The organism is Yimella sp. NH-Cas1 (assembly GCF_022359705.1).
Taxonomy (GTDB): domain Bacteria; phylum Actinomycetota; class Actinomycetes; order Actinomycetales; family Dermatophilaceae; genus Yimella; species Yimella lutea.
Genome location: NZ_JAKSGG010000003.1, coordinates 399,046 through 456,716, shown reverse-complemented (window position 1 = coordinate 456,716; position 57,671 = coordinate 399,046). Strand labels below are relative to the sequence as shown.

The following is a 57,671-nucleotide window of genomic DNA, read 5'->3' as shown; positions in this document are numbered from 1 at the left end:
CGCTCAGCAGCCATGTGTAGATCCTGCCGCATGCCGTCCCGAACGTGTGCACCGGCCACTTGCATATATCGAACATGTGTTCGATGCTTGATGGATGACCACGACCCTTCCGGATCGACTGGAGACGATCGCTGCCCTACGCAGCGAACTGCACCGCGCACAGCCGGCCGGACAGTCGCTGCCCACCCATTCCGCCCTGACCGAACTGGTCGGGCCGGGACTACGAGTGGGCACCGTTCACTGCATCACCAACTCGACAAGCCTGGGCATCGCTTTGATGGCCGGCGCATCCGCCGCCGGATCATGGTGCGCCACAGTCGGTTTCCCGGATCTGGGCCTGGAGTGTGCGGACGAGTGGGGCGTCGACCTGGAACGTCTTGCCCTCATCCCACAAGTACGACCCGAGCAATGGCTCGACACCGTCTGCGCGCTGATCGAGGCGATCGACGTTGTCCTCGCCCGCCCTGCTCCACCCCTCGCACCCGGGTTGCGCAATCGACTGCTCGCCCGCCTGCGCCACCGGGGCGCGACCCTGCTTGTTGCCGGCGCTTGGCCGCAGGCGACCAGCACCTTCGAGGTGACCGCCGATCGTTGGCACGGGCTCGAACACGGCCATGGCCACCTGGTGAGTCGCGAGTTGACGATCTCGTGCACCCGCGGCCACCGCACCACGAGCGCCACCGTCCAGTGGCCACCACCGCACCGTCGGTGAGATCTTCCGCGACATGAGAAGTGGCCCCGGGAGAACCCCGGGGCCACTTCATGCGATCACGACAGCTCAGTGGTTGTCGCGGCCGTCCTTCAGGTCGCGAGCCTTGTCCTTCGCCTTGTCGGCAAGGCCGCGGTTGTCGTCGCGGTCACCGTCGACACCACGACGGCCGTCCTCGTCGACGACGACTTCCTCACGGCCGACCTCGGCGTCGACGCGGCGCTCGTCCTGGACCTTGTTGGTCTGCAGTCCGACGCGCTCCTTGTCGACGACCTCCTTGTCGACCACCGGACGCTCCTCGGAGAGGGTCACCGACACCTCGTCGTCGCCGAGCTTGCCGCCACGGCTGCCGTCGCCATCGGTGATCGGCTCACGGACGACCTCGAACTCCTCGCGCTCGACCGGCACGGTGACGGTCTTCTGCTCGGTGACGACGTGCTTGCGCAAGCGGACGCGGCCGGTCTCGACACGCTCCTTGCCGACCTTGAGCTCCTCCTCGCGGCGGACGACCGAGTTGTCGTCGCCGTCGAAGCCACGTCGGTCGCGGTCGCCGGTGTCGGGACGGTCGAGGTCACGGTCGACATCTCCGCCACGGCCGGCAACTTCACCAGCAGCACCGGCAACACCCAGGCCGTCACGGTCGCGGTCGCCGTCATTGCCGATGCGGCCGTCATCCACACCGCCGGCGCGGCCACCGTCGAGCTGGTAGTAGCGGTAGATCTCGTCCTGCTCCTGCTCGGACAGGTGACCGTCGGCGTCGACGTTCGGCGCGTCCTTGATGAAGTCCTTGGTGTACGGGACACGCAGGTCGTCACCGTCGTTCTGCGCCATGTCCAGCGGAACGAAGGTCTCGTTGTTGCCGAAAAGCCCGGTCTTCACCGTCACGAAGGTGGGGCGGTCGGTCTCGTCGTCCAGGTAGACCTGGCCGATGGAACCGACCTTGTCACCGTCCTGGTCGACAACGTTCTGGCCGTGCAGCCGATTGATGTCAAGCGTCATGAACTACAACCCCTTCAAGAGATGTTGGTTGAGACTTCCTGCTCTCCCAAGACTGTTCGCTGAACAGTCACATCTCATTTGTGTCATGCCTGAGGACGAAGTGGGGGCTTGCGGAGCGACAGATTTTCTGATTGATGTCCCACCTGCCCGCGACTCACCGCGCTTGCCTAGTTCGTACACATGTTCGATACTCGATGGATGACCGCGTCCATCCCACTCAGCACACGCCCCGCGCGTGCGCTGGTCGTGTGGTGCCCGAACTGGTCGATCGAGGCGGTACGCCGCTCGATGGGAAGCGCCGCCCCGTCGGCCTTCGCACTGGTTCGGGCCGGCCGGCTCGTCGCGGTCTGCGAGACCGCGGCCCAGGAAGCCGTGACCGTCGGCCTACGGGTCCGAGAAGCGCAGGTGCGGTGTCCGAATCTTGTTGTCCTGCAACATGACCCGGCACTCGACGAGCGACGCTTCGCGCCGGTTCTACGTGCGGTGGAGAAGCTCGTTCCCCACATGCAGGTGCTGCGTCCAGGCACGATCGCGATGCGTATCGCCGGTGCTTCGCGTTTCTACGGCAGCGAGGACGCCGTGGTGGAGAGCCTGTTCGACCAACTGAGCGACACCGACGTCCCCGACGCCCGGATCGCGGTCGCCGAAGGACTCTTCGCAGCAGAGCAGGCCGCGTACGCGACGACGCCCGAACGCCCGTTCGTCAACCTGTCCGCCGACGACACCCACCGCTTCCTGCGTACCCTGCCGGTCGAGGCCGTCGCGCAGGAGATCGATCAACTTGACCTGGCAAAAACTTTGCGTCGCATGGGTATTCGCAACCTTGGCGGGTTCGCTCGACTGCCTCGACAACAGGTTCATGCACGCTTCGGCGAGGGTGGCCTGCGCGCCCACCGACTCGCGAGCGGGCAGGACGCTCCTTTGTTGCGCACATCCCCGGTGCCCACCGATCTTTCGGTACGTGCGGTCTGCGACCCACCGGCCACCGACACCGCCACCATCACCCACTGGGTACGCGTTCACTGCGAGCAATTGACCGAGCGCCTGCGCCGTGCCGGACAGGTCTGCCACGAGATCCGTGTCGAACTGCGCACCGAGGCAGGAGTGGTACACGAACGCCGGTGGCGGCACACCTGGCCCTTCGGAGTCGACGACATGGTCGAGCGGGTCCGGTGGCAACTCGACGACTTCGACGCCGAACAGGAGACCCGGTTCGACGCAATCAGCTCGGTGGCCGTCGCCGCCGAATCTCCCACGGCTGCAAGCGAACACGCTCAAGGCCTCTGGGGAGAACGCCCCGACCGACACATCGTCCATGCACTCACCTCGCTGCAGCACGAACTCGGTCACTCGGGCGTGTGCAGTGCGACGTTGGTCGGCGGACGGTTGCTGCACGAGCGACAGGCGATCCGTCCGTGGGGTGATGCCGCTCCGGCCCAGGCCCGGCTGGAGCAACCCTGGCCGGGCACCGTCCCGGGCCCGGCACCGGCCACCGTCTTCCGACGAGCCCGCCCCGCAGAGGTGAGCACGGACGACGGCGAGGCGGTCGGGGTCGATTCGCGCGGCAACCTTTCCCGTCCGCCGACCCACTGGCGGCCGGCCCATGATCGGTCTCCCCGGCGCCGGATCGTCGCATGGAACGGACCCTGGCCGCTGCGTCAGCATTGGTGGCAAAAACCGTTGCAGGTCAATCGTTTTCAGATCATCGACGACGCATCACAGGCGTGGTTGCTGATCGCCGCACCGAACGGCTGGTGGATCGAGGCTCGCTATGACTGACCTACGCAGGTTGTGGTGGTGAGGGATGGGATGGAACAACCCGCCGATCCCGTGGTCGCAACTGGAGCAGGCCCTCTCTCACGGCGTCCGCCCGCAGGTGCGGCAGGAGTTGGTCGCCGACGGTGGTGACGGGCCGGCGTTCTCCCGCAAACGTGCCAAGTTCACTCCGGCCAGGATCGACCGCCCCGACGTCGTCGTGCCCTACGCCGAACTGCATGCCCACTCGCACTACAGCTTCCTGGACGGTGCCTCCTCGCCCGAGGATCTCGTCACCGAGGCGGTGGCGCTCGGGCTGCACGGGCTCGCACTCACCGACCACGACGGGCTGTACGGCATCGTCCGGCTCGCCGAAGCTGCCGAGAGTTACGGCGACCTGATCACGATGTACGGAGCCGAGCTGTCGTTCGGATTGAGCGCGCCGCAGAACGGCAACGCCGATCCGGAAGGACATCACCTCGTCCTGATCGCCGATGGCGTGGAGGGGTACCGGAAGTTGGCCACCGCCCTCACCGACGGTCACCTACACCCGGAGGCGGAGAAGGGGCGCCCGGTGCACGACCTCGCCCGCATCGCGAGCATCACCTCCGGGTCAAGTTTTGTGCTGACCGGGTGCCGCAAAGGCCTTGTCCGGCAAGCACTTTCGCGAGGTGATGAAGGCGCTGCCATGAGCGAACTCGAGCGTCTGGCCGAACTCTTCGGTCACGATCGCGTTCTGGTCGAACTCACCGATCACGGTGATCCGAGTGACGGTCCACGCAATGACCGACTGGCCGATCTGGCTCGCCGGTGCCGACTCGACGTCGTGGCGACCAACGCCGTCCACTACGCCTCACCGGAGAACTACCCGCTCGCAACAGCCGTCGCGGCCGTTCGCGCACGGCGCAGTCTCGACGATCTCGACGGCTGGTTACCCGCGTCCGACCAGGCTCACCTGCGCAGCGGGGGCGAGATGCAGCGACGGTTCGGTCGGTTCCCCGGTGCGATCGAGCGCACCGTCGAGATCGCCGACCAGTCCGGCTTCCGTCTCCGTGCAGCGACCCCACGTCTGCCGAAGCAGGACGTACCGGCCGGACACACGTCGATGAGCTACCTGAGACAACTGGTCGAAACCGCTGCGGCACAAAAGTTCTCGCCGATGTCGGCCGAGGTGCGCCAGCGGCTCGACAAGGAACTCGACGTCATCGAGGCCAAGGACTTCCCCGGCTACTTCCTGATCGTCCACGACATCGTCACCTTCGCCCGTGGCGAAGGCATCCTGTGCCAGGGCCGCGGGTCGGCGGCCGCGTCCCTGGTCTGTTACGTGCTGGGCATCACGGTGATCGACCCGATCTTCTACCGGCTGCCCTTCGAACGCTTCCTGTCCGAACTACGCGAAGAAGCACCCGACATCGACATCGATTTCGATTCCGGACGACGCGAGGAGGTGATCCAGTACGTCTACAGGCGTTATGGCCGACGCAATGCGGCGCAGGTGGCCAATGTCGTCACCTATCGTCCGAAGAACGCCGTCCGCGACATGGCAAAAGCTTTGGGGCACAGTCAAGGTCAGCAGGACGCATGGTCCAAGCAGGTCGAACGGTGGGGCGCCGACATCAGTAGTGCCGACCACGACATCCCCCTACCGGTGATCGGCCTGGCGCAACAGGTGCTGACCTTCCCGCGGCACCTGGGCATCCACTCCGGTGGCATGGTGCTCACCGAGCGACCGGTGGGTGAGGTGTGCCCGATCGAACCGGCCCGGATGGAGAACCGCACCGTCCTGCAGTGGGACAAGGACGACTGCGCGTGGATGGGACTGGTGAAGTTCGACCTGCTCGGCCTGGGCATGCTGGCCGCGCTGCAGTACACCTTCGATCTCGTGCAGGAGCACCTGGGCGAGCAGTGGCACATCGAGACGCTGCCGAAGGGCGAACGCGGGGTCTACGACATGCTCGCCCGAGCCGACTCCATCGGTGTCTTCCAGGTCGAGAGCCGCGCTCAGATGGGCACCCTTCCCCGCCTGAAGCCCCGCTGCTTCTACGACCTCGCGGTCGAGATCGCGCTCATCCGTCCCGGCCCGATCCAGGGCGGCGCCGTCCACCCTTACATCCGCAGGCGCACCGGCGAGGACGAGATCACCTACCCACATCCGTTGGTGAAGGACGTGCTCGAACGCACCCTCGGCGTCCCGTTGTTCCAGGAGCAACTGATGCAGATGGCGGTCAGCGTCGGCGGCTGCTCCCCCGCCGACGCCGACTTGCTGCGCCGGGCGATGGGTTCCAAGCGCGGGGTGGAACGGATCGACGCCCTGCGGACCCGGCTCTATGAAGGTATGTATGCCAACGGCATCAGTCCCGAAGTGGCCGACGAGATCTACAACAAGATCGAGGCGTTCGCAAACTTCGGGTTCGCCGAGTCACACGCGCTCAGTTTCGCGGTGCTGGTCTATGCCAGTTCCTGGCTGAAACTGCACTACCCCGCCGCCTTCCTCGCCGCCCTGCTGCGCGCGCAACCGATGGGCTTCTACGCACCGCAGACTCTCGTCGGTGACGCCCGCCGCCACGGCGTGCAGGTGCGTCCGCCGCATCTGCACCGCTCCGATGTGTACGCCGGACTCGAACCGATCGACGACTCCATCACCTCCCCCGCCTCCCCCTCCGGACTCCCCGACTGTCTGTGCGACCACAGCGAGGACGACATCGGACTGTTCGACCCGAGCCGGCCCGACGACACCGCCGAGCACCGGCGTGATGCCCCGTTCGCCGTACGGCTCGGGTTCGACGAGATCAAGAACCTCGGCGAGGCAGCCGCCGAACGCATCGTCGCCGCCAGGCAGAAGGACGGCGAGTTCACCGATCTGGCCGATCTGTCCCGCCGGGCGGTGCTGGACGCCGACCAACTGGAGGCTCTGGCGCTCAGCGGCGCGCTCGATTGCATCGCCGGCTCGCGGCGTGATGCCCTGTGGCGGTCCGCGGAGGCGGCGACCGTCCGCGAGGGCCAGTTGGAGTTCACCGTGCCCTACCAACCACCGCTGCTCCCCTTGCTCACCCCGGGCGAGATCCTGCAGCACGATCTGCAATCGACCGGCATCAGCCCGAACGATCACCCGATCCGGCACAACCGAGAGGCGTTGAGCGCCAGAGGAGTTCGACCGATCGAGTCCTGCCGGACGGTCGAGTCCGGACGCCGGATCGAGGTGGCCGGCGTCGTCACCCACCGGCAGCGTCCGGCCACCGCGAGCGGCATCACCTTTCTCAACCTCGAGGACGAGACCGGCCTGCTCAACGTGATCGTCAGTCGTGGCGTGTGGCACCGTTACCGACGGATCGCTCGCACGGCGCCCGCCATGGTCATCCGCGGCATCCTCGAAAGTTCGGCCGCCGACGGTATGGCGATCACCAATCTGGTCGCCGACCGGCTGGAACCGCTCACGATCAGCGTGCGTACCGGGTCGCGCGACTTCCGTTGACCAGGTTCAGTCGTCGTCGCCGTGACCACTCGGCCGCACGAACGGGAACGCGAGCGTGGCTTTGATGTTGGTGCCGAGCAGCATCATGATCAGTCGGTCGACACCGAACCCCAGGCCACCGGTCGGCGGCATGCCGAGTTCGAGTGCCCCGAGGAAGGCCTCGTCGACCTCCATCGCCTCCGGGTCGCCCGCGGCAGCGGCCATCGACTGACGGGTCAGACGCTCGCGCTGATCAATGGGGTCGATGAGCTCGCTGTACGCGGTGCCCATCTCCGCGCCGAACGCGACCAGGTCCCACTGCTCCGCCAACTTCGGGTCGTTGCGGTTCGGACGCGCCAGCGGCGAGACCTCGACCGGGAAGTCCTTGTAGAAGGTCGGGAACGTGGTCTGCTTCTCGACCAGTGCCTCGTACAACTCCATCACCAGCTTGCCCGGACCGGCCCCGGCCGGCGCACCGACACCGTGGGCGGCGCAGATCTGCGCGAGGTCGGCGAGCGGCGAAGCGCTGGTGACGGTCTGCCCGACCGCCTTCGACACCGCCTCGTGCACGGTCACGACCGGCCACGGACGGTCCAGGTCGACCTCGTCCACTCCCCCTGAAGCGTTGGGCCGCAAGGCGACCGGACGGCCGTTCACGGCAACCGCGGTGCGCAGCACGACCTCCCGCATGAGTTCGCGCATGGTGTCGTAGTCGCCGTAGGCCTCGTACGCCTCCAACGAGGTGAACTCCGGGTTGTGGGTCGCGTCCGTGCCCTCGTTGCGGAAGTTGCGGTTCAGTTCGAAGATCCGCTGCATCCCGCCGACCGCCAGCCGCTTCAAGTAGAGCTCGGGTGCGATGCGCAGGTACAGGCCCATGTTGTAGGCGTTGATATGCGTCTTGAACGGACGCGCGGTCGCGCCGCCGTGGATCGCCTGAAGCATAGGCGTCTCCACCTCGACGAACCCCTTGTCGGTGAAGACGTCACGCATGGCTCGCACGCCGATGAACCGGCGCTGCAGCATCGCGAGTGAGTTCGGGTCGAGGAGCAGGTCGAGGGAACGGTTGCGCGCCCGGACGTCCTCCGACAGTCGGGTATGCATCACCGGCATGGGGCTCAAGCACTTGGACGCCATGCGCCACGAGTGCATCAGCACCGACAGTTCTCCGTTGCGGGAGGTCGCGACCACGCCGGTGACGCTCACCAGGTCGCCCAGGTCGACCGTCCGGCGCCACAGTTCACGCGCCTGGCGGGGTGTTCCTTCGACGGTGACCATCACCTGGATCCGTGAGCCCTCGTCGTCGAGGACTGCGAAGGTGACGCCGCCCAGGTTGCGCCAGGCACGGATGCGTCCGCTGACCGACACGGCGACGTCGGTCGTCGTGTCCGGGGCCAACCCCCTGTGTGCTGCAACAAGCTCGGCCACGCGATGGGTGCGCGGCACCGACACGGGGTAGCCCTCGAAACCCGCCTCACGCAGCAGCTCCAGCTTGCCTCGACGGACGCGCTGTTGCTCGCTGAGTTGCACGGCGTCCGGTTCCGGAATGAGCAGATCGCGTTCCTGCTCACGCACGGTCTCGTTGAACCCCTCCTCGGTGCGCACCGGTTGGCTCTCACCCGGACGAGGTCCGATGAGGAAGCGAGGACCGACCGGACGCACGAAGCCCTCGGCGATACCCATCGCCAGCCCGGCGCGGGCCACGGTGAGGGCGGGGTCGTAGCAGAGCATCCGTGGAACCCACGTCGGGCGGTACTTGTCGTTGGACCGATAGAGCGTCTCGAGTTGGTAGAACCTGGACGCGAACGACAACGCAGCATCCGTCAGCTTCGTGACCGGACCGGCACCCACCTGATCGGCTGTGCTGAACACGTTGCGGAACACGGCGAAGTTCAGCGACACCCGGCGAATGCCGAGGTCACCGCCGAGTTCGATCAGCTTGGCGACCAGGTACTCGTTGAGACCGTTCTCCGCGGAGCGGTCTCGACGCATGAGGTCCAGGGACACACCGCGCACGCCCCACGGCACGAACGACAGAAAACCACGAATGACACCTTCGCGGTCTCGGGCCGTGATGAGTACGCATCGACCGTCGGCCGGGTCACCAAGTCGGTTGAGCGCCATCGAGAAACCACGCTCGGTCTCGTTGCCGCGCCATTCGGTGGCCAGGCGTTCGATCTCGGCGAGTTCATCGGGGTTCAGGTCACCGTGTCGACGAACTTCGGCGGTGTATCCGGCCCGGTTGATCCTGGTGACCGCCTGTCGCACCGGACGCATGGACCGACCCCGCAGACTGAAGGAGTCGACGTCGATGATCGCTTCGTCGCCCAATGGGAAGGCCCGCAGGCCGGCGTCGACATACATCTGGGACGCCTTGTCACCACTGGAAAGAACCGCACTGTACAGACCGAGTTCACGGCACTGCTTGCGCCAGGCTTCGATGGTTGCGGGCCACGACCCCGGATCGCCGATGGGGTCGGCACTGGCGACGCTCACACTTCCCTCGTTGCGGAAGGTGAGGACCGCCCGGCCGTCCGGTGAGAACACCGCGGACTTGTCGCGGCGCGTGGCGAAGTAGCCGAGCGAGTCGTCCTCTCCGTGCTCCAGCAACAGGCGGCGGACCGCCAGTTCCTGGTCGGCGCTCTGCCATCCCGCCCCGTGGCCGGCCCGCCACACCGCCAGCAGCGCGAGCACCAGCGCGATCGCCGACGTGAGGCCGGCAAGTACATAGATCCAGTGCGGCCCGTAATGACCGTCGAAGACCGGAGTGCCGGGCGGGGTCTCGATTCCGAACGCCGAACGGACGCTCCAACGTGCACGCTCTCCCGGGCCCTTGAGCGTGTGCGGGAAGAACCAGGTCAGCGCGAAGGACAGACACGCGGACAGCAGCAGTCCGCTCAGCAGGACTCCGAGACCGAGCCGGAGGCTGCCCTTCTGCAGACGGGCCGGGAATGCGGACCTGCTGAGCAGCAGCGCGATGAAGACGACGGTCTGTATCGACAGCGCGACCAGATTGAACGCGACACCTGAGCGGATCTCGATGTAGTCCCGGGTCCAGCCGTTGACCTGTTCGACCGTCAGCCACTCGGGAGAGTCCCAGGCGACGTAGACCAGCAACGCAGAAGAGATCAGCGCGACGAGCATGACAACCAGCACCACGGTGTGGGCGGCACGCAGACGTCTGCGGACGGCCCCGGCCAGAACGAGTGTCAGGGCCGCAATGAAGAGGCTGGGTTCTGATGGAAGGCCGGCCAGGGAGAACAGGTCGGAGACGACCAACCCGATGATCTCCAACCCCAGCAGGAGCGAGATCAGCGACCACAGGGCGGCCACCACCAGCAGACGCCCGAGCCAGACGGCGACCCGTTCGCGCCAGCCTGTCTTGAGACGTACCGATGCGGCGGATCCGCCATACGAATTGATCGAGCCCTTGAACACCCTGCTGACGCTCACCCAGCGGCCTCCGCATTCTGCTTCTCGCACCCTCATTCCCGAGGCCCGACGTCCATCTTGCAGGACGCCGGTGCGGTCCGCGTGGTTGGGGCGAAAAATGAACGCCGGAAACCGGCCGAGGAATGCACAAAGGGCCGCCCCTGAGGGGCAGCCCTTTGCCTTTAAAAAGAAGTCCGGCGGTGTCCTACTCTCCCACACCCTACCGAGTGCAGTACCATCGGCGCTGAAGGGCTTAGCTTCCGGGTTCGGAATGTGACCGGGCGTTTCCCACTTCGCTATGACCGCCGTAACACTATGAAACTATGACGCCAACAGGTTTGTTGCGTGTTGTTTCAGATATCGCATAGTGGACGCTAAAGCATGAACTGCAGGAACCCTTTGTTGTGAAGGGTTTGAGTAAGTTATCGGCTTATTAGTACCGGTCAGCTACACACATTACTGTGCTTCCACGTCCGGCCTATCAACCCAGTCGTCTACTGGGAGCCTCTCACCCACAAAGGGGCATGGAAACCTCATCTTGAAGCGTGCTTCCCGCTTAGATGCTTTCAGCGGTTATCACTTCCGAACGTAGCTAATCAGCGGTGCTCCTGGCGGAACAACTGACACACCAGAGGTTCGTCCATCCCGGTCCTCTCGTACTAGGGACAGGTCTTCTCAAGTTTCCTACGCGCACAGCGGATAGGGACCGAACTGTCTCACGACGTTCTAAACCCAGCTCGCGTACCGCTTTAATGGGCGAACAGCCCAACCCTTGGGACCTACTCCAGCCCCAGGATGCGACGAGCCGACATCGAGGTGCCAAACCATGCCGTCGATATGAGCTCTTGGGCAAGATCAGCCTGTTATCCCCGGGGTACCTTTTATCCGTTGAGCGACGGCGCTTCCACAAGCCACCGCCGGGTCACTAGTCCCGACTTTCGTCTCTGCTCGACATGTCTGTCTCACAGTCAAGCTCCCTTGTGCACTTACACTCAAAACCTGATTGCCAACCAGGCTGAGGGAACCTTTGGGCGCCTCCGTTACCTTTTGGGAGGCAACCGCCCCAGTTAAACTACCCACCAGGCACTGTCCCTGATCCGGATCACGGACCGAGGTTAGGAGCCCAGAACGACCAGAGTGGTATTTCAACGTTGACTCCACACACACTGGCGTGCATGCTTCACAGTCTCCCACCTATCCTACACAAGCCGTACCGAACACCAATACCAAGCTGTAGTAAAGGTCCCGGGGTCTTTCCGTCCTGCTGCGCGTAACGAGCATCTTTACTCGTAGTGCAATTTCGCCGAGTTCGCGGTTGAGACAGTGGAGAAGTCGTTACGCCATTCGTGCAGGTCGGAACTTACCCGACAAGGAATTTCGCTACCTTAGGATGGTTATAGTTACCACCGCCGTTTACTGGCGCTTAAGTTCTCAGCTTCGCCCAAAGGCTAACCGGTCCCCTTAACGTTCCAGCACCGGGCAGGCGTCAGTCCGTATACATCGAATTACTTCTTCGCACGGACCTGTGTTTTTAGTAAACAGTCGCTTCTCCCTGGTCTCTGCGGCCCTCACCCCTAGTGAGCAAGTCACTTCAAGGATTGGGCCCCCCTTCTCCCGAAGTTACGGGGGCATTTTGCCGAATTCCTTAACCACGATTCACTCGATCGCCTTAGTATTCTCTACCTAACCACCTGAGTCGGTTTAGGGTACGGGCGGCTCGAACCTCGCTAGAAGTTTTTCTCGGCAGCATAGGATCACCCTACTTCCCACATATGTGGTCACTATCAACTCTCAGCCTGAATGACTGGCGGATTTGCCTACCAGTCGGCCTACAGTCTTAGACGGGGACAACCATCGCCCCGCGGAGGCTACCTTCCTGCGTCACTCCCTCGCTTACCTACTACAAGATCGGGTCCCACGCTCCCCACCAACACGCACACCCGAAGGCGTACGAACATGATGGTTCGGGTGGTTAGCATCCCTTGGTTCGATATGGGCGGTCCTTCGCCGGTTCCGGAATATCAACCGGATGTCCATCGACTACGCCTGTCGGCCTCGCCTTAGGTCCCGACTTACCCAGGGCAGATTAGCTTGACCCTGGAACCCTTGGTTATTCGGCGGACGGGTTTCTCACCCGTCATTCGCTACTCATGCCTGCATTCTCACTCGTGTGGCCTCCACACCTGGATCACTCCGGCGCTTCACTGCCCACACGACGCTCCCCTACCCAACCATACCCCTGGACCACAAACACAAGGCTTGAAATCAGGGTGTCGTGTGATTGCCACAGCTTCGGTGGTGTGCTTGAGCCCCGCTACATTGTCGGCGCGGAATCACTTGACCAGTGAGCTATTACGCACTCTTTAAAGGGTGGCTGCTTCTAAGCCAACCTCCTGGTTGTCACAGCAACTCCACATCCTTTTCCACTTAGCACACGCTTAGGGACCTTAGCTGGTGATCTGGGCTGTTTCCCTCTCGACTATGAAGCTTATCCCCCACAGTCTCACTGCCACGCTCTCACTTACCGGCATTCGGAGTTTGGCTGACGTCAGTAACCTGGTGAGGCCCATCAGCCATCCAGTAGCTCTACCTCCGGCAAGAAACACGTGACGCTGCACCTAAATGCATTTCGGGGAGAACCAGCTATCACGGAGTTTGATTGGCCTTTCACCCCTACCCACAGCTCATCCCCTCAGTTTTCAACCTAAGTGGGTTCGGTCCTCCACGACGTCTTACCGTCGCTTCAACCTGGCCATGGGTAGATCACTCCGCTTCGGGTCTAGACCCAGCGACTAAAAACGCCCTCTTCGGACTCGCTTTCGCTACGGCTACCCCACCCGGGTTAACCTCGCCACTGAGCACTAACTCGCAGGCTCATTCTTCAAAAGGCACGCCATCACCCCAACAAGGAGGCTCTGACGGATTGTAAGCGCACGGTTTCAGGTACTATTTCACTCCCCTCCCGGGGTACTTTTCACCTTTCCCTCACGGTACTAGTCCGCTATCGGTCACCAGGGAATATTTAGGCTTAGCAGGTGGTCCTGCCAGATTCACACCGGATTTCACGGGCCCGGTGCTACTTGGGAACACGTCCAAGACAGTGACACATGTTTCGGCTACAGGACTTACACCCTCTCCGGTACACCATTCAAGATGTTTCGCCTACACGCGCCATTTCTAACTGCCCACCAACATGTCAGCATTGGTAAGAACGATCCCACAACCCCACGACTGCAACCCCTGACAGGTATCACACAACCGCGGTTTAGCCTCATCCGCTTTCGCTCGCCACTACTCACGGAATCACTCTTGTTTTCTCTTCCTGTGGGTACTGAGATGTTTCACTTCCCCACGTTCCCTCCACATACCCTATGAGTTCAGGTATGGGTCACACCACATGAATGGTGCGGGGTTCCCCCATTCGGAAATCCTCGGATCACAGTCTGGTTATCGACTCCCCGAGGCTTATCGCAGATTCCTACGTCCTTCATCGGTTCCTGGTGCCAAGGCATCCACCGTACGCTCTTAAAAACTTACACAAAAAACTTCACAGAGCACTACAGATGCTTCGCGTCCACTATGCAATTCTCAAACAACACACAGCACCACCACCACCCACACCAACCCAGACCCACAAGCCCAGATCATTCAGTGCAGCCGGCGAACAGCCTGCCAACCCAGAAAAAACAACCCCAACCACCACCACAACCCACCAAGGAGCTGTACCAGTCGCCGAAGATCGTTTCTTCAGGACCCAACAACGTGCCGACACCCCACACCCAGCAACCACCCCGAACACCTTTCCACAACCCCAGCCCAGCATCCGTGATCACTCACATCAGCCGAACCACCGGTTCGTACTTGGTCGAGACAGCCACCCGGTCACGGGCACCATGATTGATGTTCCACCCTTGAGCAGGACCCCACCACACACGCGGTGATGAAAGGCCACTGTCGCTCCTTAGAAAGGAGGTGATCCAGCCGCACCTTCCGGTACGGCTACCTTGTTACGACTTAGTCCCAATCGCCAATCCCACCTTCGACGGCTCCCCCCACAAGGGTTAGGCCACCGGCTTCGGGTGTTACCGACTTTCGTGACTTGACGGGCGGTGTGTACAAGGCCCGGGAACGTATTCACCGCAGCACTGCTGATCTGCGATTACTAGCGACTCCAACTTCATGGGGTCGAGTTGCAGACCCCAATCCGAACTGAGACCGGTTTTAAGGGATTCGCTCCACCTCACGGTATCGCAGCCCTCTGTACCAGCCATTGTAGCATGCGTGAAGCCCAAGACATAAGGGGCATGATGATTTGACGTCATCCCCACCTTCCTCCGAGTTGACCCCGGCAGTCTCCCATGAGTCCCCACCATCACGTGCTGGCAACATGGAACGAGGGTTGCGCTCGTTGCGGGACTTAACCCAACATCTCACGACACGAGCTGACGACAACCATGCACCACCTGTACACCAGCCAAAAGGCACACACATCTCTGCATGCTTCCGGTGTATGTCAAGCCTTGGTAAGGTTCTTCGCGTTGCATCGAATTAATCCGCATGCTCCGCCGCTTGTGCGGGCCCCCGTCAATTCCTTTGAGTTTTAGCCTTGCGGCCGTACTCCCCAGGCGGGGCGCTTAATGCGTTAGCTGCGGCACGGAACTCGTGGAATGAGTCCCACACCTAGCGCCCAACGTTTACGGCATGGACTACCAGGGTATCTAATCCTGTTCGCTCCCCATGCTTTCGCTTCTCAGCGTCAGTAATGGCCCAGAGACCTGCCTTCGCCATCGGTGTTCCTCCTGATATCTGCGCATTTCACCGCTACACCAGGAATTCCAGTCTCCCCTACCATACTCTAGCCTGCCCGTACCCACTGCAGAACCGGAGTTAAGCCCCGGTCTTTCACAGCAGACGCGACAAACCGCCTACAAGCTCTTTACGCCCAATAATTCCGGACAACGCTCGCACCCTACGTATTACCGCGGCTGCTGGCACGTAGTTAGCCGGTGCTTCTTCTGCAGGTACCGTCACTCTCGCTTCGTCCCTACTGAAAGAGGTTTACAACCCGAAGGCCGTCATCCCTCACGCGGCGTCGCTGCATCAGGCTTTCGCCCATTGTGCAATATTCCCCACTGCTGCCTCCCGTAGGAGTCTGGGCCGTGTCTCAGTCCCAGTGTGGCCGGTCACCCTCTCAGGCCGGCTACCCGTCAAAGCCTTGGTGAGCCACTACCTCACCAACAAGCTGATAGGCCGCGAGTCCATCCCCCACCAAAAAATCTTTCCACACACAACCATGCGACCATGTATGAATATCCAGTATTAGACCTCGTTTCCAAGGCTTATCCCAGAGTGAAGGGCAGGTTACTCACGTGTTACTCACCCGTTCGCCACTAATCCACCCCAGCAAGCTGGAGCTTCATCGTTCGACTTGCATGTGTTAAGCACGCCGCCAGCGTTCGTCCTGAGCCAGGATCAAACTCTCCGTAAAAAAACAGAAAAACCATCCTGGCCGAAATTGATCAAGAGCATCCATAAAAAATGCTACTGAGTACAATCTCAACCAAACAAACATTTGGCATCAATCACTCGACACGCTGTTGAGTTCTCAAGAAACGATCAGACATCGTCGAAAATGCGATGAAGCATCTTCTTCAAGCTGATTTTCTGGTTCTTCCGAATCTTGGGCGTCAGATCCGTGGATCCTCGCGCGCTTGGCTCCGGAAGGAGTGTCCAGCTTAGCTCCGCTCTAGGCGAGAGTCAAACCGGCCTGCCAGCCTGCGGTGCGGCCCCACCTTCCGGTGTTCCCGCCTCCCTGTCGGGCTGACGTCGTAAACATTAGGTGACCATCGCGGAAACTTCCAAATCCGCAGGTCAGAGGCTGTTTTCGCTTGATCGCACCTGGGCGCACCCCGACGAAACCAGTACGTCAGGCGGCCAGGATGCCCAGCAGATCCGCACGGGTCAGCACGCCGATCGGTTTACCGCCGTCCACGACCATCAGGGCGTCGCTCTCGGCCAGCTGTGCGCGCATGTGCTCGACCGGTTCGCCAGCACCGACCAACGCAAGCGCCGGCTCCATGTGTTTCTCGACGGAGTCGGCGAGGTGGGCCTTGCCGGCGTAGATCGCATCCAGCAGTGCACGCTCGCTCACGGAGCCGGCGACCTCTCCGGCCATAATGGGCGGCTCGGCCTTCACGACCGGCATCTGCGAGACGCCGTACTCGCGCAGGATCTCGATGGCGTCCCGCACGGTTTCGTTCGGGTGGGTGTGGACGAGCGCAGGCATGTCGCCGCTCTTGGCCGCCAGCACATCGCCGGCCGTGCGGCTCTCCTGCCCCCGCATGAAGCCGTACGAGGACATCCAGTTGTCGTCGAAGATCTTCGACATGTATCCCCGCCCGGAGTCGGGAAGCAGGACGACCACGACCGCGTCGGAGGGCAAGTCCTTCGCGTGACGCAACGCGGCCACGACGGCCATGCCGCACGACCCGCCGACCAGCAGGCCCTCCTCCAGGGCCAACCGGCGCGTCATCTCGAAGGATTCGGCGTCGCTCACGGCGATCACGTCGTCGACCACCTTCGGGTCGTAGGCACGCGGCCACATGTCCTCACCCACGCCCTCCACCAGGTAGGGCCGTCCGGTGCCCCCGGAGTACACCGAGCCCTCGGGGTCCGCGCCGATGATCCGGACCCGTCCGCCTTCCCGATCGGCGGAGATCTCACGCAGGTAGCGGCCGGTGCCGGTGATCGTGCCTCCGGTGCCGATGCCGGCGACGAAGGAGGTGATCCTGCCGTCGGTGTCGTTCCAGATCTCCGGGCCGGTCGTCTCGTAGTGCGACGCGGGCCCGTTCAGGTTGGAGTACTGATCCGGCTTCCAACCACCCTCGGTCTCCTGGGCGATGCGGTCCGACACGCTGTAGTAGGAGTCCGGGTGCTCAGGCGCCACTGACGTGGGGGTGACGATGACCTCCGCCCCGTAGGCGCGCAGCACGTTGCGCTTGTCCTCGCTGACCTTGTCCGGGCAGACGAAGATGCACTTGTAGCCCTTGCGCTGTGCGACGAGGGCCAGACCGACCCCCGTGTTGCCTGAGGTGGGCTCGACGATGGTGCCACCCGGCTGCAACTCTCCCGACGCCTCGGCAGCCTCGACCATCTTGAGCGCGATGCGGTCCTTCACCGACCCGCCCGGGTTCATGTACTCGACCTTGGCCAGCACCGTGCACGCGACGCCGTCGGTGACGCTGTTGAGCTTGACGAGGGGTGTGCCGCCGACGAGGTCCACGATGTGCTCCGCATACTTCATGCCGCGAATGTCTCACATCGTGGTCGGAATACGAAGTAGCGGTCACGTCGCCCGGCTGCGGGACGTTGACCTGTGAGCACGCGTCCGGGGACCCGTGGTGAGAGGATCCACCGAAAGCGAAGCAACCGAATCGAACGGGGTGAGGCATGACCGGGGCACGCAAGATCGCTTCCACTGCGGCGTACGCAGGATCGATCGGGGCCGCCGGCCTGGCAGGTGTCGGTCTTGGCGCGTACGGGCTGCTGCGGATCGAGGCGATGATCGCCCGTCGGGTCGTCGGCCAGCCCTTCGAAGGAGCGCCGGAGGACTCCGGCACCTACGGACACGCACCCGGCGCGCCGGTCGAGTTGCTCGTGGTCGGCGACTCCACCGCCAAGGGGATGGGTGCCGACCGGTCGACCCAGACCGTCGGTGCGATCGTCGCCACCGCGGTTGCCGCCATTGCGGGACGTCCGGTGCACTTGACCAACGTCGCGTCCGTCGGAGCGATCTCGACCGACCTCGGCGCCCAGGTGGAGCGCGCCCTCGAACTTGTCGACCGACCGCACGTCGCGCTGATCATGATCGGCGCGAACGACGTCACGCGCAGTGTCCAGCGCGCCACCTCGATACGCCACCTCGCCGCGGCCGTCGCAGCCTTGCGCGCGGTCGGGTGCGAGGTCGTCGTAGGCACCTGTCCCGACCTCGGAGTGATCGAACCCGTCCCCCAACCGTTGCGCTTCCTGACCCGCAAGTGGTCGCGTGACCTCGCCGCAGCCCAGACCGTCGCGGTCGTCGAGCACGGCGGCCGCACGGTGTCCCTCGGCGACCTGCTCGGTCACGAGTTCGAGCAGACGCCGTCGGTGATGTTCAGCAAGGACCGCTTCCATCCCTCCGCAGCCGGCTACGCGCGCGCAGCATCGGCGTTGATCCCCTCCGTGTTGGACGCGCTCGGCCAGGCCTCGACCGACACCGGCCGTGCGCCCGATCGCCGCCGCGGAGAGAGCATCGGTCCGGTCTCCGTCGCGGCGATGCGAGCCGTGCGAGATCCGGGAACCGAGGTCAGCGCCACCGCGATCGGCGGACAGGAGTCGGGCCACCGCGGACGCTGGGCGGTGCTGTTGCGACGCCACCATGAACCGCTTCCGGCCGCCGTCGAACCGCCTGCGCCGGACGCATCCGTGACCGGGATGAGCGACCACGAGACGCCCGTCACATCGGACGTTACCGAGTCGTAGACTCGGAGGAAGCCCCGGCACCACCGCGCCCGCGCGTGCCGTGAACCCACCGACATCGGAGGACCCATGCCCGAAGCAGTCATCGTCTCGACCGCCCGCACGCCGATCGGTCGCGCATTCAAGGGTTCGTTGAAGGACGTCCGCCCGGACGACCTCGCGACCCAGGTCGTCCAGGCCGCACTGGCCAAGGTGCCGAATCTCGACCCCACCTTGATCGACGACCTCTACCTCGGTTGCGCCGAGCCCTGGGGCGAGCACGGCAACAACATGGCACGCGTCGTCGCGGTGCTGGCCGGCCTCGACACCGTCCCCGGTGCGACCGTCAACCGCTTCTGCTCCTCATCGGTGCAGACCACGCGCATGGCGTACCACGCGATCAAGGCCGGCGAAGGTGACATCTTCGTCTCGGCGGGCGTCGAGTGCGTGAGCCGTTACCTCGACTTCTCCAGCGCCGGTTCGTCGCGCGAGGACATCCAGAACTCCAAGTTCAAGGACTCCGTGGCTCGCACGGCGAAGATCGCAGCCGAGAACACCCCCTGGACCGACCCGCGCGACGAGGGCATGCTGCCCGACGTCTACATCGCGATGGGCCAGACCGCCGAGAACGTCGCGACCTCCCGCGGCATCAGCCGCGAGCGCCAGGACGAGTGGGGCGTCTCGAGCCAGAACCGTGCAGAGCAGGCCATCAAGGACGGCTTCTTCGAGCGCGAGATCGCGCCGGTGACCCTGGCTGACGGCACCGTCGTCTCCACCGACGACGGTCCACGTGCCGGCGTCACCCTGGAGAAGGTCTCGAGCCTGCAGCCGGTGTTCCGGGAGAACGGCACCGTCACCGCAGGTAACTGCTGCCCGCTGAACGACGGCGCCGCAGCGGTCGTCGTCATGAGCGACACCAAGGCCAAGGAACTGGGTCTGACGCCGCTCGCTCGCGTCATCTCCACCGGCGTCTCGGGCCTCTCCCCCGAGATCATGGGCCTCGGCCCGGTCGAGGCGTCCAAGCAGGCGCTGAAGCGCGCCGGTATGACGATCGGCGACATGGACCTCTACGAGATCAACGAGGCGTTCGCCGCTCAGGTGCTGCCCTCGGCCGACGACCTCGGCATGGATTTCGACAAGCTGAACAAGTTCGGTGGCGCGATCGCCCTCGGCCACCCGTTCGGCTCCACCGGCGCCCGCATCACGACGACGCTGCTCAACGGCCTGCAGACCGTCGACGGCACCTACGGCCTGGAGACCATGTGTGTCGGTGGCGGCCAGGGCATGGCGATCATCTACGAGCGTCTGTCCTGATCGACCCCAGACCCGAGGCGGTACGCCTCGAACTCGGACGCGTGGTCCGACGGTGGCAACAGCTGCCGTTGGACCGCGCGTCCGCGCTGTGTCCGCGGGTTCGTGCGTCGGCACGTGCGTTGTTCGACCTCAGCGGCCCGACCGACGACTTCGCGGAGCTGGGACCGGTCGCGACCATGGACCAGTTGAAGGTCGCGGCGTACGACGCGTCCGCGTCCGGGCACGGCGACGCGGCGGCGCAGGAACTCCTCCGACTGCGTCACGTCATTGGCTGAACGCACCGACGAAGAAGGCCCGCACCAAAATGGTGCGGGCCTTCTTGATGCGGTGGTGATCAGTCGCGGCTGATCGCGAGCAGCCGCAGCAACTCCAGGTAGAGCCACGCGATCGACACGATCAGACCGTGAGCCAGCAGCCACGAGGTCTTCTCCGGCACACCGGCATTGGCGGCATACTGGATCGTGTCGAAGGCGATCGCCAGCGAGTACGACGCAAGGGCGACAGCGAGCAGGCACAGGATCATGCCGAAGGTGCCCATGCTGAAGAACCCGAACTGGTCGAGGACACCGGTGAACTGCAGCACCAGGTTGACCATGGCGAACAGGAAGTAGCCGAGCGCGGCGAAGGCGAAGATCCTGCGGGTGCGGTCGTTGACCTTGATCAGGCCGAACTTCCAGCCGGCGAACATGCCGGCGAACACGCACAGGGTCGCCAGCACCGCCTGCGGGACGACGCCGTCGAACATCGTGTTGAAGAACTGGCTGATCGCACCGAGGAAAGCGCCTTCGATGACCGCGTAGGCCACGATCAGGGGCACCGAGATCGTCTTCTTGAAACTGATCACGAAGCCCAGGACGATGCCGGCGATCATGCCGCCCATCCAGATCGCCATGCCGGCCGGACGGTTGTTGGCCGTGACCATCCAACCCGCACCGGCGCTGATCAGCAGCAGACCGAACAGGCCGAGCGACTTGGCGACGACGTCGTCGAGCGTCATCCGCCGACCGGTGGCCTCCGGTGCCATCGGCGCTCCGAACTCAGGGCTGCCGTAGCCGGGAGCCTGCGGTTGCTGCATCGCGTTCGGGTTCATCTGGCCGTACTGGCCCGGCGTTCCGTAAGCCTGCTGGCTGTTCTGCGGACCCGCATAGGGGTCGCCCTGGCCGTACTGTCCGTACTGCGGCTGCTGGCGGTTGCCGAAACCGGCATACTCACCGCGCTGCATGTCTTTCTCGAACCGGTCGAACACCGGGTTGGTTGCCATCGCTCTCCTCCGTCGACGATCGCGTCCCACGGGGTGTGGGCTCAGTCCTCTACACAAGTAAAGCGTTCGGATGGGCGAAATCATCCCCACGCACACCGCGATTGTGGATCGTGACCGCCTCGAGACAGTGCCCCCGACGGGACTCGAACCCGCACTGAAGCGCTTTTAAGGCGCCTGCCTCTGCCATTGGGCTACGGGGGCAGACACAGATTAGACGGTCAGTGCGAGCTGCCCTGCCATGCCAGTGGTGGCACCTGGATGACCACACGGCCAGGCTCGCGCAGGCGGGGCGTCTGGTGGTTCCCGCGAGGAACGAGCTCCGACCACGACCGGCGCAGGAGCCGGTAGAAAACATCCCGGTTCGAGTCCGGTCGGGGACACTCAGTTGTTCGCAACGGAGAGGGCGATTCCGTCGAGGATGTCCTTTTCGCTGGTGACCGTGTGCTCGATCGCGCTGTGCTCACTGACCCGCTGCACGATGGTGCGCCAGATCAGGGCCCCGGCGCCGATGACGTCGACCCGGCCGGGATGCATGAACGGCATGGCCGCTCGCTGCTCCCGGGTCGCGGTCAGCAGTTCGGTGGCGGAGCGTTCGACGTCCCCGATCGGGATACGTGCGCCGTGGATCGCTGACTTGTCATAGGTCGGCAGGTGCAACGCGTTCGCGGTGATCGTGGTGATGGACCCGGCGAGACCGACCAGCGACCCGATGCCGTCGAATCCGACCGCGTCCTGCGCCTCGTCGATCGCGGCGTTGATGTCGCGCAACGCGCCCTCGATCTCGTCCGGGGTGGGCGGGTCGGACTTCAGGTGGCGTTCGGTCATCCGGACGCATCCGATGTCCATCGAGATCGAACGCTCCACCTCGTCGGTGCCGCGCACGAACTCGGTCGAGCCGCCGCCGAGGTCGACGACGAGGTATGGCGACGCAGCGTCCTGGGCGATGAGATCGCCGGTGGCGCCACGGAAGGACAGCGAGGCTTCTTCGAGCCCGGAGACGACCTCCGGATCGATGCCATAAACGGCGAAGGCCGCGCGCACTCCGTCGATGAAGTCCTGCGCGTTGGACGCATCACGGGAGGCGGATGTCGCGACGAAGCGCACCGCCTCCACGTCGAGTTGTTCGCAGACCTTGGCGTAGTCGTTCGCGGCGTCGAGGGTGCGTTCCATCGCGTCATCGGTGATGCGACCGGTGATGTCGACGCCCTGCCCCAGGCGCACGATGCGCATCGTGCGCTCGACATCGGTCAGCACGCCGTCGTCGATGTCGGCGACCAGCAGTCGGATCGAGTTCGTGCCACAGTCGACGGCGCCGACCCTCATGCGTTCTCCCGGTGGTCGATGTTGGAACAGCAGCCGTTCTCCCACCAGTTCGGCAGTGCGGCAAGAGCCTTGTCCCCCAATGGATTCACGCCGGGTCCGACGGCGATCGAGTGAGCGACCAGCACGTGCAGGCACTTCACCCGGTCGGGCATCCCGCCGGCGGAGATGCCGTCGATCTCCTCGACCTGACCGAGCTCGGTGCGGCGACGCAGGTAGTCGTCGTGGGCCGCGCGGTAGGCGGCGGCGAGTTCGGGATCGTCCTTGAGTTCCTGCGTCATCTCGCGCATCATCCCGTTCGCCTCGAGCGTGCTGATCGCTCCGGTCAGGCGCGGGCAAGTCGCGTAGAACGAGGTCGGGAACGGCGTGCCGTCCGGCAGCCGCGGCAGGGTGCGGACGACGGTCGGGCAGCCGCACGGGCAGCGCCCGGCGATCTCGACGACACCCCGCGGCAGGCGTCCGAGTTGGCGTTCGACGGCGTCCAGATCCGCTCGGTCGATGTCGGGGTGGCTCTCTGCGGTCACTTCTTGTCGCCCCGGTTGGCCGCGAGTGTCGACTGCCACACCTGGCCGTACCAGGGGTTGGTGGAGACCTTCTTTCCCGACGGGTCGACGGTGCCGACCGGCTTGCCGTTCTCGTCGACGAGGACGGTCAGCGTCTCTCCCGGGCTGACGAAGCCGAGGCGGTCACGTGCCTGCTGCTTGACGAACTTTGGGTCGTTCGTCCACTTCTTCAGTTCGGTCTCCTTGGTGGAGACGTCCTTCTGCTTCTGGGTGACCTGCGCACCGAGCTCGTTGATCTGGTGCTTCTGCTGCAGGTAACTGTTCAGCGTGGGCGTGATGATCACGGTAAGGAATAGCAGCAGGACACCGAGGATCGTCATCCTCTTCATCGACTGCGGACGCCGACGAGTGCGCTCGCGCATCGCGGCGAGACGACCGGTGGCCGAACTGCCGCGCGAGGCGTCGCGGTGTTCCGGACGCGTGCTGCCCCGTCGCGCGGCGGCAGGACGAGACGTCGACCTACCGCGGTCACGGCCGGTGTTTCGACCGGCGGGTCGCGAATCGCGAGTCATCGGAACAACTTTCGTCGAATCTGTGGATCGGTCGGGTCAGGGTGTGACTCGGCTCGGGCGCCGCGAACGACGCCCGAGCCGGTTCATCACTTCTTCTTGGCGAAACGCGGGAAGGCGGCGGCGCCGGCGTACTTCGCGGCGTCGTCCAGCTCCTCCTCGATGCGCAACAGCTGGTTGTACTTCGCAACGCGGTCGGAACGGGCCGGAGCGCCGGTCTTGATCTGGCCGCAGTTGGTGGCGACGGCGAGGTCGGCGATCGTGACGTCCTCGGTCTCACCGCTGCGGTGGCTCATCATGCAGCGGTAGCCGCTGCGGTGGGCCAGGTCGACGGCATCCAGCGTCTCGGTGAGCGAGCCGATCTGATTGACCTTCACCAGCAGCGCGTTCGCGGTGTCGGTGTCGATACCGCGCTGCAGGCGCTCGGGGTTGGTGACGAACAGGTCATCGCCGACCAGCTGCACCTTGTCGCCGAGTTCGGCGGTCATGGCCGCCCAGCCGTCCCAGTCCTCCTCGTCCAGCGGGTCCTCGATCGAGACCAGCGGGTACGCGTCGACCAACTCGGCGTAGTACTTGATCATGTCCTTCGAGGACTTCTTCTTGCCCTCGAAGGTGTAGCCCTTCTTGTCGCCGAACTCGCTGGCCGCGACGTCGAGCGCGAGCCCGATGTCCTTGCCCGGCTCGTAACCGGCGGCCTTGATCGCCTCGATGATGAGGTCGAGTGCGGCGCGGTTGGACTCCAGGTTGGGGGCGAAGCCACCCTCGTCGCCGAGGCCGGTGGACAGCCCCTTGTCGTGCAGCACCTTCTTGAGGGCGTGGTAGACCTCGGTGCCCCAGCGCAGACCTTCACGGAAGGAGTCGGCGCCGATCGGGGCGATCATGAACTCCTGGATGTCGACATTGGAGTCGGCGTGCGCTCCACCGTTGAGGATGTTCATCATCGGGACCGGCAGCACGTGGGCGTTCGGGCCGCCCACGTAACGGAACAGTGGCAGGCCGGCCGACTCCGCTGCCGCCTTGGCGACCGCGAGCGAGACGCCGAGGATGGCGTTCGCGCCGACCTTGCCCTTGTTGGGGGTGCCGTCCAGTTCGATCATCTCGGTGTCGATGAGGCGCTGCTCGTCGGCGTCGTAACCGAGCAGGGCCGGCGCAAGCTGCTCGACGACGGAGTCGACGGCGTCCTCGACACCCTTGCCGAGGTAACGCTTCTTGTCCCCGTCGCGGCGCTCGACGGCCTCGAACTGACCGGTGGACGCTCCGGACGGAACCGCCGCGCGGCCGAGGGCGCCGTCGTCCAGGACGACCTCCACCTCGACGGTCGGGTTACCGCGGGAATCGAGGATCTCGCGGGCGATGATGGCGTCAATGCTGGCCAAGACAGGCTCCTGAACTATGGAAGTCACGGATACGACTCCACCCTAACGGCGTGCGGTTCTACGGGCAGGTAGCGACAGGCTCGATGCCTGTGGCAGCCGGCTCAGCCGGAAGCGAGGCGGCGGACGGCGTTCCGCAGAGCCTGGTCGGCGTCGACGCCCTCGGCGCGCGCCCGAGCCACGAGAGCGAGCAGCCGGTCGCCGATTCCGTCCCCCGTGGGCACATCCTGGTGACCGGCGCGCTCGCGACGCGCGAGCACCTTGTCGGCCACGATGAGGGTCGACAGCGACTTGGGGACGCCTTCGAGCAGCGGCGTCTCACTGTCCGCACGCTCGGCCTTCTCCGCCGCCTTGATCTGCTCCCAGGCCGCCTCGACCTCTTCGGGCGTGGACGCGTCCCCGTCGGCGAAAACGTGGGGGTGACGCCGAATCAGCTTGTCCACCAAGGCTGCTGCGACGTCGTCGATGTCCCAAGGGTCGTCCGGGTCGTCGGCGGCGATACGGGAGTGGAACAGCACCTGCAGCAGGACGTCGCCGAGTTCCTCGCGCAGATGCGTTCGATCCGCGGAGTCGATGGCCTCGACGGTCTCGTGAGCTTCCTCGAGCAGGTATTTGGCCAGGGACTCATGGGTCTGCTGCGCATCCCAGGGACAACCGCCGGGCGAGCGAAGGGTGTCCATCACGGCCACGGCGTCGGCAAGGCGAGCGCCGGGTTGGTCCCACGAGCCGACGAGCATCTCGACCGGGGCAGGATCGGCCGCCCGGGTCAGTTCGCCGGCGAGCGCATCGGTGAGCCCGGGATCTCCGTCCGGGGAGACGATCCAGACGACCTTCTGCCCGACTGCGCGCTGCGCGAGCTCGCGACCGAGCTCCATCGTCGATGCGGCCTGTGAATCCTCGACGGCGACACCGGAGCTCGCGATCGCGCTGGCCACCGGGTCGTCGACCGAGCCGGCCAGCACGAGGTCGGCCTCGTCGAGTGCACGCCAGGCGTCTCGCGTCAGCACGCCGGCCGGGACACGCGGACTCGTGACCAGCAGCGTCAGGCTGCCGGCGTTGTCACCGGGCACCGGGTTGCCCGATCAGCGCGCCTGCTCCTGCGGTGCGCCCTGCTTGATCCAGTTGCCGGTCTGGGAGACCGGACCCTCGCCCTTCTTCCACGTGCCGTAGCGCGGGTTGAGCTTCACGTCGGCGTCCTTGAACAGCTTCTGCAGCGCGGGGCCGCCCTGCTGAGACTCGCGCAGATTGGAGAAGTGCATGCTTCCCTGGACGGTGCGGATCGCGGACTGCGAAGGGTCCTTGACGGTCTTGAACGCTGCCTTCGCGGCATCGACCGAGGAGTAGACGCCGTACTTCTTGGCGATCTGTTCCATCTGCGGACCGAGCACCATGAACACAGCGGCGGACGTGCCGTCGAAGTTGGAGCTCGGTGCTTCCTTGGTGATGTCGGTGACCGCGTCCTGCACCTGTTCGGTGGTGACCTTCTCGCCCCGGTAACTGGCGGCGGTGCCGGGGGACGTGCCGCACCCGGAAAGTGCGGTCGCGACAGCCAGAGCTGCAACAGCGGTGGTGACGCGCATCGTGCGACGGGACATGGGTTCCTCTCCGGGATGATCGAGCGGCTTCATCTTGCCACGAAGGTGTGACTGCACCGATCAGCCCTTGGGGTCGTCCAGCAGGATGCTGCGGATGAAGTGCGCCGCCCACTGCAGCACTTCGGTGTTGCGCACCGGCTTGCCGCCGACCGGGCTGGTCATCGGCGCCGGCACCAGGATGGTCTTCAGTGCCGGGTTGAGCTTCGCGCCCTTGTACAGCCGCTCGAGCCGCAGCTGCCGGCTCTCCGGAAGAGACTCCACCGGACCGAACCGGATGAACTTGCCCTGCGTCCCTACGTCGCCGATACCTGCCTGACGGGCCAGCACGCGCAGTCGTGCGACCTCGAGCAGGTGCTGCACGGGCTCGGGCGGTGCACCGTAACGGTCGAGGAGTTCCTCTGCGATCTCGGCGAGTTCGTCCTCGGTGGTGACCGTCGCGAGCTTCTTGTACGCCTCCAGACGCAGCCGCTCCCCGGGCACGTAGTCGTGCGGCAGGTGGGCATCGACCGGGAGTTCGATCTTGATCTCGGCCGGGCCGCGATCGGGTTCGTCCCCGCGGAAATCGGCGACGGCCTCACCGACCATGCGGACGTACAGGTCGAACCCGACGCCCGCGATGTGGCCCGACTGTTCGCCGCCGAGCAGGTTTCCCGCGCCACGGATCTCGAGGTCCTTCATCGCCACCTGCATGCCCGCCCCGAGGTCGGTGTGCTGTGCGATGGTCTGCAACCGGTCGTGCGCAGTTTCGGTGAGCGGCTTCTCTGTCGGGTAGAGGAAGTAGGCGTACGCGCGCTCGCGCCCGCGTCCGACGCGTCCACGCAACTGGTGCAGCTGGGACAGACCGAGGACGTCGGAGCGTTCGACGATCAGGGTGTTGGCGTTGGAGATGTCGAGCCCGGTCTCGACGATCGTGGTGCAGACGAGTACGTCGAGGCGCCGCTCCCAGAAGTCGACGACGACGTCCTCGAGACGGTTCTCGGACATTTTTCCGTGGGCGGTACCGATGCGGGCCTCGGGCACGAGCTCGCGCAGTCGAGAGGCGGCCTTCTCGATCGTCTGCACCTTGTTGTGGACCAGGAAGACCTGTCCCTCGCGCATCAGTTCACGTCGGATCGCGGCGACGATCTGCTTCTCGTCGTAGGCACCGACGAAGGTCAGCACCGGGTGCCGCTCCTCGGGCGGTGTTGCGAGCGTGGACATCTCACGGATCCCGGTGACCGCCATCTCGAGCGTTCGGGGGATCGGCGTGGCCGACATCGCGAGCACGTCGACCGCCGTCCGCATCTGCTTGAGCTGCTCCTTGTGCTCGACCCCGAAGCGCTGCTCCTCGTCGACCACAACCAGACCGAGATCCTTGAACTGGATCTCCTTGCTGAGCAACCGGTGTGTACCGATCACGAGATCGACTGCGCCACTTGCCAATCCGTCGATGACCTCGCGCGCTTCTTTGTCGCTCTGGAAACGCGAGAGTGCCTTGACGGTGACCGGGAAGCCGGCGTACCGCTCGGAGAAGGTGCTGAAGTGCTGCTTGACCAACAGCGTCGTCGGCACGAGCACAGCGACCTGCTTGCCGTCCTGGATCGCCTTGAACGCGGCGCGGACGGCGATCTCGGTCTTTCCGTAGCCGACGTCGCCGCAGATCAGGCGGTCCATCGGCACGGTCTTCTCCATGTCGGCCTTGACCTCGTCGATCGACGACAGCTGGTCGGGCGTCTCGACGAACGCGAACGCATCCTCCAGTTCGCGCTGCCACGGGGTGTCCGTGGCGAATGCGTGTCCCGGGGTGGCCATGCGTGCCGAGTAGAGCCGGATCAGTTCACCGGCGATCTGGCGGACGTGTCGACGCGCCCTGGATTTGGTCGTCTGCCAGTCGGATCCGCCCATCTTGTTGAGGGTGGGCGCCTCGCCGCCGACGTACCGGGTGATCTGGTCGAGTTGGTCGGTCGGGACGAACAACCGGTCCCCGGGCTGGTTGCGCTTGGACGGCGCGTACTCCAGCACGAGGTACTCGCGGGTCGCGCCGCCGACAGTGCGCTGCATCATCTCGACGAACTTGCCGACACCGTGTTGTTCGTGGACGACGAAGTCTCCTGGGCGAAGTTGCAGCGGGTCGACCTGGTTGCGTCGACGCGACGGCATACGGCGCATGTCCTTGGTGGAACCGCCTCCGGTCTGGTTCGAACCGATCAGATCGGACTCGGTGACCAACACGAATTCGCTTGACGGCAGCGCGAATCCACGCCCGAGGGTAGCCACAGCGGTCGTGACGCGTCCCTCGGTGAGGTGCTCGTCGAGCGGCACCTCGTGTTCGATCAGCAATTCGCGGACGCGTTTGGCAAGACCCGGACCGTCGGTGAGCATCAGTGTCCGCAGACCCGCTGCCGCCCAGGTGCGGATGTCGGCGATGGCGGCCTCGGTGTCGCTGCGGTACTGCGGCACCTCCTCGGTGCGGATCGTGACCCGCTCCCCCGGCATCTCGTCCTCGCTGAACTCGGTGAGTTCCTCATCCGTCGCGAACGACGACATGGACCACCACGGCAGTCCGTGATCGAGGGCGTGGTCGCGCAGTTCGACCAAGGACCAGTAGGACGCGGTGCCGAGCACGCTCTGCAGGTCGACCGGGATCACGTTGCCGGCAGCGGCGTTGGACCAGCTGGCCTCCAGGAACTCGTTGCTGGTCGCGACGAGGTCGTGTGCACGGGTACGGACGCGTTCGGGGTCGGACAGCACGACGTGAGTGCCCTGCGGCAGCACGTCGAGCATGGTCTCCATCTTGTCGCCCAGCAGGATCGGCGACAGTGACTCCATGCCCTCGACCGAGATGCCCTCGGCGACCTTGTGCAGCATGTCGGCGACACCGGGCAACTGCTTGGCGAGCACCGCGGCCCGCTCGCGTACGTCGTCGGTGAGCAGCAGTTCGCGGCACGGCGGCGCCCACAGTCCCTGTTCGGCGATCTCCATCGAACGCTGGTCGGCGACCTTGAACCAACGGATCTCATCGACCGTGTCCCCGAAGAAGTCGACGCGCAACGGGTGCTGTTCGGTGGGCGGGAAGACGTCCAGGATGCCTCCGCGCACCGCGAACTCGCCACGGCGTTCGACCAGGTCGGTGCGGGTGTACGCGGCGTCGACGAGCGCCTTGACGACGTCCTCGAGTTCGGCGTCCTGACCGGCGACAAGGCTCACCGGCACGAGGTCGCCCAGGCCCTTGGCGATGGGTTGCATGACCGCCCGCACGCTCGCGACCACGACGTCGAGGGCTCCGTGAGTGACGTCGTTCTGGTCGGGGTGCGAGAGCCGGCGCAGAACGGCCAATCGGCGTCCGACGGTGTCAGAGCGTGGGCTCAGCCGCTCGTGCGGGAGGGTCTCCCAACTGGGGAACTCTGCGACCTTGTCCTCGCCGATCAGGCTACGCAGCGCGGTCACCATGTCGCCCGCGTCACGGCCGGTGGCGGTCACGACGAGCAGCGGCGTCCGCGCGCCGGCCGTGTTCATCAGTGCGAGCAACGGCGGACGCAGGCCGGGTGCCGATGCGATGTCGACCATGTTCGCGTTGCCGCGATGACCCAGAACTCGCTTGACCCCCTCGTCCTGAGCGAGCAGGTCGAGCATCGGTTGCAGCGCACTCACAGCGTGGGGACCCTTCGGGCAGACAACACAGAACGCCCCGGATCAGGAAATGACCAGGGGTTGAGCTCCCATTCTACGCCTGTCAGCCGGGTGAACAGACAGCCCGGAACGGCCGGCTCAGCGTGCGTGGACCTTGTTCTGCGCGTCGGCGAGCCCGAGGTCGACCAAGGTCTGTGTGGCGTCCGCTGCATCGTCGATGAGGAAGGGCAGTTCCTTCTTCTCGGTGGCGTTGAAATCTTTCAGCACGAAGCCGGCGACATCCTGTCGTCCGGGCGGTCGGCCGATACCGACGCGCACCCGCAGGTAGTCCTTGGTGCCCAATGCGCTTGATATCGAACGCAATCCGTTGTGCCCGCCTTCACCGCCACCCTTCTTCAGGCGCACGTCGGCGAAGTCGATGTCCAGTTCGTCGTGGATCACGATCAGCTTCTCGACCGGCACCTTGAAGAAGTTCATCAGTGACTTCACCGGGCCGCCGGACACGTTCATGTACGTCGTCGGACGGGCGATGATCGCGGCCGGACCACCGGGAGCACCGGAGGGCTGCGGGAGACGCACGGACGCACCGAGGGCCTGCGCCTTGTGCGCCTTGAGGGTGGAACCGGTGCGTCGAGCGATCTCCTCGATCACCATGACGCCGACGTTGTGCCGGTTGCCGGCGTATCCGGGGCCGGGGTTGCCGAGTCCGATGATGAGCCAAGGTTCCACGGGCAGTCAGTATGCCGGGTGGGTGGGGAGCGCCGAACGTGCGCCCGAAATGCACTGCGGCCCGGGCATCCAGTGGATACCCGGGCCGCAGCCACTGAGGTGAAGGTCAGGCGTCCTCGCCCTTGTCGCCCTCGCCCTCGGACTTCTCTTCGCCGTCGCCCTCGCCCGCGGTGGACTCGTCCTCGGCGGCCTCCTCGTCGGACTCCTCGTGCTCGATGCCGGCCTCGGCCTCGGCCTCGGCAAGCTCGGCTTCCAGCGCTTCGGCGGAGACCTGCTGAGTGACGTTGACGACGAGCAGTTCCTCGTCGGCGATCAGGGTGACGCCCGAACCGAGCTCGACGTCCTTGGCCAGGATCTGCGAGCCGGCCTCGAGACCCTCGACGGAGACGGTGAACGACTCCGGGATGGCCAGCGCGTCTGCCTCGACAGACAGGACGCTGTTCTCGACGATGACGTTGGTCTCGACAGCAGCCTCGCCCTCGACGTGCACGGGGACGTCGATGGTGACCTTCTCGCCCCTGCGGACGGTGACCAGATCGATGTGCTCGATGAACGGACGCAGCACCTCACGCTGGACGTCCTTGGCGAGAGCGAGCTGCTCCTCACCGTTCGGCATCACGATGGTCAGAACGGCGTTCGGGTTCTTCAGCGCGAGCATCGTGGCGTGGCCCGGAAGGGTGATGTGCACGGGGTCGGCGCCGTGGCCGTAGATAACGGCCGGGATCTGGTCGGCGCGACGGATGCGGCGAGCCGCGCCCTTGCCGAACTCGGTACGGTCCTTCGCCTCGAGGCGGAGGCTGATTTCCTTGGCCATGATCTGTTCCTTAGCGGGAGTCGGGATGAGGGTCGTCCCCTCGGCACGGGAAGCTCGCGCGGGACACAGGTGGGTTCCGTGACGCTACGGGTAGAAGGCTCGACGTCGAGCACTGCTCGATGGAGCTGATTCCACCGCGTCGATCACGGACCGCCTGCATACGCACGCGACGTCCCTCGCCGAGGCAACGCCGACCATCCTACGGGCGCGGCCCGCACCCGCCAAATACGCCCAAATACGATCGGTCAGCCGAGTCCGTCGAACATCGAGGTGACCGAGCCGTCCTCGAACACCTGGTGGATCGCCTCGGACAGCAGCGGCGCGATCGACAGCGCGGTGAGCTTGTCGAACTGCTTCTCCGGGGTGATCGGCAGGGTGTCGGTGACGACGACCTCGCGGGCCACCGAGTCCCGCAGTCGCTCCACCGCGGGACCGGAGAAGATCGCGTGCGTAGCCGCGATGATCACGCCGGCCGCCCCGTCGTTCATGAGAGCCTCGGCCGCGTTGCAGATGGTGCCGCCGGAGTCGATCATGTCGTCGACCAGCACGCAGGTGCGGCCCTCGACATTTCCGATCACCCGGTTGGCGACACTCTGGTTCGGACGCGTGACGTCGCGCGTCTTGTGGATGAACGCCAGCGGCGCCCCGTTGAGACGCTTGCTCCACTGTTCGGCGACCTTGATGCGGCCGGCGTCCGGGGAGACGACCGCGAGATCCTCGCCCTCGTACTTCTTGCCGACGTAATCGGTGAGGATCGGCAGCGCCTGCAGATGGTCGACCGGACCGTCGAAGAAGCCCTGGATCTGGTCGGTGTGCAGGTCGACCGCCATGAGGCGGTGCGCTCCGGCGACCTTGAACATGTCGGCCATCAGACGCGCACTGATCGGCTCACGACCCCGGGACTTCTTGTCCTGGCGGGCGTAGCCGTAGAACGGCGTGATCACGGTGATGCGCTTGGCGGAGGCGCGCTTGAGCGCGTCCACCATGATCAGCTGCTCCATGATGTTGTGGTTGATCGGTGCGGTGTGCGATTGGATGACGAACGCGTCGCAGCCACGGACCGATTCGTCGAATCGCACGTAGGTCTCGGAGTTGGCGAAGTCGCGCGCCTCGGTCGGCACGAGCGTCGTGCCGAGCGAGTCGGCGACCGCCTGCGCCAGCGCGGGGTGAGCACGGCCGGAGAAGACCATCAGGTTCTTCTCGGTGGTGGCCTTCATTCCGCTCATGTGTTCAGTTCCCTTCACTGGTGCTGCGTGCACGGGCGGCCCTGGCAGCCTCGTCCGTCTTGGTTCCGGCACGGCGGCGCTCCACCCAACCGTCGATGTTGCGTTGGCGCCCGCGGGCCACCGCGATCTGTCCGGGCTCGACGTCCTTCTCGACCGCTGAACCGGCACCGACGTACGCACCGTCGCCGATGGTGACCGGCGCGATCAGCACCGAGTCGGATCCGACGAAGCTGTGCGCCCCGACGTTCGTGTGGTGCTTGGCCACTCCGTCGTAGTTGGCGAAGATCGTGCCCGCCCCGATGTTGGCGCCCTCACCGATCGTCGCGTCGCCGCAGTAGGTCAGGTGCGGCACCTTGGCGCCGTCACCGATCTTGGCGTTCTTGGTCTCCACGAACCCGCCGATCTTGCCGCCGGTGCCCAGTTCGGTGCCCGGACGCAGGTAGGAGTACGGACCGACGGTGGCGTCCGCGCCGATCACCGCGAGGTCGACATGCGCACGGACGACGCTGGCGCCGTCACCGACCTCGGCGTCCTTGAGCGTGGTGTCCGGACCGATCTCGCAGTTCTCGCCGACGGTGGTGGCGCCCTGCAACTGACAGCCGGGGTGAATCACGGTGTCGCGTCCGACGGTGACGTCCGCGTCGATCCAGGTGGACTCGGGATCGACCACGATCGCACCCGACTCGCGCATCAGCTTGTCGAGCAGGCGGCGGTTGAGTTCGCGGCCGAGCTTGGCCAGCTGGGCCTTGTCGTTGACGCCTTCGGCCTGGACGAGGTCGGTCAGCACGTCGGCGATCACGCGCCGCCCCCGGGAGACGGCGAACTCGACGACGTCGGTCAGGTACTTCTCCCCCGCGGCTTCGTTGATCCCGAGGCTCGCGAGCGCCTCTCGCAGCAGATCGGCGTCGAAGGCGAAGATGCCCGAGTTGAACTCACGGATCTCCAACTGCTCCGGGGTGCACTGCTTGTGCTCGACGATCGCGACGACGTCGCCGGACTCATCGCGCACGATTCGCCCGTATCCCGTTGCGTCGCTGAGGATTCCGGAGATCACGGTGACGGCGGCGTCGTTGTCGGCGTGGGTGTCGGCCAGGCGGCGGAGCGTGCCGGCCTCGAGCAACGGGGTGTCACCGGTGGTCACGATGACGGTGCCGTGCAGGTGTTCCGGGAGCGCCAGCAGACCACACTCGGCTGCGCGCCCCGTGCCGTAGATGTCGTCCTGGAACGCGACCACGATCTCGGGCAGAGCCTCACGAGCTGCGGCGGCGACCTTCTCGCCCTGAGCCCGGACCACGACGGCGACGTGCTCGGCGCCCGCACCGGAAGCCGCGCTCACCGCGTGACCGACGAGGGTGCGTCCACCGATGCGGTGCAGAGCCTTGTTGATGTTCGACTTCATCCGAGTGCCGTCACCGGCGGACATGACAATGACGGCTGCAAGGGGTGCGCGCACGCGGAGACTCCTGAATGCGGTCGGGAGGGTGGTGTCGTTCCGAGGCCGATGCTACCGCTCCGTCACCTGCCGTTCGTTCGCGCTCGGTCGGTCGGGTCATGCCCGATCACGCAGCGAGTGGAGTCGGCATCCCGGTCGTTCGTGCAAGGACTTCTTCGATTTCTGCAGCCAGGCAGCGATCGGAGTGTCTGCGCGAGCACATCTGTGCCGGTCGATGTAGTTGGCTGGACCGACCGACGAACAGGAGCAGACATGGTGTCCAGCGACAACGATGGCCAGATCTCGGAGACCTCGATGGCGGTGCCGGACGCCGGCGCCGACCAGACTCCGGGAACCGAGGAAGGTACCCCGTCAGCAGCCGACTCGGGACACGAGCCGCACGAAGGTCCGCGAGACTACGCAAGCACGGACCGCACTGCATCAGGCGAAGAGACGGACGAGGCATCCTCGAACAATGAGTAACGGTCCGGCCCCCGAGTGGGGGCCGGACCGTTCGGCGTCCTGCTGATCAGGCGGTGGCCGGACGCGCGACGCGCTTGGCGTGACGCAGACCCATCAGGGCCAGCACCAGGAACACGAGCGCTCCGAGGAAGGCGCCGATCGCGGCCCACAGGGCGACCTTGGCCATGGTGCCGAAGGCGTAGGCGTTCAGCAGCATGCCGCGCAGGGTGTTGCCCATGAACAGCGACTGGCGCAGTTCGCCGAGCTTCTTGGTCTCTTCGGCGTTCGGGGCCGACTTGTTGGCCTTCATGTACTCGCCGCTGACCTCTTCGTAGGTCTTGTTGTTCGATTGAGTGTTCATGTGGACGAGGATGTACTGGTCGGCGAAAGCCTTGGCCTGGTCGCCGGTGGTCATCTTCTGACCGGCGAACTTCTCCAGGGCGGCCTTCTGCTCGGGGGTCTCGAGGCGGTCCTTCGCCGGCATGGTGATGTTCTGCTGGCTCAGCTGCTCCTCCACGTTGTTGTTGATGAACCAGGAGCCGTAGGCCAGCAGGGCACCAGCGACGAGCAGGACGGCGGCAAGGGCGAAGCCGAACCAGGAGACGAGACGATCGAGCGCGCTGCGCATGGGAGTTTCCTTCTTCAAAGTGATCCCGGGTTGTTCTCGGGGCTGATCACCATGTTCCTACGTTCGATAGTAGTTGACAAACCAACTACTACTCCAAGTCGTTGTTTTAGGTCGATGCCGCAGTGGCCGACATCACGAAGGCTTACCTGATCAGTCGAATACTGTTGTATGCCAGTGGTATTCATACAGACGCGCGTGCGTCGAGGAGGCCATTACGCTCACATTTCGAGATGCGCATCTCAGCTGGCAGTCGGCGACCAGGGCTACTGAGCCCCACCGACAGCATGCCGTCCGGACGGTCGACGCCGCCAGGTGAGCACCCGGCGGACCGATTCGCCAGCCGCCGTCGGCGACCGGACCGTGGACCACCGCCGGAACACCACGCATTCCGTGCCGCGGGAGCAGGTCGGTCTCGCTGACCCTGAGCCTGGCCACCGGGTGGGTTCTCGTCGCCAGGATCAGTTCGATTGCGCGCGGGCGGTTGTCGCTGCGGCAACGGCGGCACCGAGCACGGCCGTTCGGGCTTCGGCGAACGTGTCAGCGGCAGCGGTTCCGATCGCTTCGGCGAACTCGGGCATGGCCCGCCACCGTCGCGGCGTCCGCGCGGACACGCCCACGGCGACGGCAACGGATCCCGGGTCGCCACCAACGGCAAGCATCTCGGCGGCGTGTTGCTGCGACTCGGTCAGCGTCGATGCGGTCACGACGGCCACCGTCCGGCCAACGCACGACCGACGATGATCGGTGCCCGGTGCTCGCCACGTCAAGCGGTCACGAGGTGCCGAGGTCGGACGCATCGCGGGTTGCCGCAACGTCGGAGGACGACACGGGCGCGGTCGACGGGTCGGCCCCGGGTGATTTCGAAGACGTGGCGCGAGACGGTCACGAGCCGGCGAAGCTCGGGATCCCATGCGCGGGGCTGCGACGCGTCGGGCCCGGTCATGGCACCCGTCCACACGAAGCACCCGCGCATTATCTGGACGTGCGCTCGGACGTAGTACGGCAACGCTGCGAGTTCAGCGGCTGCGGTCGGGTCGGTCATGGGTGGTTCCTTCGGTTGGATGACCGGCCGCGCACCGGGAGGAGACGGCGCGCCCGGTCAGCGGCTCAGGGTCGACCCGTGGCGGGGTCGGGATACGAGCACGTCGACAGGCCGAGCGATGCCGGGTCGAGGTCATGCACGATGCGGCCTTGCTCGGCACGAACGGGCGCGAGCCCGAACGGGTCATCGTCGGGCGTGAGCGCGGCGAGGGTCGCGACGGTCACGTCTCGGGCGGTGCGTTCAGTGAGCGGGTTCGACACGCGTAGCGCGGTCGCTTCAGCCTGCCGGTGGTCGAGCGCGGCACGGACCTCGCGCACCTGGTCGAGGGCGTCGTTCAAGGTGCAGCAGGGTCTGGGTGGTCAGCAGCGGGGTGTCGCCGTAGGTGACGATCACGGTGCCGTCCAGGTCGGCGGGCAACTCCTCCAGCGCGCACTCGGCGGCGCGGCCGGTGCCCTTGATCTCGTCCTGGTCGGCGATGACCGCGTCGGGCCAGGTCTGCTGCACCACCGGGACGACGCGGTCGCGCTACCTCCCCGAGGCAGACGGTGACCCCGCTCAGCCGCCCCCGCCGCCGAGTGATCCGACGGCCCGGGCCACGACCAGCAGGCTGGTGAACAACGCAGCCGATGCCTGCAGACCCATCAGACATTTCGCCCGCGCCGACAACGGCATCGTGTCGGTCGGGCTGAATGCGCTGGAGTTGGTGAGGGACATGTAGGCGTAGTCGACGAAGGTAGGCATCCAACCTGCGGTCTCGCTCGACGAGGCGCGCACTTCAGCGACCGTCTCCCGGTTCTCGTCCTGAGAGAAGCGCCAGTCGGCGGGCGGGAGTTCCTCGCGCGTCACCCGCCGTCTCGCTACCGGCCCACCGCGGTCGAGTTCCCAGTACAAAAGGGCGAAGCCGATGACGCCGGTCAACCACACCTGCATGCCGCCGATGAGCAGGGCAGTGCCGGACGCCTTTTCGTCGGGCAGCGTAGCGAGCAGCAGACCGAGGCCGGTCAAATTCGCGGCGATGATCAGGCAGGCAAGGACCACCGAGACGGCTCTGGACAAGCGGGTGTGCCGGTTCATCCGCAACGGATTGGTCCAAAGCAGCGCCATGAGCAGCAGCAGTTCGAGGCCGGGCACGACCAGGCGCGGCCCGAAGCGGATTTCACTGGGCAAGGTGGCGTAAGCGACAGCCGCGAGCACGACCGCGAGCGCCGGTGGGATGCGGTGCTCGCCGCCGCTTCGGTCATCGGGCGGATCTTGGTCGAGCGCGCGCCCGGAAGATTTCGAGTTCATTGCCACCACCTGCCACCACCTGCCACTACTTGCCCGGCTCACGCGTCCGGTCGCTCGCGAGCCTATTGGCGCGGCGCAGGCCGCGTCGGCCGGGGGAGGCACCCGTCCGGGTGGCACTTCGGCCACCCTCCGCCGGTTCGCGTCGACCGGCATGGCCGCGGCAGGCTGACACTCCGAGACCGAACGCGTGGAGGACAGCATGAGTGAGTTGGACGATTCCCCCAGGCCGACGACCGCGCTCGACGCCACCCCACCGCTCGAGGGCATCAAGGTCACCGACTTCAGCCGGGTGCTTGCTGGACCGCTGGCCACGATGATGCTCGCCGACCTGGGCGCCGAGGTGGTGAAGATAGAGCGTCCGGGCACGGGCGACGACACGCGCCAGTGGGGGCCGCCGTGGACGCCACGTGGTTCGGCGTATTTCGAGAGCGTCAATCGCAGCAAGCGGAGCGTCGCGCTCGATCTGAAGAACCCCTCTCATCTGGAGATCGCACGGCAACTCGCTCTTGAAGCAGACGTTGTGGTGGAAAATTTCACGACCGGGACGATGGATCGACTCGGTCTCGGGTACGAGCAGTTGGCTGCCGAAAACCCAGGTTTGATCTACTGCTCGATCACCGGATTCGGTTCGGGCGCAGGCGCTCGCATGGCGGGCTACGACTTTCTGGTGCAGGCCGTGGGCGGGTTGATGAGCATCACCGGTGCGGCTGACGGAGAACCGACGAAGGTCGGTGTCGCACTCGTCGACGTGCTCACCGGCAAGGACGCGGTGATCGCAGTGCTCGCCGCGCTTCAGGAGCGCCACCGTAGCGGGCGGGGCCAACTCGTGGAGGTCAGTCTGCTGACCAGCCTGCTCGGCTCGCTGGTGAACCAAACGTCCTCCTACCTGACGACCGGCCGCTCACCCGGCCGCATGGGCAACGCCCACCCCTCGATCGCACCGTACGAATCGCTGCGGTGCACGGACGGTTCGATCGCGATTGCGTGCGGGAACGACGGACAGTTCGCGCGGTTGGCGGCGCAGATCGGCCGACCGGAGCTGGCGACCGATCCGCGGTTTGCGAGCAACCCCGCCCGGGTAGCGCACCGGGCTGAGCTGGTTGCCGAACTTGAAGCCGGACTCGCAGGCGACACTGCATCCGGTTGGGTAAGGCGTCTGACGGCTGCCGGGGTGCCGGCCGGCGAGGTCGGCGACATCGGCTCCGCGATCGAGCTCGCTGAGCAACTGGGCCTCAACCCCACCGTCCATCTCGGTCCTGACCACCCGCGCCAGGTGCGTCACCCGATCAGCTTCTCGCGCAGCGGGATTCGCACCCCATCCCCGCCCCCCGACCTAGCGCAGCCACCTTCGTCCGCACGCGAGCACTGATCTGCCTCGGCCGTGAGGCAGGATTCAGCTGAGATCCACACACCAAGGGGGCTTCGATGGGCAGCACCATCTTCATCGTCCTGTTCGCGCTGCTGACCGTCATCGCGCTCGCGGTCGGGCTGAGCTTGCGTCGGCGAGCGAAATCGGCGTCCGATGAGGTCGACGGTTCGGATGATGATCCGCGCGCCGCCGGCGAACGGCGAAAGCGCCTGCCGATCAAGCACCAGTCGCCCAGCGAACGCGCAATGCTCCGCAGCCGTAGCCGGATGGCTTTCGCGGCGAGCACGGTGTGCGGATTGCTGACTCTCCTGGTGGCAGGTTCGTCGTGCCTGGTGCAGGTGCCGACCAAGGAGTACGGCGTTGTCACCAGCTTCGGCAAACCCGTCAACGTGTTGCCGAACGGCCTGCACCTCAAGGCGCCCTGGCACAAGGTCACTGATATCGACGCGGCGATCCAGACCGACAGCTACGAACAGTCCGACAAGGGTTCGACCTGCGTGCAGGTGCGCATTGCGCACCAGGCGACCGCGTGCGTCGACGTGTCGATCCGTTGGCGGATCAAGCAGCAGGCGACGGAGGCGTTGTTCAAGGACTACCGCGACTTCGGCAACATTCGCGGCTCGCTCATCGTGCGCGAGTTGCGTTCGGCGCTGAACACCGCGATGGACTCCTACGACCCGCTGGCCGTCGACGAGAACGGCGTCTCGCAGGCTCCGGCACTCGCAGCGTTGTCGCAGCAGGTGCAGAAGGAGATGAGTGGCACGATCGGCGACCAAGTGGAGGTGTTGTCGGTGATCATCCCGGTGATGCACTTCGATGCCAATACCCAGTCGAAGGTCAACGCGCTGCTCTCGCAGGTGGCTCAGACGCGCATCGCGGCGCAGTCGGTGCAGACCAGCAAGCAACAGGCTCAGGCGAACAAGACGCTCGCCGACTCGGTGAGCAAGGACCCGAACGTGTTGGTGAGCAAGTGCTTCGACCTGCTGGAGTCGGGCAAGTTCACCCCGCCGGCCGGATTCAGCTGCTGGCCGTCGTCGGGATCTTCCGTCGTGGTGCCGAGCTCGGCGAAGTAGGACTACTCCACGGGTAGGCGTGCACATCTCGCAGACGGCGCGTGCATTGCTCGCGACTTGTACAGTTCGCGAGCCTTGCTCGCGGGGCTCGTGAGGCGTGTACGGCGCTGGCTGCGCGCGCTCCCCGGGAAGGAATCGAACCTTCGTCGCTAATCCTGATTCAAAGTCAGGCGGCCCCTGCCAGCAGAGCAACCGGGGAATGCGCCCGAGCGGGCGCGGCGTCCAGGGTATCCGACGAGGTCAGACCTGCTGAATCTCGATCCGATTGCCGCACGGATCGTCGGTGTGAAAACGGCGAACGTTCGGGACGTTCGTGTCCGGCCGCACTGGGCCGCCGACCTCTTCGATCCGGGCGGCAACCGCGTCCAGGTCGTCGACCAGGAAGCACGGGTGCGCTTTGCGCGCGGGAATGAAGCCGTCCTCGACGCCGCAATGCAACTCCTGTGGTCCCACCTGGAACCACACTCCCCCGCGCGCAGCGAGCACCGGGGGCTTGGGGATCTCGGGCAGACCCAGCACGGTGCCGTAGAACGCGCGCAGACGATCCTCCGCCCCTGCGGGGCAAGCGATCTGTACGTGATGAAGGCCTAGAACGGTCATCGTGTACCGCCTTTCGCGCCGACCGCGAAGATGCGTCGGAAAGGGAACAGCACACCGTACGGGCGACGCGGGTAGGCGACTGCCAACTCGTTACCCAGGCTCGCGAGGAACGGGTCGACCTCGTCGGGTCGAAGCGCGTCGAGGATCGGACGCAGCGCCGTGCCCTTCACCCACTCGAGCACCGGATTCTCCTGCGTTCCAGCGGGATCCAAGATCTGCAGGTAGGTGGTCTCCCACGCGTCCACGTGACCACAGCGCGTCGAGAGCAGATCCGCATACTCCTCGGGTTCGAGGACCGGGTCGTGCCGCAGGAGCGGCGTCAGCTCCTGCGCTCGTGAATGCGACGAGACGACCTCCCGGATGATCCGATGCGAGTCAGCGGCAAAGTTCCCGGGCACCTGCATCGCGAACACCGCTCCCTGCGACGCAGCGTCAAGCCAACGCTCGATCAAAGATGCATGATCCGGCACCCACTGGAGCGTGGCGTTGGTGACGATCAGATCGACAGACACATCAGCCGGATCCCATTGCACAACATCGGCATTCAGCCACGACACTCGATCGTCGCCGTCATGCGCCCGCGCCTGCTCGAGCATTTCCGAACTGGAGTCGATCCCGATGATCCTTGCGTCCGGCCAGCGTTCGAGCATCGACAATGTGGCCAGCCCGTTCCCGCAGCCGAGGTCGACGATGGAACCCGGGTCAGCGAGCGGGATCCGACTCAACAGATCGACGAACGGGCGAGTGCGGTGATCATCGAACTTCTCGTACTGCACAGCGTCCCAGCGCATCGGCTTCCCCTCGCAGATCGAATATCTTGATATCAAGATACTTTACATCAAGTATGGTGGCACCATGGGCAACCAGCGCACCGACGAGGTCGATGTCATCGTCGACGCCTGGCGTCGCGAGCGTCCGGATCTGGACGTCGACCCGCTTCTTGTACTGTCCCGCGTCACGCGCCTGGCACGCCGCCTCGATCAGGCTCGATCGTCTGCTTTCAGCACTCACCAGCTGGAAGCGTGGGAGTTCGACGTGTTGTCGGCGCTGCGCCGAGTGGGGGAACCCTACGAACTCTCCCCCGGCGCCCTCGGCCAGCAAACACTGGTCACCAGCGGCACGATGACCAACCGGGTCGACCGGCTCGCCGGGCGCGGTTACGTCGAACGACGCCCCGCACCGAACGACCGCCGCGGTGTCCTGGTGCGGCTGACCGAACGTGGCCGCCAAGTCGTCGACGCAGCTTTCGAGGACCTTCTCCGCCAGGAACGCGCACTACTTGCAGCACTCCCGGCTCGCGAACGCACCCAACTCGCGTCCAGCCTGCAGCGGCTGCTGGCAACCCTCGAAAGCTGAGCACCGTCGCTCCGCCACCGATGGCGTACGTGGTGAGCGTGAGGTGGGACTCCCACGTCCGCCCCGTCCGCGGTGATCCGCGCGGCGTCCTTCCACGGGCCGTCACCGGCGTGCTCCATCGTGATGTCGACGCGGAAGAACTCGCCCGGCTCGGTTCGGGTGGCACCGACCACGTCAGATACCAGCCGCTATCCAGCACCACCAGTTCAGTCATATGTCCAGCACACCCCGCACAACGAAACGGCCGCCCACCCTGCGGGTGGACGGCCGTCGAGCGATCGAATCAGGCTCAGGCCTCTTCGGAGGTGGCTTCCTCGGAGGTGAGGTTGCGGGTCTTGGTGAAGTCCAGCGGGATACCGGGGCCCATCGTCGTCGACATGGTCGCCTTGGTGATGTAGCGACCCTTCGACGAGGCCGGCTTCAGACGCAGGATCTCCTCCAGCGCGGCGGCGTAGTTCTCGACGAGCGACTTCTCGTCGAAGGATGCCTTGCCGATGATGAAGTGCAGGTTGCTGTGCTTGTCGACGCGGAACTCGATCTTTCCGCCCTTGATGTCGCTGACAGCCTTCGCGGTGTCCATGGTGACGGTGCCGGTCTTCGGGTTCGGCATCAGACCACGCGGGCCGAGGACCTTACCGAGACGACCGACCTTGCCCATCAGGTCGGGGGTGGCGACGACGGCGTCGAAGTCGGTCCAACCGCCGGCGACCTTCTCGATGAGGTCGTCGGAACCGACGAAGTCGGCGCCTGCAGCCTCAGCAGCGGCCGCCTTGTCACCGTTGGCGAAGACCAGCACGCGGGCGGTCTTACCGGTGCCGTGCGGCAGGTTGACGGTGCCGCGGACCATCTGGTCGGCCTTGCGCGGGTCGACACCGAGGCGGAACGCGACCTCGACGGTCGAGTCGTACTTGGTGTTCGCCGAGTCCTTGGCCAGACGGACGGCCTGCAGCGGCGCGTAGACCGAGCCTTCGCCGATCTTCTCCGCGGACGCGCGGTAGTTCTTGCTGCGCTTCATGAGTGCTCCTCGTGAATGATGTGGGAGTTGTGGTTCTGCGGACCAGCGCCGGCCCAACCACCTGTTGCCAGTAGGCAACCTGTCCATTGTCGCGCATGAACGGGGCTGACGCGAAATCGCGTCAGCCCCGTTGCTGCACAACGTTATTGCTGGTCGATCAGGACTCGACGTCGATACCCATCGAACGGGCGGTGCCGGCGATGATGCGCGACGCCATGTCGATGTCGTTGGCGTTGAGGTCCTGCATCTTCTGCTCGGCGATGGCGCGCACCTGGTCCTTGGACAGCTTGGCGACCTTGGTCTTGTGCGGCTCACCCGAACCCTTGGCGACGCCGGCAGCCTTCTTGATCAGCTCAGCGGCGGGCGGGGTCTTGGTGATGAAGGTGAACGAGCGGTCTTCGTAGACCGTGATCTCGACCGGGATGACGTTGCCACGCTGGGATTCGGTCGCGGCGTTGTAGGCCTTGACGAACTCCATGATGTTGACGCCGTGCTGACCGAGGGCCGGGCCGACGGGCGGAGCCGGGGTGGCCGCACCGGCCTGGATCTGCAGCTTGATGAAGCCGGAGACCTTCTTCTTGGGAGGCATGTAGCTTCCTCTTTCTTTTCAGTGTGGGCCTACGCCGTGGGCGATGACCCGGTTGCATGTCCTCACCCGAGGCCCGGGCAAGGGGTTGAGCGACGACTCAGATCTTGGCGACCTGGTTGAAGCCCAGCTCGACCGGCGTTTCGCGGCCGAAGATGGAGACCAACACCTTGAGCTTCTGGGTGTCGGTGTTGATTTCGGAGATCGTCGCCGGAAGCGTCTCGAAGGGACCTTCCATGACGGTGACGGACTCTCCGACGTTGAAGTCGACCTCGGCCGGCGTGGCAGCCTTCTTCGCAGCACCACCGGTCTTCTGACCTGCGGCGGCCTCGGTCTCGGGCTCCTCGAAGGTCGGGTTCAGCATCGTCACGACCTCGTCGAGGTTCAGCGGCGACGGCGCGTGCGCGTTGCCGACGAACCCGGTGACACCTGGGGTGTGGCGCACCGCGCCCCAGCTCTCGTCGGTGAGGTCCATACGCACCAGCACGTATCCGGGCATCCGGACACGGGTGCCCATCTTCTTCTGGCCGTTCTTGATCTCGGTGAAGTCTTCCATCGGAACCTCGATCTGGAAGATGTAGTCCTCCATCGACAGGTTCTGAATGCGGTTCTCCAGGTTCGCCTTGACCTTCTTCTCGTATCCGGCGTACGAGTGGATGACGTACCAGTCGCCGAACTGCGAACGCAGTTCGCGCATGTACTCCTCGCGCGGGTCGACGGCCGGCTTCGTAGCCTCGGCCGCGCCTTCGTCCTCGGAAGTCTCGGACTCGGCATCCGCGACATCGTCAGCCTTGACGGCAGCGTCCTCGGCCTCTGCGTCAACCTGGGTGCCCTCGCCGTCGACGTCGTCGGCGTACGCGGGCATGCCCTCGTCCTCGGCATCGGCCACGCGCAGGTCGTCGTCGGCGTCGGCACCCGGTGCCGGCGAGGTCACGTCCTGGGCAGCGTCGGGCAGTTCGACGGACTCGGCCGTCTCCTGTGCGTCGACGTCAGGGCTGTGCTGCTCAGTCATGGACCTGCTTCCTTGATTCGTTTTCGTTTGCGTCGGTGCGGACGTCGCGGCGGGTCAGCTGGTGCCAAAGACGAACGACACGGCACGGCTGAAGACCCAGTCGAGGCCGAGGACGAACAACATGATGAACACGATGAAAGCCAGTACCACGATGGTGTACTGGGTGAGTTCGTCGCGGGTGGGACGGACCACCTTGCGGATCTCGGCGATGACCTGCCGGATGTACAGCAGAATCCGACCGAAGAATCCCTTGGAGGACTGCTCCGTGTCGCGAGCGCTCGCGGTGCTCGTGTCGGCCACGGTGTCGCCTCTCTCCTGATCGATCACGTATGCGCAGGGCACGAGGGACTCGAACCCCCAACCCCCGGTTTTGGAGACCGGTGCTCTACCAATTGAGCTAGTGCCCTGTGGTCGGGATGTTGGAAATCCTGACCGGGTGGCCGCCTGCGGACACGACTGAGCGTGGCTGACAGTCAACCGAAGGACGAGTCTACGTCAGACCCCGCTACGGAAGCCAACCCGGCTCGGCCACTAGCGTTCCGCCATGGCTGCAACGAAGGATGCGACGACGGACGACACCACTCGCGGACGCTCGCTGCTCACGTTGCCGAAGGCGCATCTGCACCTGCATTTCACCGGCTCGATGCGCATCGAGACGGTGCGCGAGATGGCCGACAAGCACGGTCTGCGGCTACCGAACGCACTCACCCGTGACTACCCGCCTCAGCTGTCCGGGGTGGACGATCGCGGCTGGTTCCGGTTCCAGCGACTGTACGACGCCGCCCGCGCGTGCGTTCGCGACGAGCAGGACATGCGACGCATCGTCCGGGAGGCTGCGCAGGACGACGCTGCCGAGGGCTCGAAATGGTTGGAGATCCAGGTCGACCCGACCTCGTACGCCGGATTCGTCGGTGGCATCACGCCGATGCTAGAGATCGTGATCGACGAGGCCAAGGCCGCCTCGAGCGATCTCGGTATCGGCGTCGGAGTGCTGGTGGCCGCGTCCCGCATCAAGCACCCCTACGACGCCCGGACCCTTGCCCGCCTGGCCGTGCAGCACGCCGGCGACGTCCTGGCATTCGGTCTTTCCAACGACGAGCGCCGCGGCAACACCGAGGACTTCGCCCCGGCGTTCCGCATCGCCCATGCCGGCGGCTTGGCGTCCGTACCCCATTCGGGCGAGCTTCTCGGACCGCAGGCGATCAGCGAGACCATCGACTCACTCGGCCCGCAGCGGCTGGGTCACGGCGTCCGGGCAGCGGAGTCGGACGTGGTGCTGGAGCGGGTGCTCAACAACGACATCGCACTCGAGGTCTGCCCGGGATCGAACCTCGCCCTCGGCGTCTACTCCTGCCCCGAGGACGTGCCACTTCGCCAATTGTTCGACGCGGGCGCGACCATCGCGCTCGGGGCCGACGACCCACTGCTGTTCGACAACCGGCTCGCCGCGCAGTACGAGACGGCTCGGACGGTGCACGGCTTCAGTGACGAGGAACTCGCCGAACTCGCCCGGCACTCGATCCGCGCATCATTCGCACCGGACGACAGCAAGCGCGAGATGTTCGCCGAGGTCGACGCCTGGCTCACCGAAAGTCCGCAGAACTGACACGCTGACCCGCGCGTTCTGCGGACACCCGCTGCTGAATGTCCGCAAGCTGGCCGCGGTGACGCGCGAGTTCTGCGGACTCTCGGGTCAGAGGTCGTGGCCGACGAAGACGGGTTCGTTGACCAGTTCCACGCCGAACGCCTCCCGGACGCCGTCGCGCACCGTGCGTGCCAACTCGGCGACGTCGCGAGCAGTCGCCTTCCCGCGGTTGGTCACCGCGAGCGTGTGCTTGGTCGACAGCGCAGCGGGGCCGGGCATCCCGAAGCCCTTGCCGAAGCCGCCCTTGTCGATCAGCCATGCCGCGCTCGTCTTGACCATGCCGTCGGGGGCCGGGAACTGCGGCGGCTTCGGGCCGTCGGCACCGAGCCGCTCTGCGGCGCGCTTCTCCAGCTCCGCGAACCGTTTCGGGGACAGGATCGGGTTGGTGAAGAACGAACCACAGGACCAGGTGTCGTGATCGGACGTGTCCAGCACCATGCCGCGCTTGCGGCGCTGGGCCAGCACGGCCTCGCGTGCATCGGCGAGCGACACCCGAGTGCCCTGGTCGACCCCGAGCTGGGCGGCCAGGTCGGCGTACGCGACCGGCTGCGACAGGTCGGCAACCGTCAACTGGAAGAGCACGTCGAGGACGACGAAGCGTCCGGTCTGCTTGAAGACAGAGTGCCGGTAGGTGAAGTCGCAGCGCTGGTTGGTGAAGGTGCGGATCTGCTGGGTGTCGCGGTCGAAAGTGCGCACCTGGGCGACCGTCTGCGCGACCTCTTGTCCGTACGCGCCGACGTTCTGCACCGGCGTCGCGCCGGCCAGACCGGGAATGCCGGAGAGGGCTTCGATGCCCGACCAGCCCTCGGCGCACGCACGCGCGACGAACTCGTCCCAGTTCTCCCCCGCTGCGACCCGAACCATCGCGCCCCCACAGGAGTCGCTCGACTCGACCTGGATACCGCTGTTGGCGATGTGGACGACCGTGCCGGCGAAACCGTCGTCGCTGATCACGAGGTTCGAGCCCCCCGAGACGATGAGCAGGGGTTCGTCGGCGTCGTCGACCTCACGCACGGCATCGACGATGTCGTCGATGGATTCCGCAGTGACCAGCCGGCGCGCCGGCCCACCGACGCGCATGGTGGTGAGCGTCGCGAGCGCGACGTCGTGTGCCTCCTGCATCAGCGCTCGCTCAGGTCGACGGTGGCCAGCGCGCGGCTGAGCACCTTCGTCCCGCCCTGGGTGGCGGTGAGTTCGACCGTGACGCGGTCGCCGTCGATCTTCTTGATCGTGCCGGTCACCGCGAGCGGGGTGGCCGAGTCGTACTCGACGACGACCGGTGCGCTGAAGCGCACGCTGTACTCGAGGACTCGTCCCGGGTCGCCCACCCATTCGCCGACCAGCGAGACCGCGGCGCCCATCGTCCACATGCCGTGGCCGATCACGCTCGGCAGGCCGACCGAGGTCGCGAACTTCTCGTCCCAGTGGATCGGGTTGAAGTCACCGGACGCGCCGGCGTAACGGACGAAGGTCGCGCGGTCGACGGCGATCTCGGTGCTGCCTATCGAGTCGCCGACGGCGAGTTCGGAAATCCGGGGCATCACGCTTCACCTCGAATCACGACGACACAGTTCACGTCGCAGACGGGGTCACCCTCGGTCGTCGTGATCGCGGTCTTCAAGGTCACCATCGAGTGCCCGCCCGCCGACCGCACCCGGTCGACGGTCGTTGCAGCGGTGATCTCGTCACCGGCCACCAACGGGCGGTGATGGGTGAAGCCTTCTTCGCCATGAACCAGTCGGCTGAAATCGATACCCGCGTCGGGATCGACGATCGCGGCGGCTTCGGCCCGCTGCGCCACGATGACCGCGAAGGTCGGCGGCGCGACGACATCGGCGTAGCCGAGCGAACGGGCGTGCTCGACATCGGTGTGGACGGGGTCCTTGGCGCCGACGGCGGCGGCGAACTCGGCGATCTTCGTGCGGGACACGGAGTAGGTCGGGATGGCCGGGTAGGTGCGGCCTTCGACTTCGGGGTTGACCGGCATGAAGCCGACCCTATCGCCCGGTCACGACAATCGCCGCGAACGCTCTGGGGACGCCAAAGGACACCGGCCGTGGCCGGTGCCCTTCGGGTGGGGCGTGGTTCGGGTGGCTCAGGAAGCCGAGGGAGCCGCGGTGCTCGTCGGCGCCTGCGAGGCCGGGGCCGCCGGAGCGGGCGCCTGGGTCGAGGCCGGTGCGCTGGGCGAGTCTGACGCGGCCGACGTGGCAACGGACGACGAGCTACTGCTCGAAGTCGACGACGTGTTGCTCGAGGCGCTCACCTCTGCCACCTTCCCGCCGGGGCAGGCGCAGTCGGGCGGAGTGCCGGGGATATTGAAGGTTGGCGTCGTGTACGGCAAGTGCGTATTGGGGTCACCGGTCGGCGACGACGAGTGGTTCCAGATGATCGTCATCGTGAAGTCGAACTCCTGGTTTGCACTGTTGCTGCTGTCGGCACGGAAGGCGACGTTGCGGCATTCGTTCGCATCCAGCGCGATCGGCAAGCTCGGACTAGCGTGAATCAGGGTGAGGTTTGTGCCAACCGTCGTGTAGCTGACGCCGTGGATCCAGATCGGCACCGGCGAGTTGTTGCACACGGTGAACCGGAACTCATACCCCTTCGGGAAGGTCTTGCAGCTCTTGCCCGGGCTCTTGCAGTAGCCGTTCAACTTGAAGGTGGGCGGCGTCTGGAGGGAGCTGGCCAGCGCCGGCGCAGCGGACGCGAGGGCAACGGTCGGGACGCTCCACCCGGCCCCCTTGGCGAGCGTGCGTCGTGAGATCGAGCGACCGGGTGTACGAGTGTCAGCCATGTTGTTATCCCCTGAACTTTCCCGAAGTTTCCGCGCGGTGATTCGGGTTCGCCGGCCGAAGCCGAAGTCACCGTGGCCGAGCAGTGCCAGCAAGCCCCGCGCGGGCCCACTTACACGAGGGTTTGCAGTAAGTCACAACCCCCCGCGCCGATAGTACAGGTATCTTCGTGGACGCGCACCTGTGATACGCGAAACAGGGTGCGGTCACCGCGTCCGACCCCGTCAGAGCGCACGAGACCCCCGGGCGCAAGCGCCAGGGGGTCTCGAACTGCGAAGGAGCCGCGGATGCAATCAGCGCGTCTCGCGGTGCGCGGTGTGCTTGCCGCAGCGCGGGCAGAACTTGGCCAGCTCGACCCGGTCGGGGTTGTTGCGGCGGTTCTTCTTGGTGATGTAGTTGCGCTCCTTGCAATCCACGCACGCCAAGGTGATCTTGGGACGGATGTCTGCGCTCTTGCTAGCCACGGGGCAACCTGCTCTCGAAACGATGAATGTGGGTACTAACTTGGGATTGGTAGCGGGAGCGGGGCTCGATCCCGCGACCTCACGATTATGAGTCGTGCGCTCTAACCAGCTGAGCTACCCCGCCTTGGGGAACACGTCTCGCCTGAAAATCATTCCAGGCCCTGACGTGGACCAGAGCCCCCAAACGGAATCGAACCGTTGACCTTCTCCTTACCATGGAGACGCTCTACCGACTGAGCTATAGGGGCCTGCCTCCACCGACCGCCGAAACCTTGCGTTTCGAACCGTTCGGTAGCGCAGCGAAGAGGTTACCGGACACCTCTTCGATTCACGAAATCGAGTCGGGCCCGTGCTCCCCGATGTGCTCCACGACCACTGATCCGACGGCGTGCACGGTGTCCTTGCGGGCCGCGCGAAGCACCAGATCCCAGCCGTTCTCGGCCTCGTCCGCGATGAAGCGGACCTTGCCGGGGATGAGCACCGGCTTCTTGAACTCGACGCTGACGGTGTACTTCTCCGGCAGCCGGTTCTCGACGGCGGCGAGCATCTTCGACTTGCTCCACATGCCGTGGACGATGGTCGTCGGGAAGCCCAACGCCTTCGCGGCCAACGGATGCATGTGGATCGGGTTCACGTCACCGGAGACGGCGGCGTAGCGGCGTCCCAGGTCGGCAGTCAGCGCCCAGGTGACGCCCGCTCCGTCGGCCGGCTCCGGCTCGTCCGACTTCGACGGCACCTCGCCCGGAACTTTCTGCCCGCGGAACAGGTAGGTGGACGTCTCGGCCCAGACGACCTCGTCCCCCACTTTGATCGTGGACACGAGGTCGGCCTGCGCGCCGCGGAAGTGTGGCCGGAGGTTCTCGATGCCCACCTCCAGCTCGAGCACCTCGAGGGCTCCGACCCGACGGTGCTGGGTGATCGTGTTGGACAGGTGCACGCTGCCCATCAGCGGGAAGGGGAACTCCTTGTCCGCCATGAGCGTGACCTGCAGCGGGAACACCAGCACGTGCAGGTAGGTCGCCGGCAGCAGGTGTGTGACCGGGAAGCCGCACACCTGGTCGTAGGCGGCGAGCGCGCCCTGGTCGACCTTCACCCCGCGCTGGACGACGCGGACGTCAGGCAGCGTGCGGCCCTTGCGGGCGAACCCGGTGGCCGCGGCCTTCGCCAGCACCGGCCCGAGGGTCGGGGTGGCGTCGAGCTCGATGGTGCGCGTCATGGACTCATGCTCCCAGCTGGGACTGGCCGCAGACCCGCAGCACCTGACCGGTGACACCGGCGGATGCGGGCTCGGCGAAGAAGGCGATGGCCTCGCCCACGTCGACGGGTTGGCCACCCTGGAGCAGGGAGTTGAGGCGTCGGCCGACCTCGCGGGTCCCCATCGGGATCTTCGCGGTCATCTCGGTCTCGATGAAGCCGGGGGCGACGGCATTGACGGTGATGTTGCGTCCCTCGAGCTCCTTGGCGAGTTGGCGCACCATTCCGATGACACCGGCCTTCGACGCGGCGTAGTTCGACTGGCCGCGGTTGCCGCCGATGCCACTGATGGATGCGACGGACACGATGCGGCCGCCGTCCTTGAGCCCGCCCTGGACGGAGGGGTCGAGCAGCACCCTGTTCATCCGGAACTGCGACTGCAGATTGACGTCCAGCACTGAGCCCCAACGGTTTTCATCAGTGTTGACGAACAACTTGTCGCGGGTGATACCGGCGTTGTGGACGATGACGTCCAGTTTGTCGGCGTGCTGAGCCACGGCCTTCGCGATGCGCTCACCGGCATCTGGCGCGGTGATGTCGAGTTGGAGCGCAACCGCACCGATGGAGTTGGCGACCTTCGCAAGCGAATCGCCCGCGGCCGGGATGTCGACCGCGATCACCTTCGCGCCCGCACGGGCGAAGACCTTGGCGATCTCCGCGCCGATACCGCGAGCAGCGCCGGTGATCACCGCGACCTCACCCTTGAGCGGGACGTGGACATCAGCGATCGTGGGCACGTCGCCGGCGCCGATCGTGACGGGCTGACCGGACACATAGGCCGAACGGCTGGACAGGAAGAACCGCAGCGGCCCCTTCAGAGCTTCGTCGGACGCGTCCTGGCTGATGCGCAGCAGGTTGGCGGTGCCGCCGGCCCGCATCTCCTTGCCCAGGCTGCGGGTGATGCCTTCGAGCGCCTGCTGAGTGGCCGCTGCTTCGACGTCGGCCTCCTCGGCGGGCACGGCGGACAGGACGACGATGCGACCGTTCTTGCCGAGCTTCTTCATCGCCGGTCCGACGGTGGCACGCAGCTGCTGGAGCTGGTCGAGCGTGCGGGCCGCAGTGGCGTCGAACACGACCGCGGACAGCTTCTCGTTGTACTCCGAGTCGGACTGCGCATCAACGACATTCGCACCCGCATCCGAAAGGACGGAGCGGACGGCGTCGAGCGCCGGAGCATCGCCGATGCCGGCGATCGCGGCCGGGCCCTCGATCAGTTCCTGCCCGACCGCGTAGCGGCGCAACACGGTCGGCTGCGGTAGGCCCACGGTGCCGGCGATCTTCTTGCCGAACCCGCCGTTCACGAACTTGGTGTAACCGTCGATACCGCTCACTTGGCAGCCTCCAGAATCGCAACGACGCCCTGGCCACCGGCAGCGCAGATGGAGATCAGGCCGCGACCCTCCCCCTTCTCGTGCAGCATCTTCGCCAGCGAGGCGACGATGCGTCCGCCGGTGGCGGCGAAGGGGTGGCCGGCCGCGAGCGACGAACCGTTGACGTTGAGCTTGCTGCGGTCGATCGAACCCAGCGGGGTGTCGAGACCGAGCTTGTTCTTGCAGAACTCCGGGTCCTCCATGGCGGCCAGGTGGCACAGCACGGTGGACGCGAACGCCTCGTGGATCTCGTAGAAGTCGAAGTCCTGAAGGGTGAGGTTGTTGCGCTCGAGCAGTCGCGCGATGGCGTACGGCGGAGCCATCAGCAGACCCTCGTTGCCGTGCACGTAGTCGACCGCAGCGGTCTCTGCGTCGACGAACCGCGCCAGCGGCGTGAGCTTGTGCTCGGCCGCCCACTCCTTGGACCCCAGCAGCACCGCGGACGCACCGTCGGTGAGAGGGGTGGAGTTACCGGCGGTCATGGTGGCCCCATCGCCCTTTCCGAACACCGGCTTGAGGGTGGCGAGCTTCTCGACCGAGGAGTCCGGACGCAGGTTGTTGTCGCGAGTGACGCCGAGGTAGGGGGTGACCAGGTCGTCGAAGAACCCGCGGTCGTAGGCGGCGGCGAGGTTCTGGTGGCTCTTGACCGTCAGTTCATCCTGCGCCTCGCGGCTGATGCCCCACTCCTTGGCGGTGATCGCCATGTGGTCACCCATCGACAGACCGGTACGCGGCTCACCGTTCTTCGGCTGCTCCGGAGTCAGCTGGTTGGGGCGCACCTTGAGCAGCGCCTGGATGCGCTGCTGCGGGGTCTTGGCGTAGTTGGCCTTCATCAGCGTCTTGCGCAGGTTGTCGTTCACCGCGAGCGGTGCGTCGGAGGTGGTGTCGGTACCACCGGCGATGCCGGAGTCGATCTGACCGAGCGCAATCTTGTTGGCCACCAACACAACTGCCTGGAGACCGGTGCCGCACGCCTGCTGGACGTCGTACGCAGGGGTGGTCGGGTCGAGGTGCGAACCGAGCACGCACTCGCGGGTCAGGTTGAAGTCGCGCGAGTGCTTGATGACGGCGCCGGCAGCGACCTCACCGAGGCGCTCGCCACCCAGGCCCAAACGTGCGACAAGGCCGTCGATGACGGCGGTCAGCATGTCCTGGTTGGAGGCCTTCAGGTACTTGCCGCCCGAGCGGGCGAACGGAATGCGGTTGCCGCCGAGGACGAAAACGTCACGCGGGCCTGCGGTGAGGCTCATGGAGGACTCTCCCGTGGTTCGATCGAGGAGGCGAGTGTCGAACTCGCCTAAATTTACCGATACCGACAGTAGCAGGTACGCCCAGTTTCGGATACTGTCGAAGCATCATGAGTTCGCACACCGAGCGCCTCGACGGCCGCGACACCCGCTGGACCACGCACCGCGTCCAGCGGCGTCGTCAGTTGGTCGAATCGGCGATCAAGGCGATCCGCAAGCACGGTGCGACCGTGGGCATGGACGACATCGCAGCGACCGCCGGCACCTCCAAGACCGTCATCTACCGCCACCTGGGCGACCGGCTCGGGCTCTATCTCGCCGTCGTCGAAGCGGTCGACTCGCTGATCCTCAACGACTTCGACAAGGCCATCTCGACCGGTGTCGACCTCGACGATCCGGCGTCCCTGCGCAGCAGTGACCCGCATGCCGTGCTCGTCGCAGTGATCGACAGCTATCTCTCACTCGTCGAGAGCGACCCGGAGCTCTACCGCTTCGTGGTCCGGCGTCCGCTGGTCGATCTGGACGCCGACTCCGACCCCGTCGCCGGCCTGACCGACGCCATCGCGGGCCGCCTGTCAGAGATCTTCTCCGCCGCATTGATCGCGGCTGATCGCGACCCGGCCCCCGCCGCGACCTGGGGTCACGCCCTTGTCGGCTACGTGCGGGAAGCAGCTGACCGCTGGCTCGCCGACCCCGATCGTCCCCCTCGGGCGGACGTCGTCCAGCACCTCGCCGAATTCGCGTCCGTCGGACTTGCCGGCGTCCTCGGCTCCCCGCAAGACACCGCCCCCAAGTCTTCCCTCTGAGACTCCTCGAAATGAACGGAGCACTTTCATGAACGACCCGATCGCACTCGAACTGCGCAAGGCCCTCGACGGTCCGTGGCAGCAGGTCCGGCAGGACTTCCGCGACCAGATCGAACCCGACATGCTGCTCGGCACGCCCGGGGAATCCATTGAGGCTCAGCGTGATCGGGTGACCAGTCAGCTGGTTCGGTTGGCGTCGCTGGGCCATGGCCGGGTGGGCTTCCCGGAGGCGTACGGCGGCACCTACGACTACGGCGCATCGTGCGCACTGTTCGAGATGCAGGGTTACGGCGACCTGTCGTTGCTGGTGAAACTCGGCGTCCAGTTCGGCCTGTTCGGCGGCGCGGTGTCGCGCCTGGGCACCGAGCGCCACCACGACGAGGTGCTCACCGACATCATGGACGCAAAGATCCTCGGCTCGTTCGCGATGACCGAGATCGGCCACGGCTCCAACGTCCAGCGCCTGGAGACCACGATCACCTTCGACCCCGAGACGAACGAGCTCGTCGTCAACTCCCCCACCCCGAGTTCGGTCAAGACCTACATCGGCAACGCCGCCAAGGACGCCCGGATGGCTGTCGTCTTCGGTCAACTGCTCACTCCCGCAGACGCTCCGGCAAACAATGAGTTCGTCGGGCACGGCGTCCATGCCGTGCTGATGGACGTGCGTGACGAATCCGGCAAGGTCGTCGACGGCGTCACGATCGAGGACAACGGTGTCAAGGGCGGCCTACCCGGAGTCGACAACGGCACGTTCGCGTTCGACAACGTCCGCATCCCCCGCTCGGCGCTGCTCAACAAGTTCGCCGACATCGACGACGAGGGCAACTACCAGTCCGACATCGAGAACGAGAATGCCCGCTTCTTCACCACGATCGGCACCCTGGTTCGCGGACGCATCTGCGTGGGTGGCGGGGCCGCGAGCGCCGCGAAGAAGGGCTTGGCGATCGCGCTGCGGTACGGCGCACGACGCCGCCAGTTCGAGGCGCCAGGCCACGACCAGGAGATCGTCGTCCTGGACTACCTGGCCCACCAGCGCAAGCTGTTCCCGCGCCTGGCCAAGGCGTACGCGTTGAGCTTCGCGCAGAACGCGATCACCGAGTCGCTGCAGGAACTGCACGGTGACACCCGCGCCGACGGTGATGCGCCGGTGAAGGAAGAGATCCGCGAGCTGGAAACCCGCGCGGCCGGCCTCAAGGCGATCAGCACCTGGCACGCGGTCGACGCGCTGCAGGCGGCGCGCGAAGCCTGTGGTGGCGCCGGTTTCATCTCCGAGAACCAGCTCACCCAGGCCCGGGCCGACGTGGACGTCTTCGCGACCTTCGAGGGCGACAACACCGTCCTGCTGCAGTTGGTCGCCAAGGGTCTGCTGACCGAGTACAAGGAGATGTTCGGCGACCTCGCGATGGCCGAGCTCGCCGGTCTGGTCACCAAGCAGGTCGCCGAGGGCCTCGTCGAGCGCACCGCCGGCCGCGCCGGCATCCAGCGCCTGCGTGACATCGCCAAGGGTCGGGGTCACGAGTCCGCGATGGACGACTCCGGCTGGCACCTGTCGATGTTCGAGCAGCGCGCCGACCACGCGCTCGAGACCGTCGGCGAGCGGCTGCGCCGAGCGAACAAGGAGAACGGTTTCGAGCTGTTCAACGACGCCCAGGACCACGTGCTGTTCGCAGCCCGCGCGCACATCGACCGGTGCATCCTCGAGGACGCGCTGGAGTCGATGGAGCAGATGCCCGACGGCGAGGCGAAGGACCTCATGGCCCAGGTGCTCTCGCTCTACGCCCTGTCCTCGATCGAGGACGACAAGGCATGGTTCCTCGAGCACGGACGCCTCAACACCGTCCGATCGCGCGCGGTGACCTCCGCGGTCAACGACCTGTGCAAGGAGCTGCGTCCGCACGTGCACACCCTCGTCGACGGCATGGGCATTCCCGAAGAACTCATCACCGCCCCGATCGCCACCGGCGAGCAGACCACCAGCTACGCCTGAGCATTCGTCGATGACGGGGGACGGGACCGGACGGTCCCGTCCCCCGTTCCATACCCGTCGCCGAAACTGCTCGGCAGGAACCCGAGCCGCTCACTAGTGTGTTTCCATGACGGGGGACAGCGATCGCGCGATGCGCGAACTGGCAACGAACGCAAACCGATTCATGGAATGGGTCCACCAGAACGGAGCCGCCACCGAGTCGCGTACCGAGATCCGACGAATGCTGCAGCAGCGCCTCGGCGACGGCGCCGCGCAGTCGGTCGTCAGCCGCGATCTGCCGCTCATGGAGCAGGTCAATCTGCAGGTCGCGTTGGACGCATGGATGAAGCAGGACGGACGAACGGTCGACGTGCACGGCATCTTCGTGCCGAAGCACTACGGGTCGGCAGACCTCACCGGTCTCATCACCGGTACCGGTTCACCGGTTCAACTCGTGGCCCCGGCGATGACCGACCTGCCGGACGGCCCTTCGAGCACCCGTGCGTGTTTCACCCGGGCGTTGCTGCTCGTGAGCGACGCCGACGGCGATTACGCACTGTTCGTGACGACCGGTGAGCACGAGCCGGTGCTCGAACTGGAGATCGCGGGACTTCCGGTCGCGAAGGCGCAGGCCGTGTTCGCGTCCCTCGACGCCCTGCGCGACGAACTGAACGTCTACCGCGGACAGCTGGTACAGGCACACGCCCAGCCGATGGGCGGAATCCGGTTGGACTTCCTCGACCCGACACCGATGGACCGTGAGCAACTGATCCTCCCGGACGACATCCTGAGCCGGATCGAGGGTCAGGCTCTCGACGTGGCAGCACACAGCGCGGCGCTGCGCCGGGCCGGCCAACACCTCAAGCGCGGCATCCTGCTGTACGGCCCGCCCGGCACCGGCAAGACGCACACCGTCCGCTACCTGCTCGGCCGGCTGCCCCGGTACACGCGGTTGTTGCTGCAGGGTGCCGCACTGCACGGGATCGGCCCGGCGACGGAAATGGCCCGCAAACTCGCCCCGGCGGTCGTCGTCCTGGAGGACGTCGATCTGGTCGCGAGGGATCGCTCGTTCGGCTCTGGCGACAACCCGATCCTGTTCGAACTCCTCGACGC

Annotated in this window: 48 protein-coding genes, 5 tRNA genes, 3 rRNA genes and 1 pseudogene (2 of these 57 only partly in view); 14 read left to right on the top strand and 43 right to left on the bottom strand. The window is 65.6% G+C overall.

What is annotated here, in order from left to right; genetic code table 11:
* Nucleotides 1-14 carry the start of a phosphoribosyltransferase gene (locus tag MF407_RS02580; RefSeq protein ID WP_129625986.1) on the bottom strand. It extends 475 nt beyond the left edge of the window, so only the first 14 of its 489 coding nucleotides appear in the window; the start codon lies at nucleotides 12-14; its stop codon lies beyond the left edge, outside the window.
* Between the two features lie 80 nt (nucleotides 15-94).
* On the opposite strand from MF407_RS02580, the gene MF407_RS02575 reads away from it, so the two are divergent.
* Entirely contained in the window at nucleotides 95-712 is a 618-nt protein-coding gene (locus tag MF407_RS02575) for a hypothetical protein (protein WP_129625987.1), read from the top strand.
* A 66-nt stretch (nucleotides 713-778) separates the two neighbouring features.
* Here MF407_RS02575 and MF407_RS02570 read toward each other — a convergent pair whose 3' ends face one another.
* Entirely contained in the window at nucleotides 779-1,708 is a 930-nt protein-coding gene (locus MF407_RS02570) for a PRC and DUF2382 domain-containing protein (protein ID WP_129625988.1), read from the bottom strand.
* Nucleotides 1,709-1,906: 198 nt separating this feature from the next.
* On the opposite strand from MF407_RS02570, the gene MF407_RS02565 reads away from it, so the two are divergent.
* Both MF407_RS02565 and MF407_RS02560 read left to right on the top strand, forming a co-directional pair.
* Complete coding sequence (locus MF407_RS02565) at nucleotides 1,907-3,487, top strand: DNA polymerase Y family protein (protein ID WP_239701162.1); 1,581 nt, start codon at nucleotides 1,907-1,909, stop codon at nucleotides 3,485-3,487.
* A 25-nt stretch (nucleotides 3,488-3,512) separates the two neighbouring features.
* The gene (locus MF407_RS02560; RefSeq protein ID WP_129625990.1) at nucleotides 3,513-6,935 is read left to right on the top strand and encodes an error-prone DNA polymerase; all 3,423 of its coding nucleotides are present in this window, start codon (nucleotides 3,513-3,515) and stop codon (nucleotides 6,933-6,935) included.
* Between the two features lie 6 nt (nucleotides 6,936-6,941).
* On the opposite strand, the gene lysX is transcribed toward MF407_RS02560, so the two are convergent.
* From lysX to MF407_RS02535, 5 genes are all read right to left on the bottom strand, one after another.
* Nucleotides 6,942-10,364 carry a bifunctional lysylphosphatidylglycerol synthetase/lysine--tRNA ligase LysX gene (lysX, locus tag MF407_RS02555; protein WP_239701161.1) on the bottom strand — a complete coding sequence of 1,141 codons (3,423 nt, stop codon included), beginning with the start codon at nucleotides 10,362-10,364 and terminating at the stop codon, nucleotides 6,942-6,944.
* Between the two features lie 171 nt (nucleotides 10,365-10,535).
* A 5S ribosomal RNA gene (gene rrf / locus MF407_RS02550) occupies nucleotides 10,536-10,653 on the bottom strand.
* Nucleotides 10,654-10,756: 103 nt separating this feature from the next.
* Nucleotides 10,757-13,882 (bottom strand): 23S ribosomal RNA (locus tag MF407_RS02545).
* A gap of 426 nt (nucleotides 13,883-14,308) precedes the next feature.
* Nucleotides 14,309-15,831: ribosomal RNA gene (locus MF407_RS02540) — 16S ribosomal RNA — on the bottom strand.
* The 16S, 23S and 5S rRNA genes sit together here, the layout of an rRNA operon.
* A gap of 438 nt (nucleotides 15,832-16,269) precedes the next feature.
* Nucleotides 16,270-17,646, bottom strand: a complete 1,377-nt coding sequence (locus MF407_RS02535) for a cystathionine beta-synthase (protein ID WP_129624515.1) — start codon at nucleotides 17,644-17,646, stop codon at nucleotides 16,270-16,272.
* Nucleotides 17,647-17,792: 146 nt separating this feature from the next.
* Here MF407_RS02535 and MF407_RS02530 point away from each other — a divergent pair, with 146 nt between their 5' ends.
* The 3 genes from MF407_RS02530 to MF407_RS02520 all read left to right on the top strand — a co-directional run bounded on the left by MF407_RS02530 (nucleotide 17,793) and on the right by MF407_RS02520 (nucleotide 20,428).
* Nucleotides 17,793-18,863, top strand: coding sequence for an SGNH/GDSL hydrolase family protein (locus tag MF407_RS02530; protein ID WP_129624516.1), 1,071 nt, complete (start codon nucleotides 17,793-17,795; stop codon nucleotides 18,861-18,863).
* A gap of 66 nt (nucleotides 18,864-18,929) precedes the next feature.
* Nucleotides 18,930-20,153 (top strand): acetyl-CoA C-acetyltransferase, encoded by a 1,224-nt coding sequence (locus MF407_RS02525; protein WP_129624517.1) that lies wholly within the window; start codon nucleotides 18,930-18,932, stop codon nucleotides 20,151-20,153.
* A 68-nt stretch (nucleotides 20,154-20,221) separates the two neighbouring features.
* Complete coding sequence (locus tag MF407_RS02520; RefSeq protein WP_239701160.1) at nucleotides 20,222-20,428, top strand: hypothetical protein; 207 nt, start codon at nucleotides 20,222-20,224, stop codon at nucleotides 20,426-20,428.
* A 59-nt stretch (nucleotides 20,429-20,487) separates the two neighbouring features.
* On the opposite strand, the gene MF407_RS02515 is transcribed toward MF407_RS02520, so the two are convergent.
* From MF407_RS02515 to MF407_RS02425, 19 genes and pseudogenes are all read right to left on the bottom strand, one after another.
* Nucleotides 20,488-21,414: a Bax inhibitor-1/YccA family protein gene (locus MF407_RS02515; RefSeq protein ID WP_141929194.1), complete on the bottom strand. Its 927-nt coding sequence runs from the start codon at nucleotides 21,412-21,414 to the stop codon at nucleotides 20,488-20,490.
* Nucleotides 21,415-21,542: 128 nt separating this feature from the next.
* Nucleotides 21,543-21,615: transfer RNA gene (locus tag MF407_RS02510), tRNA-Leu, on the bottom strand.
* A 180-nt stretch (nucleotides 21,616-21,795) separates the two neighbouring features.
* Nucleotides 21,796-22,737 (bottom strand): Ppx/GppA phosphatase family protein, encoded by a 942-nt coding sequence (locus MF407_RS02505; protein ID WP_239701159.1) that lies wholly within the window; start codon nucleotides 22,735-22,737, stop codon nucleotides 21,796-21,798.
* Nucleotides 22,734-23,258 carry a DUF501 domain-containing protein gene (locus MF407_RS02500; RefSeq protein WP_239701157.1) on the bottom strand — a complete coding sequence of 175 codons (525 nt, stop codon included), beginning with the start codon at nucleotides 23,256-23,258 and terminating at the stop codon, nucleotides 22,734-22,736. The genes MF407_RS02505 and MF407_RS02500 overlap by 4 nt, the downstream gene beginning before the upstream one ends.
* Nucleotides 23,255-23,659, bottom strand: coding sequence for a septum formation initiator family protein (locus MF407_RS02495; protein WP_168990125.1), 405 nt, complete (start codon nucleotides 23,657-23,659; stop codon nucleotides 23,255-23,257). Before MF407_RS02495 ends, MF407_RS02500 begins: the two co-directional genes overlap by 4 nt.
* A 236-nt stretch (nucleotides 23,660-23,895) precedes the next feature.
* Nucleotides 23,896-25,182, bottom strand: a complete 1,287-nt coding sequence (gene eno, locus MF407_RS02490) for a phosphopyruvate hydratase (protein WP_239701154.1) — start codon at nucleotides 25,180-25,182, stop codon at nucleotides 23,896-23,898.
* 101 nt (nucleotides 25,183-25,283) lie between these two features.
* Entirely contained in the window at nucleotides 25,284-26,249 is a 966-nt protein-coding gene (locus MF407_RS02485; RefSeq protein ID WP_129624524.1) for a MazG family protein, read from the bottom strand.
* Between the two features lie 12 nt (nucleotides 26,250-26,261).
* Nucleotides 26,262-26,774: a hypothetical protein gene (locus tag MF407_RS02480; protein WP_129624525.1), complete on the bottom strand. Its 513-nt coding sequence runs from the start codon at nucleotides 26,772-26,774 to the stop codon at nucleotides 26,262-26,264.
* Nucleotides 26,775-26,834: 60 nt separating this feature from the next.
* On the bottom strand, nucleotides 26,835-30,386 hold the full coding sequence (gene mfd / locus MF407_RS02475) for a transcription-repair coupling factor (protein ID WP_239702840.1): 3,552 nt from the start codon (nucleotides 30,384-30,386) through the stop codon (nucleotides 26,835-26,837).
* A gap of 135 nt (nucleotides 30,387-30,521) precedes the next feature.
* The gene (pth, locus tag MF407_RS02470) at nucleotides 30,522-31,118 is read right to left on the bottom strand and encodes an aminoacyl-tRNA hydrolase (protein WP_239702839.1); all 597 of its coding nucleotides are present in this window, start codon (nucleotides 31,116-31,118) and stop codon (nucleotides 30,522-30,524) included.
* A 100-nt stretch (nucleotides 31,119-31,218) separates the two neighbouring features.
* Nucleotides 31,219-31,926 carry a 50S ribosomal protein L25/general stress protein Ctc gene (locus MF407_RS02465; protein WP_129624527.1) on the bottom strand — a complete coding sequence of 236 codons (708 nt, stop codon included), beginning with the start codon at nucleotides 31,924-31,926 and terminating at the stop codon, nucleotides 31,219-31,221.
* A 245-nt stretch (nucleotides 31,927-32,171) separates the two neighbouring features.
* Complete coding sequence (locus tag MF407_RS02460) at nucleotides 32,172-33,152, bottom strand: ribose-phosphate diphosphokinase (protein ID WP_129624528.1); 981 nt, start codon at nucleotides 33,150-33,152, stop codon at nucleotides 32,172-32,174.
* Between the two features lie 4 nt (nucleotides 33,153-33,156).
* Complete coding sequence (gene glmU / locus MF407_RS02455; RefSeq protein ID WP_345770818.1) at nucleotides 33,157-34,605, bottom strand: bifunctional UDP-N-acetylglucosamine diphosphorylase/glucosamine-1-phosphate N-acetyltransferase GlmU; 1,449 nt, start codon at nucleotides 34,603-34,605, stop codon at nucleotides 33,157-33,159.
* 508 nt (nucleotides 34,606-35,113) lie between these two features.
* Nucleotides 35,114-35,674, bottom strand: a complete 561-nt coding sequence (locus tag MF407_RS02450) for a hypothetical protein (protein WP_239701152.1) — start codon at nucleotides 35,672-35,674, stop codon at nucleotides 35,114-35,116.
* Nucleotides 35,675-36,132: 458 nt separating this feature from the next.
* A complete protein-coding gene (locus tag MF407_RS02445) occupies nucleotides 36,133-36,378 on the bottom strand; it encodes a hypothetical protein (RefSeq protein ID WP_239701150.1) in 246 nt (81 codons plus the stop codon).
* Nucleotides 36,379-36,437: 59 nt separating this feature from the next.
* On the bottom strand, nucleotides 36,438-36,716 hold the full coding sequence (locus tag MF407_RS02440) for a hypothetical protein (protein WP_239701149.1): 279 nt from the start codon (nucleotides 36,714-36,716) through the stop codon (nucleotides 36,438-36,440).
* A gap of 65 nt (nucleotides 36,717-36,781) precedes the next feature.
* Nucleotides 36,782-37,054, bottom strand: a complete 273-nt coding sequence (locus tag MF407_RS02435) for a hypothetical protein (protein ID WP_239701148.1) — start codon at nucleotides 37,052-37,054, stop codon at nucleotides 36,782-36,784.
* Between the two features lie 7 nt (nucleotides 37,055-37,061).
* Nucleotides 37,062-37,238: pseudogene (gene glmU / locus MF407_RS02430) on the bottom strand (bifunctional UDP-N-acetylglucosamine diphosphorylase/glucosamine-1-phosphate N-acetyltransferase GlmU); the annotation flags it as partial.
* Nucleotides 37,239-37,271: 33 nt separating this feature from the next.
* Nucleotides 37,272-38,003 (bottom strand): hypothetical protein, encoded by a 732-nt coding sequence (locus MF407_RS02425; protein ID WP_239701147.1) that lies wholly within the window; start codon nucleotides 38,001-38,003, stop codon nucleotides 37,272-37,274.
* A gap of 199 nt (nucleotides 38,004-38,202) precedes the next feature.
* On the opposite strand from MF407_RS02425, the gene MF407_RS02420 reads away from it, so the two are divergent.
* Nucleotides 38,203-39,372 (top strand): CoA transferase, encoded by a 1,170-nt coding sequence (locus MF407_RS02420; RefSeq protein ID WP_239701146.1) that lies wholly within the window; start codon nucleotides 38,203-38,205, stop codon nucleotides 39,370-39,372.
* A gap of 56 nt (nucleotides 39,373-39,428) precedes the next feature.
* Nucleotides 39,429-40,445: an SPFH domain-containing protein gene (locus MF407_RS02415; protein ID WP_239701145.1), complete on the top strand. Its 1,017-nt coding sequence runs from the start codon at nucleotides 39,429-39,431 to the stop codon at nucleotides 40,443-40,445.
* A gap of 120 nt (nucleotides 40,446-40,565) precedes the next feature.
* Here MF407_RS02415 and MF407_RS02410 read toward each other — a convergent pair.
* From MF407_RS02410 to MF407_RS02400, 3 genes are all read right to left on the bottom strand, one after another.
* Nucleotides 40,566-40,644 (bottom strand) — tRNA-Gln (locus tag MF407_RS02410).
* Between the two features lie 41 nt (nucleotides 40,645-40,685).
* The gene (locus MF407_RS02405; protein WP_239701144.1) at nucleotides 40,686-41,045 is read right to left on the bottom strand and encodes a VOC family protein; all 360 of its coding nucleotides are present in this window, start codon (nucleotides 41,043-41,045) and stop codon (nucleotides 40,686-40,688) included.
* A complete protein-coding gene (locus MF407_RS02400; RefSeq protein ID WP_239701143.1) occupies nucleotides 41,042-41,836 on the bottom strand; it encodes a methyltransferase domain-containing protein in 795 nt (264 codons plus the stop codon). Before MF407_RS02400 ends, MF407_RS02405 begins: the two co-directional genes overlap by 4 nt.
* Nucleotides 41,837-41,900: 64 nt before the next feature.
* On the opposite strand from MF407_RS02400, the gene MF407_RS02395 reads away from it, so the two are divergent.
* Nucleotides 41,901-42,401 (top strand): MarR family transcriptional regulator, encoded by a 501-nt coding sequence (locus MF407_RS02395; protein WP_129624537.1) that lies wholly within the window; start codon nucleotides 41,901-41,903, stop codon nucleotides 42,399-42,401.
* Between the two features lie 289 nt (nucleotides 42,402-42,690).
* On the opposite strand, the gene rplA is transcribed toward MF407_RS02395, so the two are convergent.
* The 5 genes from rplA to MF407_RS02370 form a co-directional block, all read right to left on the bottom strand.
* Nucleotides 42,691-43,416 carry a 50S ribosomal protein L1 gene (gene rplA, locus MF407_RS02390; RefSeq protein ID WP_129624538.1) on the bottom strand — a complete coding sequence of 242 codons (726 nt, stop codon included), beginning with the start codon at nucleotides 43,414-43,416 and terminating at the stop codon, nucleotides 42,691-42,693.
* Between the two features lie 157 nt (nucleotides 43,417-43,573).
* Nucleotides 43,574-44,005: a 50S ribosomal protein L11 gene (gene rplK, locus MF407_RS02385; protein ID WP_129624539.1), complete on the bottom strand. Its 432-nt coding sequence runs from the start codon at nucleotides 44,003-44,005 to the stop codon at nucleotides 43,574-43,576.
* Nucleotides 44,006-44,102: 97 nt separating this feature from the next.
* Entirely contained in the window at nucleotides 44,103-45,014 is a 912-nt protein-coding gene (gene nusG / locus MF407_RS02380) for a transcription termination/antitermination protein NusG (protein ID WP_168990126.1), read from the bottom strand.
* 54 nt (nucleotides 45,015-45,068) lie between these two features.
* Nucleotides 45,069-45,314 (bottom strand): preprotein translocase subunit SecE, encoded by a 246-nt coding sequence (gene secE, locus MF407_RS02375; protein WP_168990127.1) that lies wholly within the window; start codon nucleotides 45,312-45,314, stop codon nucleotides 45,069-45,071.
* Nucleotides 45,315-45,348: 34 nt separating this feature from the next.
* Nucleotides 45,349-45,421 (bottom strand) — tRNA-Trp (locus tag MF407_RS02370).
* 137 nt (nucleotides 45,422-45,558) lie between these two features.
* On the opposite strand from MF407_RS02370, the gene MF407_RS02365 reads away from it, so the two are divergent.
* Complete coding sequence (locus MF407_RS02365; RefSeq protein WP_239701142.1) at nucleotides 45,559-46,620, top strand: adenosine deaminase; 1,062 nt, start codon at nucleotides 45,559-45,561, stop codon at nucleotides 46,618-46,620.
* A gap of 87 nt (nucleotides 46,621-46,707) precedes the next feature.
* On the opposite strand, the gene MF407_RS02360 is transcribed toward MF407_RS02365, so the two are convergent.
* From MF407_RS02360 to MF407_RS02350, 3 genes are read right to left on the bottom strand one after another with little or no spacing between them, the layout of a single operon-like run.
* Complete coding sequence (locus MF407_RS02360) at nucleotides 46,708-47,781, bottom strand: UDP-N-acetylmuramate dehydrogenase (protein WP_239701141.1); 1,074 nt, start codon at nucleotides 47,779-47,781, stop codon at nucleotides 46,708-46,710.
* The gene (locus MF407_RS02355; protein ID WP_239701140.1) at nucleotides 47,781-48,200 is read right to left on the bottom strand and encodes a MaoC/PaaZ C-terminal domain-containing protein; all 420 of its coding nucleotides are present in this window, start codon (nucleotides 48,198-48,200) and stop codon (nucleotides 47,781-47,783) included. The genes MF407_RS02360 and MF407_RS02355 overlap by 1 nt, the downstream gene beginning before the upstream one ends.
* Nucleotides 48,200-48,646, bottom strand: a complete 447-nt coding sequence (locus tag MF407_RS02350) for a MaoC family dehydratase N-terminal domain-containing protein (RefSeq protein WP_239701139.1) — start codon at nucleotides 48,644-48,646, stop codon at nucleotides 48,200-48,202. Before MF407_RS02350 ends, MF407_RS02355 begins: the two co-directional genes overlap by 1 nt.
* Between MF407_RS02350 and MF407_RS02345 the strand changes: the two genes are divergently transcribed.
* Nucleotides 48,645-49,160, top strand: coding sequence for a hypothetical protein (locus tag MF407_RS02345; protein WP_239701138.1), 516 nt, complete (start codon nucleotides 48,645-48,647; stop codon nucleotides 49,158-49,160). The two genes, MF407_RS02350 and MF407_RS02345, sit on opposite strands and share 2 nt — an antisense overlap.
* 581 nt (nucleotides 49,161-49,741) lie before the next feature.
* Here the strand turns inward: MF407_RS02345 and rpmG are convergent.
* From rpmG to MF407_RS02315, 6 genes are all read right to left on the bottom strand, one after another.
* Complete coding sequence (gene rpmG / locus MF407_RS02340) at nucleotides 49,742-49,912, bottom strand: 50S ribosomal protein L33 (protein ID WP_141929217.1); 171 nt, start codon at nucleotides 49,910-49,912, stop codon at nucleotides 49,742-49,744.
* 47 nt (nucleotides 49,913-49,959) lie between these two features.
* Nucleotides 49,960-50,036, bottom strand: a tRNA-Met gene (locus tag MF407_RS02335).
* 51 nt (nucleotides 50,037-50,087) lie between these two features.
* Nucleotides 50,088-50,160: transfer RNA gene (locus MF407_RS02330), tRNA-Thr, on the bottom strand.
* 80 nt (nucleotides 50,161-50,240) lie between these two features.
* A complete protein-coding gene (locus MF407_RS02325) occupies nucleotides 50,241-51,128 on the bottom strand; it encodes a MaoC/PaaZ C-terminal domain-containing protein (protein ID WP_239701137.1) in 888 nt (295 codons plus the stop codon).
* Nucleotides 51,129-51,132: 4 nt separating this feature from the next.
* Complete coding sequence (locus tag MF407_RS02320; protein ID WP_345770817.1) at nucleotides 51,133-52,497, bottom strand: 3-oxoacyl-ACP reductase; 1,365 nt, start codon at nucleotides 52,495-52,497, stop codon at nucleotides 51,133-51,135.
* Nucleotides 52,494-53,786: an acetyl-CoA C-acetyltransferase gene (locus MF407_RS02315; protein ID WP_239701135.1), complete on the bottom strand. Its 1,293-nt coding sequence runs from the start codon at nucleotides 53,784-53,786 to the stop codon at nucleotides 52,494-52,496. Before MF407_RS02315 ends, MF407_RS02320 begins: the two co-directional genes overlap by 4 nt.
* A 107-nt stretch (nucleotides 53,787-53,893) precedes the next feature.
* Here MF407_RS02315 and MF407_RS02310 point away from each other — a divergent pair, with 107 nt between their 5' ends.
* The 3 genes from MF407_RS02310 to MF407_RS02300 all read left to right on the top strand — a co-directional run.
* Nucleotides 53,894-54,589, top strand: coding sequence for a TetR/AcrR family transcriptional regulator (locus MF407_RS02310; RefSeq protein ID WP_239701132.1), 696 nt, complete (start codon nucleotides 53,894-53,896; stop codon nucleotides 54,587-54,589).
* Nucleotides 54,590-54,617: 28 nt separating this feature from the next.
* The gene (locus tag MF407_RS02305; protein ID WP_239701130.1) at nucleotides 54,618-56,579 is read left to right on the top strand and encodes an acyl-CoA dehydrogenase; all 1,962 of its coding nucleotides are present in this window, start codon (nucleotides 54,618-54,620) and stop codon (nucleotides 56,577-56,579) included.
* A 106-nt stretch (nucleotides 56,580-56,685) separates the two neighbouring features.
* A protein-coding gene (locus MF407_RS02300; protein WP_239701128.1) for an AAA family ATPase crosses the window boundary here: on the top strand, nucleotides 56,686-57,671 show its 5' portion. Its footprint extends 532 nt past the window's final position; only the first 986 of its 1,518 coding nucleotides appear in the window; its start codon is at nucleotides 56,686-56,688; the stop codon falls past the right edge of the window.

Coding starts and splice junctions, on each gene's coding strand:
- MF407_RS02575 (WP_129625987.1), top strand. CDS start 95: ATGACCACGACCCTTCCGGATCGACTGGAGACGATCGCTGCCCTACGC.
- MF407_RS02570 (WP_129625988.1), bottom strand. CDS start 1,708: ATGACGCTTGACATCAATCGGCTGCACGGCCAGAACGTTGTCGACCAG.
- MF407_RS02565 (WP_239701162.1), top strand. CDS start 1,907: ATGACCGCGTCCATCCCACTCAGCACACGCCCCGCGCGTGCGCTGGTC.
- MF407_RS02560 (WP_129625990.1), top strand. CDS start 3,513: ATGGGATGGAACAACCCGCCGATCCCGTGGTCGCAACTGGAGCAGGCC.
- MF407_RS02535 (WP_129624515.1), bottom strand. CDS start 17,646: ATGAAGTATGCGGAGCACATCGTGGACCTCGTCGGCGGCACACCCCTC.
- MF407_RS02530 (WP_129624516.1), top strand. CDS start 17,793: ATGACCGGGGCACGCAAGATCGCTTCCACTGCGGCGTACGCAGGATCG.
- MF407_RS02525 (WP_129624517.1), top strand. CDS start 18,930: ATGCCCGAAGCAGTCATCGTCTCGACCGCCCGCACGCCGATCGGTCGC.
- MF407_RS02515 (WP_141929194.1), bottom strand. CDS start 21,414: ATGGCAACCAACCCGGTGTTCGACCGGTTCGAGAAAGACATGCAGCGC.
- MF407_RS02505 (WP_239701159.1), bottom strand. CDS start 22,737: ATGAGGGTCGGCGCCGTCGACTGTGGCACGAACTCGATCCGACTGCTG.
- MF407_RS02495 (WP_168990125.1), bottom strand. CDS start 23,659: ATGCGCGAGCGCACTCGTCGGCGTCCGCAGTCGATGAAGAGGATGACG.
- MF407_RS02480 (WP_129624525.1), bottom strand. CDS start 26,774: ATGTCCCGTCGCACGATGCGCGTCACCACCGCTGTTGCAGCTCTGGCT.
- mfd (WP_239702840.1), bottom strand. CDS start 30,386: ATGCTCGACCTGCTCGCTCAGGACGAGGGGGTCAAGCGAGTTCTGGGT.
- MF407_RS02465 (WP_129624527.1), bottom strand. CDS start 31,926: ATGGCCAAGGAAATCAGCCTCCGCCTCGAGGCGAAGGACCGTACCGAG.
- MF407_RS02460 (WP_129624528.1), bottom strand. CDS start 33,152: ATGAGCGGAATGAAGGCCACCACCGAGAAGAACCTGATGGTCTTCTCC.
- MF407_RS02450 (WP_239701152.1), bottom strand. CDS start 35,674: ATGCGCAGCGCGCTCGATCGTCTCGTCTCCTGGTTCGGCTTCGCCCTT.
- MF407_RS02440 (WP_239701149.1), bottom strand. CDS start 36,716: ATGACCGACCCGACCGCAGCCGCTGAACTCGCAGCGTTGCCGTACTAC.
- MF407_RS02425 (WP_239701147.1), bottom strand. CDS start 38,003: ATGAACTCGAAATCTTCCGGGCGCGCGCTCGACCAAGATCCGCCCGAT.
- MF407_RS02420 (WP_239701146.1), top strand. CDS start 38,203: ATGAGTGAGTTGGACGATTCCCCCAGGCCGACGACCGCGCTCGACGCC.
- MF407_RS02415 (WP_239701145.1), top strand. CDS start 39,429: ATGGGCAGCACCATCTTCATCGTCCTGTTCGCGCTGCTGACCGTCATC.
- MF407_RS02405 (WP_239701144.1), bottom strand. CDS start 41,045: ATGACCGTTCTAGGCCTTCATCACGTACAGATCGCTTGCCCCGCAGGG.
- MF407_RS02400 (WP_239701143.1), bottom strand. CDS start 41,836: ATGCGCTGGGACGCTGTGCAGTACGAGAAGTTCGATGATCACCGCACT.
- MF407_RS02395 (WP_129624537.1), top strand. CDS start 41,901: ATGGGCAACCAGCGCACCGACGAGGTCGATGTCATCGTCGACGCCTGG.
- rplA (WP_129624538.1), bottom strand. CDS start 43,416: ATGAAGCGCAGCAAGAACTACCGCGCGTCCGCGGAGAAGATCGGCGAA.
- rplK (WP_129624539.1), bottom strand. CDS start 44,005: ATGCCTCCCAAGAAGAAGGTCTCCGGCTTCATCAAGCTGCAGATCCAG.
- nusG (WP_168990126.1), bottom strand. CDS start 45,014: ATGACTGAGCAGCACAGCCCTGACGTCGACGCACAGGAGACGGCCGAG.
- MF407_RS02365 (WP_239701142.1), top strand. CDS start 45,559: ATGGCTGCAACGAAGGATGCGACGACGGACGACACCACTCGCGGACGC.
- MF407_RS02360 (WP_239701141.1), bottom strand. CDS start 47,781: ATGCAGGAGGCACACGACGTCGCGCTCGCGACGCTCACCACCATGCGC.
- MF407_RS02355 (WP_239701140.1), bottom strand. CDS start 48,200: ATGCCCCGGATTTCCGAACTCGCCGTCGGCGACTCGATAGGCAGCACC.
- MF407_RS02345 (WP_239701138.1), top strand. CDS start 48,645: ATGAAGCCGACCCTATCGCCCGGTCACGACAATCGCCGCGAACGCTCT.
- MF407_RS02350 (WP_239701139.1), bottom strand. CDS start 48,646: ATGCCGGTCAACCCCGAAGTCGAAGGCCGCACCTACCCGGCCATCCCG.
- MF407_RS02325 (WP_239701137.1), bottom strand. CDS start 51,128: ATGACGCGCACCATCGAGCTCGACGCCACCCCGACCCTCGGGCCGGTG.
- MF407_RS02315 (WP_239701135.1), bottom strand. CDS start 53,786: ATGAGCCTCACCGCAGGCCCGCGTGACGTTTTCGTCCTCGGCGGCAAC.
- MF407_RS02310 (WP_239701132.1), top strand. CDS start 53,894: ATGAGTTCGCACACCGAGCGCCTCGACGGCCGCGACACCCGCTGGACC.
- MF407_RS02305 (WP_239701130.1), top strand. CDS start 54,618: ATGAACGACCCGATCGCACTCGAACTGCGCAAGGCCCTCGACGGTCCG.